Genomic DNA, 57,671 nt, shown 5'->3' with positions numbered 1-57,671 from the left:
TATGATGAAGTTGATTGTATCAAGTTAAGCCAATGTGAAGTGAAGGATGACTTTCTTTGCCCAAGCCGTATGAAATGTGTCCCCTCTAATAAGATGTGTGACTCAGTTGACGATTGCGGCGATTTGTCGGATGAATACTACTGGAGGTGTGGGGATAAGTACACCCCGCAGGCAACTGAAACCTCACCACCCACTGTGCTGACACCTGAAAGCAGCACTGGGGACACATCGTTACCAGCGTACGATAGATACTTGCACGCGTCTCCCTTATTTGTGGTGCTTGGTATATGCTGCGCATCCGCAGCTACTTTTTACTGTATTTCCGTTTATCGAAGCGTTAAGGCGTTGCGGTCTACCAACCCTGAAGCCTCAACCCGTCAGCTTATACAAATGGCCATAAGACAGCTGCATAATTTCAGGCATCAACACCAGCCTGTTCCGATTGATGCCCACGAGGATGCCATGGTGCCACCAGCCAGCCCGGGGCATCCTGGCCAATCGTCGGAAGCTCAGCAGGCCTCCTGCCAGCAGGCAACGGAGTTACCTACGCAGGCAAACCGGTTGCCTACCTATCAGCAGGCAACCGGGTTACCTGCCTACCAGCAGATAATCCGGGAGGCCCCCCCAACCTATGAAGAGGCCATCGCCGAGACCAGGGGCTGACCGGTGGGGGAAAACTATGCCATACAAAGTGGGGAGTCCGGGGGAAGTCTGCAAAGCAGCTTTTGATCTGTCTTTTGCGGCAATCTCGGGACCGTGTGAACGAGATGTTTGTGTATGCATAACAGATCTTGGCTGCACTATAGTCTGGGTGCTACATAGTGAGGACTTATTCCCGTGCTGGCAATCACTTCCATAATATCCTCATTCTGGTATACCCCGCACTGCAGCAGCAATGTTTTGAATCCCATGGCATTGCCTCCCAGAATATCGGTATAAAGGGTATCCCCGACCATCAGGACTCTGGATGGATCGGTAATCTGATGTTGCTTGATAGCCATTGAAAAAATGGCAGGATCGGGCTTGCCGAACAGCACAGGTTTAGCCTTTTGAATGGTTTGCTCCACCAGGTCAGCGATAAAGTAACCCGGTGTTGCGGTGACATGATCACCATGGGGTGCGCCGATGTCCGGGTTGCCGACCAGCAGTTCAAACTGACGCCCATTGGCCGTAGTGACCATGTTTTCCTGCATTTTTGCCGTCCAGCCTGCACCGGTCAGAAACAGCAGGGTATCAATATTTTCCGGAATCTCGCCATTACAGCCATTCAGCCGGACCATGCCTTCCAGCAGGTGGTTGGAAGGGTGTTCCAATGGTGCAATGACGCCAATACGGTTACGGTTCGTGAGCCCTTGCAGGTACTGTTCAGTGATATCAAGACTGGTCAGTACTTCATCTGCGGTGAAATCAAACCCCCGGGATTGATACTTTTCTGCGGCAACGGATCGGTTGGTCAGGGTGTCGTTGGAAACAACGCAGAATGGGATATTGTTTGCCCTTAGCTGCTGAATGGCCTCAGCGGCACCAGCAATAGGCGTGCTGCCCCGGCAGAGGACACCGTAGGAGTCCAGCAGGATCAGGTCAAATTGCGCCATGATATCTGCCAGTCCATCAATAAACACCGGGGCAGACTGCGGGTTGGCAATGGCTGGATACCAGTCAGGATGACGGGCGTATATCTCGTTCAAAGAGTCGGGAGAAAGAACAATCATGGAGCGTTGCCTGATGCTGAAAATGAACGTCACTCAATGCACCTGATTATATCAGATGTCCGACAGGTAAATATCTATAAAGCCTTCCCCGCGTCAACAGGCCCTGGCCCCGGACAAGCAGGATATTTTTTTTGTGCTAATTTGAAATGTTCTTTCTTTAGCCCTTGAGGTGTTTGGTTGTGAGGCTGAATTGCATTGTTAAAGCCCTTTGTTTCCTGTTGCTTGCCGTTTCGATATATGGCAATGCGGCCGGTCCGTTAATGACGCAGTCTTTGCCGGTATATTCAGAAGATCAGGGCGTCAGGGATTCGATCATCAAAATCTATACCTCATTCAACCAATATGACCACCAGAATCCATGGAGCAACGTTGGCCCAAGGCAGAAATATGGTTCCGGTGCCATTATCCAGCTGCCAGACAGTGGCCAGAGGGTTGTGCTGACCAACAGCCATGTAGTCAGTGCCCATACCTATATTGAAGGCAGGAAAAATGGTCAGACGGACCGTTACAAACTCAGGCCCCTGTGGGTTTCCCACGAGTTGGACCTGGCTTTGCTGGTGCCTTTCCATGACCATGAGAATGCGCTGTTTTTCAGCGGTACCAACCCTATCCCCCTGGGTAAGCTTCCTCCTCTGCAAACGGATTTGATGCTGCTTGGCTATCCCATTGGTGGCGATACAATCAGTGCAACCAAGGGGGTTCTTTCCCGTCTGGAATATCAACCTTACAGTAATTCCGGCTTCTCATTTCTGGCCGGACAAATTGATGCCGCCAGTAACCCGGGCAACAGTGGTGGCCCTGCCGTGGTTAATGGCGAGATCATTGGCGTGTTAATGCAGGGTTACAGTCCTTTCGAAGCCAGTAATATCGCCCATATTGTGCCGGTGAATATCATAAGACACTTTTTACAGGATATTGCTGATGGGCATTACAGTGGGATTCCCAGCCTTGGGATTGAAACGGAAGAGCTTGAAAATGGCTTTTTTAAAACCGTCTATGGGGTGAAAGAAAACAAGGGCGTTCTGGTTCGCCATGTCATACCGGGTTCTGCGGCTGACGGTGTGCTGCAGCCGGATGATGTTATCCTGGAGCTGGACGGGTATGCCGTTGGCCATGATAAAACCATTGTGTTCCGGGGCAGTGAGCGGGTTTCCATGGATTATGTGGTGCACTCACGGCAGGTTGGAGAGGAACTTGGCGTTCGGGTCATTCGTGACAAACAGGTCCTTGATCTGACGGTTACGCTCACTCAGCCGGTCAATAATGATTTGTTGCTCGGCTTTGATGGTCAGTCTGCTCCTTCATACTTTATCTACCAGGGACTGGTGTTTACCAAAGTGACCCGGGAGCTGCTGATGGGGGCTGGCCATGACCTGATTTCCTACGCAGGCCTGACGCCGGTATTGCTCAATAATTTCCGGTTTGCCAATGAAGATGAAGTGGTTGTCATCCTGAAAGTCCTGCCCCATGAGGCCAACCGGGGTTATCACAATATCTTTCTGAGAAGGGTTGACAGTGTTGGCTCGGAAAAAGTCAGAAACCTCAGGCAGCTGGTCAACCTGATCGAATCAACAGAGGAGGATTTTCTGGAACTCAACACCGGCTACAGGGGGCTGGAGAAAATTGTCCTGAATACTCACCTGGCAGATACCGTTAATGGGGAGGTCATGTGGCTTAACGGTATTCAACATGATCGCTCTAAAAACTTCCGGACAAAAAATGCAATGCTGCAGGTGGTAATACCTGCAAAAGTGAGGAAGTCATGAATGTTTAACATTTTATCGCCTGCCTGAATGATTCAGCTGCTTCAGTATATCAGTACACATTTTGGTCAGCCCATTCATTAACGATATCAGTGGAAATGTTGAGAAATCGGCTCCAAATATTAACTGGCCATAAATATCATAAAAATTCGCGTGACGTGTGCAGGCATAAGCGTCATAAGGGTAGAGCGCTTTACTGAGGTGCTGCTGATCGTTTATGTGGTTCATATAGCAGTCAGTGGGGTCATACTCACCCAGAGGGAGTTGGGCAAACCCGGGTGCATCCGGCTGCAATGCGGTCCAGTAGAGAATTTCCTGCGCGACCCGGACAAGCCAGGCCTGATACTCGTTATCGTCCCGTCCGAGGAGAAACCGCAGGCTGATCGGCGCGGCTGCTGTGGGCATAAGCCCCAGCAGAAACTGGTTGCAGGCCGATTCAACAAATGCGGCTGTTTCGTTAAGTGCCTGAGGGTTTTTGTAGTGATAACCGGCAAAGCCCTGACGTAAGCGTGACCTTACCAGTACCGCCGACACAATGATTTCGCAAATACTGTTAGCCAGGGCAATGCGTTGTGAGACCTTGGGCATGTAACAGGTTTCAAGCGTGTCTTTCTGTCGTAAACAGCTGTGGATATGGCCAAAGCGTTCATAATCACCCAGGTCACGCATGCCACAGTGACCGAAATCAATCTTTTCGGTGGCCTGAGTGTTCCATGCTGTCAATTTGCCTGCGTGTACGTTGTCAGAGATCAGATTCATGGCCGAATGCAAGGCGACCCAGCCCCGGCCTGCCTCAGTGTTGTGCAGGCACTGCAACATACTGGTCGGTACCAATCCCATGCTGGTCATGTAACCTGCATCGTGACAGGCCCTGAGGATGCCCTGCTCCGGGCGCTGCCAGGGGCAGTCCTCTGCTGTGTCTGGCGAATGGGCATACCGGGCATAGGCGACGGGTGCTGTGTAACAAAAGACATTGATGTATCGCTGGCCATGGCTTTCGGTGATCTCCACCGGGTCATCAAACTGGTTAATCAGGTACTCCAGGTCTTTGCCCAGGGGGAGCCGCATAAAGTCGCGATACTCTGGTAGCACGCTATTAAATTTACCTGCCAGCTCGGGAGTATTGGCGATGACTTGATAAAGCAGGCCCTCCCTGGCCAGTGTCTCAAGGGGTTCCCCGGCTCTCTGGAATTTAAAATAGATGGCCTGGCCACCGGCTTGCAGACATTGCATCGTCCGCCCACCGACTATCCGGATTGCTGGGTTGTTTGCCTGGCCAAGTGCTTCGGGGACATCCTTCAGCCCGAACGATGACGGCATATTTTCGGCAATATACCGGTTGATCTGCTCCCCATCAGCGGCATTGGGCAGTGCAAATCCGGTAACCTGGTGAGCGGTAGAAATCAGGGGTATCAAAAATAGATTAGTACATGAGATGGGTAAAGGAGACTGCTGGCAGATCAGTGGTGCCGCCAGGGCCTTGTCTGGAAAGGTATAAGTCGGGGCATCTAATGATTCAATGAAGCTTATTTTGTCTTTCAATGAAATATCGGGACAGGTTAAAAACTTCAACTGAACATCCGTTGGTACATAGGGTAATTGATTAAGCTTGATCAATCTGAATAACAGTCTTTCCTCCTTCGAACATAAAGGTTTAACGATCTCTTTGGTAACGGCTGCCATGAGACAAAGCTCATTGAAACTCAGGTGTTCCAGGGAAACATGTTGGAATGCCGACAGGTTATTTTTTAACGCCGCATCAAGGATTGCCCCTTTTTTAAAGTCGCTGGGTACATATCGCAGCGCTTCGGAAGACAGACTAACGGCCAGGGCATACAGCTCAGACGCCTTATCAGCACCTACCCACTTTGAAAGGTTGTCAGTTGCAGCGAATTTAAGAGGGTTGTCCCTGTACTCTTGGCTGGTAATGACTGATTTGAGGAAATGATCAGTAATATATTGTTCTGGAATATCATACAAGACAAAGTATCCACTGGTACAGGCAGTACGGTATATTTCTGTTCGTTGTGTTTCCGTTAGAAATTTGGGAAGCGTCCCGGATAATTTTCCACCTTTAGCCGCGGCCAGACACATATCGAATGTTTTGACGGCTTCCGGAATGAATTCGAGTGCTCTGGCATTATTATCAACAGCCAGTTGGCATAATTCAGCGGTCTTCAGTTGTTCAGGAACATACTCTAATGCTAATCCATTACGTCGACAGGCTACCTGACAAAGTTCTGCTGTTTTTTTATGGTCCGGGTAAAATTCCAGGGCCCCGGTGTGTTCGATGGCGATGGTTAATAATCGGTCACTGACGGGCTTGTTCTCCGGGTAATAATTCAGCGCAACGTGGGATTTTTTGCAGGCAATTTCAAAGTGTGCATCAGTTCTTGCTGCTTCGGGAATGTATTTAATGGCTCCTTTATAGTTTTCAAGGAGGAAGTCAAAAAAACCATCGTTCAGCCATTGTTTGATTATCTCACCAGGTACATGATCAATGGCATTAAGCTCATCAATGACCAAAGCTCGACACAGTTCGTTGGTTTTCATACTGTCGGGTATGTACTGTATATTCGCATAAGGCGCTGTTACAAATGCCTGTATACACATTTCTGGTGTTAACTTTTCCAGGGGTACTTCACTAAAAAAACAAGGATCATTTTTGATTTTTAAAAAGTAATCTTCACTATCAAGCTGATCCGGACTGACCCCGGGCGGAAACTCCCCGAAGTATTTGATAAATGTTTTATAGTCACTGACCGGCAATGGCTGCTGTTTGTCCGTGGATTCGGCAACTCTTTGCAGCAACGCTTTTAATGCATCACCAAGATTGCCTTGTGGCAGGTCATGGGTGGCACCGGGGCAGGCTTGCACACGAGACCATGACATAGGGGTGGCTGTATTGGCAGAAGGATAAGGTGTGGTGCCGACGGATAAGCCGCCTTCTACACAAGTCCCTGGAGCCTCTTTAACAAGGTGCTTGCACCAGAGTTGACCTGATGAATACCCGAATTGATCCATCTGCTGGGATTGATGTTCCCGAGTTTCCTTCGGGTTTTGATCAATAGGGGGAGATGGGCTCCCTGAAATATTCATTTGCTGACAGCCTTGTAATAATACGCTTTGTGTTTATATGGTATTTAAATAAACTAAGATCTCAAAGTTAGCAAAAAGTTCCAGAAATCATAGTTGCATCAGGAAATAGTGAGTGAAAAACAAGGGGTGAAGCTTTACGGGTAGCAGGGAAGTTCAGCAGGTGGCTATTCTCAGCAAGTCTCTCAGGGAAGCGCCGCCCCTTTAAGATAGCAAGGGGAGCACCGGCAAGTTCAGGCCATTGTAGCCATATCTTCAGGCAGTGGCGTCAAGCTTTTAAGCAGCGTATCAGCAGCACTCCGGGCGGCTGCGCCACTTTTATAGTGCCCTCGAACCATGGCATCACTGCGCTCTAGCCCGAATGCCACGGCAGTGTCATCTGAAAGATTGGGATCGTCTTTCTGTGCCTGTGTTTTCAGCGACAAAATCTGGGCAGCTTTCAGGTATGACTTCAGGTTTTCCTGTGAGGAGTCCGTGATGATTGCAGCCAGCACCAGTGCCTCTGTGCTCATTTCTGATACCCGGCGGGATAATGCCTGTATTACCTTTTCCATCTTATCTTCCGGGATTTTGCCTGCTAATACAGTGGGCAGCTGATCATTCTTGACAAAATGCCGTTCCAGTTTGCCGGAATTAAGCAGAAATTCACCCCCTGGCTTGGTAAAAACGAAATGGTTAGGGGATTTGAGATAAATGGCAAAATAGGCCAGGTCCTGTGCCTTTCCAAACTTTCGATCCGTGATGAATTTCGGGAGTGGGCCTATATCGGTACCCGATGTCATCTGGTTCTTCAGGAGGATCAGTGCATCTTTAACGGACTGTCTCAGGTCTTCCGGAAACCATTCTTCGACATGCTGTTCTACAAAACCCTGCCGTTCAACGCCCATACTAAAGGAACCGGAACACTCGTTGTTGTCTTTCCTTGAGTTTGCCCCCAGATCTTTTAGCAGATTTTCCAGAAGGTGTTCTTCGTTTTGTATGCATTCTGGGTCACCCCCTTTTTTTACGAAGGCGGAAATTTGATTTTGCAGACTTACGACTTGTTGGAGTATTTCAATGCTTCCCTGGTCGGCAAGATTGCACTGGGCCAGGGCAATGGACAGGAAATTCTCTTTATTCTCCCTGTCGCTTTCACTGTCGCGAAAAATGCCAAAACGGTCCACCAGTGCTTCGGTGAGTGCCTGTTGCGCCTCAGGGTTCTTGGATAACTCACTTTTTGCCGCGCTTAACCGGTCGGCAAAGGAGTCCTGAAGCTGTTTTAGTTCCGGGGGGACGAGGGGGGGGGAAGTTTGAACGTCGCTTGCGGTGCTGAACTCAGGTGGAATTAGGCTTGCGGGGATTTGGGTGGATTGTGGAATCATCGCAGGTGCTCCTTGAATTCATTGTGTAAATTAGTGTGTAGGCATATCCGCATTCATGGTAATGCCTTAATATGACCGGACAGATACTGATAAGTTCAACAAAATAGCCAATTCGAGCAACCAGCCACCACGGTCATAATCATTCCTCGCTAACCACACAACAGATGGCTAGGAGGCTGTCCGAGAATAGCGCCCGTAGCGAGGATGGCAGAAAATTGAGGATAAAAATTTCGTTTTGTGAGGTGAATAGCGGGGCTATTTGCCGAACAAAACGGAATTTTTAGACCAATTTTCTGCCACCGCAGTAGGGCAGTCTATTCTCGGACAGCCTCCTAGGTTCTCTACTGCCAATTGGCAAACAGCTGTAATAGAATATGAACGACAGAATAATGACAATAAAGTGTTAGGGAGTATGAGCCATGTCAGATCCGCAGAAGCATATACTGATCGAACAGCAGGAGGGTATCCTGACGATACGCTTCAACCGCACTGAGAAAAAGAATGCGCTGACCACAGCGATGTACGCAGCCATTCTTGACGCACTGATCGGTGCTGATCAGGATGACAGTGTTAAAGTGATTCTCTTTGCTGCCCAGCCCGATATGTTTACTGCTGGTAATGACCTCAAGGACTTTCTGACCCGGGACACCTCTGAAGAACCGGCAGCCATAAAAATGCTACGCCAGCTCGCGGTACAGAAAAAGCCGATTGTGGCAGCAGCCAGCGGTATTGCCGTGGGTATCGGCGTGACGTTATTGCTCCATTGTGATTTGGTTTATGTGGGGGAAAACACCCGGCTGCGTTTGCCTTTTGTGAATCTCGCCGTGGTGCCGGAAGCCGCCTCCAGTTTGCTGTTGCCGGATATTATGGGACGACAGCGGGCTTCAGAGCTGCTGATGCTGGGTGATTTCTTTGATGCCCGGCGCGCCCATGAATATGGCATTGCCAATGCGGTAATAGCCAATGAAGAAGTCTTTGATTTTGCCCTGGCAAAAGCTAAAGAGCTGGCAGCAAAGCCCCGTGAAGCACTGTTGCTGACCAAACAGCTGATTACCCGGAACCGTCGCAGCGATGTTCAACAACGCATTGATGATGAAGCGATCGTCTTTGCTGAGCGAATGGTCTCCGAAGAAGCCCGACAGGTAATGGCGGCCTTTTTTTCCGGTAAGTCTTAGTCAGGTATACTGAGACAGTACGGTTATGGTTCTCACCTGACAGGGATTCTGGTTGCCATGGTATCGCCACTGGTAGCCAGCAGTGCGGGAGCTGCCAGTCATCACCATTCCACCTCCCAGGTAAACTGCGCAGCCATTTTGAGCAGCAGGATTTTCATTGGAATGCTCCGTAATACCCGATGACTCAAAATAGTCCTGCTATTATAACAAGCGAAATTTCTAATTCCCAAATGGTATGGCTCCTCATTCTATCTTGATCAAATGTCCAAAATAGCTATCAGGAATGCGGTATCATTAATTTCAAAGTGAACTAATGGAAAAATAGTTTATCTAAAATATGTTCTTACCTATAAAATTTCGGGAGCCTTAGTGTTTTGCCTGTTGATTCATCTATTAAGCCAATGACGGTGTTGGAAAAGTCGGTTCTGGCGAATGACACCTTATTAATCCGTGATATTAAAAGATCCAAATCACGCTATGTGATTGATGGTTTGTCGCATGTTGTTTTGCAACTCCCCAATAAAATTCGGGATCCACTGTTGCCCCCTTTGCCTTTATTAAAGTTAGAGCAACGGCACAGTGTAGGTCGAATAACGTATACAAATGATCCTGAACAGCAATTTGGGTCTATTGATCGAGTAATGACCTTGCTTCTGGATCAAAATGATAATGCTGCATTTAAATGTTACCTTGAACCAATGATGGCTGATAACGTTGATTTACCAACAACGGAAGGTAGTGGAGAGTCAGAGTGTCTGGATGCTTCTTCAGTAGTCACTGTGCTTGATGCCCTCTCTGCTCATGCCAATGTAAACGAGGTACGATGCTCAACCAGCCAGATACTGAAGAAGGGCAGCTATCTTGGGGTTTATCATCCAGATTTAGCAAATCATGACAAGACGAAACTTCATTACAGTGAGGGGCAATTCATCACATTATCCTCCGGTGAAGGTGTGATATTGGAGTATAAATTCTCTGATGAGGGTTTACCATACTGGGAAATAGTGGCTACCTATCAAAATAAAGATCTAACGGTTCAGATGAACCCTCTGCTCCAGGAGACACTTGATTTTAAAGATATAGCGATAAGTAATGGGCAATACCATCTTCCGGTCAGAGCGATTGAAGAACTCTCTGTGCTTAAAAGAAAACATGGAATCTGCCCTGCGGTCTTTAATTGTGGTCGTATCAGTGATAAAGGCGCGTTAAATGCGTTAAAAAAATACACTTCTGAACATCTTGAAAATGGCAGAGGACAGGCTGTTTTCAGTATGCTTGTTATTAATGATTCTGCTGCACACATGATTGCCGTCAGATTTATCCAGACAGGTAATAAAATTGTTGTTTATTTGCATGAAACAATACAGCCGAAAAGCTGTGTAGCTAAGGAGATAAGAAATTTTATCATTGCCGCGATATCAGATTCTGTACAAAATATTCGAGACAATAGCCTGTACTTTTTGACCACCCCAGCGTCTGGATATCTTCAGAAAGACTATAACAGCTGCTCAATAACAGCATTTAAGGTGTTGCTGTCCTTTGAAAAAGAACGCAATGGGCTTGACCCGTTTTTTATCCAGTTGGTGAGAGATTCTGATTCGGAAATTTCTCTGATTGATTATCAGGCATTCAATAAGGAAGGTGCAGGTAAATTCAGTAAGGAAGCAGAGGTGCTTCCGGTAAATATCAAAGTGGGTAGTCTGCCGTTAACATTATTACCTGCAGTTCTTCTGAAGTTTTATCAGGGTAGTCAGGCTCTTCTTTCTAATCAGCAAAAAAAAACCATTGTCAGTCATGCCAGAAAGTTAACATTGGAAGACTATTACCTGAGGTACAGGTTTTATGAAACGGAAACTAATAAGGTTTTTAATGTGGCCGCCTTTTGTAAAACCAATAAGTCTTTTGCCTTATGGAAAGATATGATCAGAAATTTCATACCTTTGTTTGTCAGGATTTTCAGGGCTGATTTTGATCGGATGAGAAAAAATGTGGTAAATCGATGGTTAAAGGATTCAATGTATTCAGATATAGAAATTAATGCCAATGATTTGAAAATGTTAAAGCGATACAAAAAATTCATCACCATGGAGGCAGATTTAAATACATGGTCTGAAGCGGCTGTTTTAAAGTGGCGAAATCAAAGCAGGGAGTTGACAGCTTGGTTAAAGCAGATAAGGCCCGTCACAACGACTATGAATAGGAATAAACTACTGTGGCGCTGGTGCCAGTTTTTAAATAATCATCTTGATCCCTGTTCCGATGTTGGAAGCTTGTGGGTTCGCAGGGATGTCGGCTATGTTATTGAACGGCTTGATGCCCGGTTGAAATTATTGCAAAAGACCGTGAGATCTGATTTTCCCTTTCACTTTGGTGAGAGGTTCTACAGAGAACCAGAGTCTCTGCCAGCAGAACCTGCGTCTGAGGGAGAGCCCATTGATATTGATAGAGGTGCTGGATGTTGCAACGTCAAGACTGAAGTCATGGAGTCTTTGATGGAGCCAGGACGTTTTAACAGGATTGTCATGACCTTTCCGAAGCCATTACTTTTGGCTTCTGCTGACAATGAAAGAGCATGCCATGATTCTGGCTCAAATACATCGCATCGCAAGGAAGAGTCGTTATTATCATCGGCTTCAGGGGAGTCCTGTGAAGAAGTCTCTGCTGCTATCGCTGATGTAACAAAAGCTTTCTCAGTGCGGGATTCAGGTGAGAAAATATCCTGTGATTCACCTTTGGCTATATCGAATTCCTGCAAATCAATGGACCTTGAATTACAATGTGATGAAAAGCTCACTGATGAACTCCTGTTTTCTCAAGACGATAGCCCACCTCATGCATCAACACTCGGTCAAAATTATTATTCAATAGTGGCAAAAGAGGCTGCTCGAAGTAGTAAAGTTCAAACTTCATCTGTTCTGAAAAGAAAGCAAGCAGCACTGGAAACGGGTTTTTCTGGCCCTCCCACAAAGAAACAACGATTGATGAGTGTTTCTATGCCTGTTTTGGATACTGCTGCAATGGATTTGGCAGAGCAGGCTAACTTAATCAGAAATGAAATTGAAAAGTATGAATTCAAGGTTGCAATCGAGATGCTTTCCATGGTGTTGCAGGGTATATGGACAATGGACGTATCAAGCAAAACGAAAGCCAGCAACAGGTTAAAGGTTCTCAAAGAGGCCATAGAAAATATCTGCGGGATTTCCAACCGTCCAAATGAGCTTGATAGCTACCTGCAGCGCAATAATATTTTTGGTCTCCCCAGCTTGCATGATACACATAAAAGAGTCCTGATTATCGCTTTTACGCTTGATTATCTTTTGCAAATATTATCCGCAGCTGGCGAGGAAGTTGATAATGAACCGGTGGCTATTGTTACCAGGGCAAGGCTTTTTATTGCAAGGAATACCGGCAAAAACGGTAGTGGGGTTGTGGGAGAAAATAGATGCAATATAATAGCAGGCGAGTTTCCTGCCTTGATTGCAACAGCAAGTGTTTCTGAACCCTCTGAAAATAAAAGTGTCATGGAAAAGGTGCTTAGAATCAGAAAGGAGCTTCAAACAATTGGATATTTAATGATTAGTGAAAGAATAAATGCTGTTTTTTTCAAAGGGGAAGTACATGGGAGAGTAAACTTTCTTAAGTCGTTGATTGAAAAAGTCTGCTCTTTTTTGGGTAGAGAAGTTGGAAGCTATGATTTTCGGTGCCTACTGAGTTTAGAGAAAAGTATAGGCCCGGCTCAAAGGAGGTGGCTTAATCTTGCGGCACTCCATGAATATTTATCATCTATATTGCCGGGGCACAGCCCTGATAAATCCTATACTTCTGTTCTGCTAACGGCTGAGAGCTATCTTAAGGAGCAGGCTAAAAATAGTACTTTCAATAACCTGCCCCAATTTAAGAGACTGTAAGCCTAACCCGGATATTTCATAAACTGCCCCGAATCTCGCGCAGGACTTTGTCGCTCTAAGGGATTTTGTGAGGGAGCGCCGTACCGGGGAGTACGGTCGACCGAACAAAACTCCCTTAGAGGGGCAAAGGACAAGCGAGAGCGGGAGCACGTTTATGAAATATCCGGGCTAACAGGGTTGAGACAAAGTGTTAAACCGGTATTAGCCTAAAGTCTAAGATGCTCATGTCCCCACATTTGTTACTGTCTGAGACTCAGGCAGTCCTCAGTGACTGAAGATAAGAAAAACAATAATACTTTCAGGAGCGTCTTTTCATGTCTGCTGATCCTTCCCGTGGTAATCATCAAAGTGCAGCTGCCGCCTATTGGCGGGAGAACATACGCATACTACTTTCCTTACTGGTGATCTGGTTCGCCGTTTCCTTTGGTTGCGGCATACTGTTCGTGGACCAGCTGGATCAAATCAGCTTTTTCGGCTTTCCATTGGGCTTCTGGTTTGCCCAGCAGGGTTCCATCTATACCTTTCTGGTTCTGATTTTTGTCTATATCGGGTTGATGAACCGTCTGGACCGAAAATACAACGTTCAGGAGGAAGAGTGAGATGGCGACTCAAACACTGATCTTCCTTTTTGTCGGGTTATCGTTTGCGCTCTATATCGGTATTGCTATCTGGTCCAGGGCTGGCTCAACCAAAGACTATTATGTGGCCGGTGGCGGCGTTCATCCCGTCGCCAACGGTATGGCAACCGCAGCGGACTGGATGTCGGCGGCCTCTTTTATTTCCATGGCCGGTATTATCTCCTTTATGGGGCGTGACGGGGCCATGTATCTGATGGGCTGGACCGGGGGATATGTATTGCTGGCCATGTGCCTTGCACCTTATCTGCGCAAATTTGGCCAGTTCACTGTGCCGGACTTTGTCGCTGAACGTTACTACAGCCAGACCGCCCGGGTGGTTGCTGTTATATGCGTTATCTTTATCTCCTTTACCTATGTTGCCGGACAGATGCGCGGCGTCGGTATTGTCTTCTCCCGTTACCTGGAGGTGGATATCAATATCGGGGTCATGATCGGGATGGGTATTGTCTTTGTTTACGCTGTGCTGGGGGGCATGAAAGGCATTACCTACACTCAGGTAGCGCAATACTGTGTGATGATTTTCGCCTATCTGGTGCCCGCGATCTTTATTTCCATGATGATTACCGGCAACCCGATTCCCCAGCTGGGCTTTGGCAGTGACGTTGAAGGCACCGGGCTCTCGGTGCTGGAGAAACTGAACGGCCTGTCTCAGGAACTAGGCTTTGCCCAGTATACCGATGGATCCAAGTCCACCATTGACGTGTTCTTTATCACCATGGCGCTGATGGTCGGTACTGCGGGTTTACCCCACGTTATCGTGCGTTTCTTCACCACCCCAACGGTGCGTGACGCCCGTAAATCGGCCGGTTATGCGCTGCTGTTTATTGCTGTGCTCTACACCACAGCGCCAGCGGTGGCCAGCTTTGCCCGTATCAATCTGCTGCAGACGGTTTCTGAAGCTGAATATGAGCAGCTGCCTGAGTGGTTTGCCAACTGGGAAAACTCTGGTTTGATGGCCTGGGTCGACAAAAACGACGATGGCAAAATTCAGTATCACCCCGGTGCTCCGATTGAAGGTAAACCGTCGTTTATTGACGCGCGGGGTGACAGTGGTGAACGACTTGTCAGCAATAACCAGACTGGCAACGCCAATGAACTGTATGTTGATCGCGACATTATGGTGCTGGCCAATCCTGAAATCGCCAACCTCCCCGGTTGGGTCATTGCACTGGTAGCGGCCGGAGGTCTGGCGGCGGCCCTTTCTACCGCAGCTGGCTTACTGCTGGTTATTTCCACCTCCATTTCCCATGACCTGCTGAAGCGGAATCTGATGCCCGGCATTACCGATAGGCAAGAATTGCTGGCGGCCCGTATTGCTGCCGCGGCTGCTATTGGTGTGGCCGGTCTGGCAGGCATCTACCCGCCAGGGTTTGTGGCCTCGGTGGTGGCTTTTGCCTTTGGCCTGGCGGCTTCTTCATTCTTCCCCGCGATTCTTCTGGGTATTTTCTACAAGCGGATGAACCGTGAAGGGGCGATTGCCGGTATGGTGACAGGCCTGCTGTTTACGGCTTCTTATATTATCTACTTCAAATTCCTGGGGGGGACTGCGGAACAGTGGTGGTTCGGCGTGTCACCAGAAGGCATTGGTACCCTGGGTATGTTGATCAACTTTGCTGTCTCCCTGGTGGTTTGCCATGCTACGGAAGCACCACCCAAAGCGGTGCAGGATATGGTGGATGATATTCGTATTCCCCGCCGTGATGGGAAAGCATCAGAGCCCGTAGAGGAGGGTGAGACAGTTCGGGTATGAAGCCACTGAACCGATAAACAATCCAGAGCCGCATTCCGTTGGAATGCGGCTTTTTTGGGATTATTTGATCCTGGTCGCCACTGTTGCAGTAATACCAACTCCACCTTCTAAATATGAACTGCGCAGCCATTTTGAACCGCTGGATCTTCGTTGGAATTCCTCGCAATAGCCCTGCTATTACTCGTCATTCCGCCTTGCCCAGCGGTCCAAAATGACTTGCTCGTTATCATATTTAGAAGGTGGAATTGGTATAAGCCGGTGTTATCGTAGCCGGTATCATTTTCTGGCAATTTTTGTGTCGCACCAGATATTCATTTTCCCAAATACAGAACTTAAGTGCTTTATAGGTGTCTAAACTGCCAGTCGTTATATTCTGCCTATGGAGTAACCAGCGTGGTTTCAAGAACTATTTGTCTATCTCTGCTTTTGCTGTCGGCACTGGCCAATGCCGTGGATGATCACCATAAGTTGTTGTTAAGTATGAAGCACTATCTTGACGATGAGGTGGTTAAAGAGGTTAATTTCTACGGCACCGGGATTGATCCTAATGTAATGTCGAATGAGGAAGGCCAGTTCAAGCTGACGGTTGACGGGGTTGAAATAGATGCCGTGAATGACTCGACTTACTGGCGATTGAATAAACTGAGACGTTCATTCAGCTATGATACCTTTTCCCAGGGTATTCAGCAGCTTGAGCCAGGCTGGGCGATGTGCAAACTGGGTGGTCCGGCCAGTGGCATCATTTTGGAAACCCGTTATCTGACCTATCAGGACCATGACATTATTCATGATGAGATGAGGCCAGTTTATGACCGGCCATTAAATTGCCTCTATCAGCCCAGGTATCAGCCGGTGAATGACCATGCCCGGGAGGCTGCCCGAGGCGTATTGGAATCCTTGAGAACCATTGCTGAACTGAGCAATTAACCTATCAATGGAGCTTTTAACAGAGGCGATGTTATCGCCCCTGTTATATGAAATGGTGGTTATCTAAGACCGATAAGCACCTAAGGAATTGTCCCGAAATAATTTCCACACTTTGAACTCGATTTCCGTTCATCCTGAGCTTGTCGAAGGGTGATTGGCACAGTACATGAGGCCGGAGTGCACGCCCTTCGACAGGCTCAGGACGAACGTAGTTTTGAAACCCAGAAATGTGGAAATTATTTCAGGACCGCTCCTAAATGCTCCAGCTGAAGAAGAGTGATACAGCATCAAAATAATAAAACAATTGCTTCGCTAGCGATGTGCTAGCATTGGAAATGGATCGCATCGCTCAAGGAAGCAAAATTCATGGCCACCCTGACCATACGAAACCTGCCAGACGAACTGATAGAACGATTAAAAGCCAGTGCCAAAGCAGGCAACCGCTCCATGGAGCAAGAGGTTCGGGAACTGCTGGAAGCTCGCTATCAGAAAAAGTCTGACCTGATTAAAGCTATAAGAAATAGCTGGAAAGAGTTGCCGGAAACCTCAGCCAAAGACATAGAATCCTGGCGACATGAGGGGCGGCCATGACCCAGGCCGTTATCGATACGATGGTGTTTGCCTATGCTCTGTTTAATGAACCCGTGCATCGGCAGGAAGCTGTGGTCGTATTGGAAAAAGTCGAGCACATCCATGTACCTGATCTGTTCCGCTCTGAGTTCTGTAATGTTGCCTGGCAGTGGCTAACCCATCAGCAGCTGAGTCTTCAACAGGCAATACAGGCAATCGAAAGAGCCGAAGCCCTGATAACGTCGGTAACCAGTAGTGAGCAGTTATGGTTCAGAGCACTGGAAGTAGCCACGTATGCAAAACACCCGGGCTACGATGCGTTTTTTGTGGTATTGGCGGAAACGTTAGACTGCCCATTGGTCACTTGGGATAAAAAGCTGTTGCACAAATTTCCAGAGATAGCCGTTGAGCCTGGGACGCTGTTATAACCACGGTGGTTATTTAAGACCAATGACTACCGCCATTTCATCACCATCAGCCCAGGGTCTGCCGCGCAAATCACTGTAAGTGGCCTGAATTTCCAAACCGTGTTGTTCAAGCTCACTGCGCAGCATGTCAAGGGTAAAGTGCTGTAGCCAGTTATAAACCGTCCACTCCCGTTCTGCTTCATAGATAACGTACTTGTCCAGGGTGACCAGTTCAGGTCTGTACAAGGAGGAAGACTGGATACACCAGTAGTCCTGTGCACTCCAGAAACCGTTCATGGCGTTTCTGGCAAGTACCACGTCCTCGGTTTGTTTCTCAAACCGTGTAGAGGTATAGACATCCAGGGCAATCACCCCATTCGGCTTCAGTATCGACTTAAACTTATCCAGCAACCCGGAACGTTGCGACGGGTTGAGAGCACAGAAGTCACACATCACTAATGTGATCAAATATAAAATCAAACGATCTGGAGGCGGCGTTGATATCCGGGTTTAGATGGTAGGCCATCATTTGCCTGGCAATATGAGGATCTGCCCACAACACTTCTGCTGTGTAAGATGACCACACAACAGGCTGAGCTGTTGCGTTATTGAGTTGTTTGAACATGCTGCTAGTCCCGACACTAATGAATCCATTACTTTGAATTTGTCATATTTTATCTATTTGCCTTTGTCGTTAAAGATTTAGATTGGGTTAATAAAGTGGTGAGGGCATGCAGATACTGGTCGGATGAGCTATTCCTGAGTTAGGTTTTTACAGCTACTGTAAAAACTATCAAACGATCTCCGATTTATAGCTGCCAAAGTTTACTGAATCTTGTCTAACCCAGGAGTGTGTTGTCTATGATGAATGGTGTTGTTACATCTGAAACCAACTGTTTACTCTGTGCCAGGCAAACTGATTCCGCCATCACCAGTGACGCAGTTGGCACATCTGCCGGACGCTCAATAGTCAAAACAGCTTGCCACCATACTTTCCATCTGGAATGCATACGTCGGCACCTGGACGGACAGTCAGGGTTTCCTAAATTTCGAACCTGTGCTGTCTGTCCACAGGGTCCTTTACCGCTGGTGCAGGTAGCCGGGGACAGGTTAGCTCCAACCACCCGTTATTGTGAGTCCCCGGCACTGGTCGCCTGTTGCAACGGAGATTGGCAGGCCATACAGGCTATTGTGGAGCAAGAACCGGACATGGCACGGCAACACTATTATTCTGCTCACACGTGCTGCAACACCGGGCTCTTGCACATCGCCGCCGGGCAAGGTGATGACCGTATACTGAATCTGCTGATCCGTAACCAGGCCGATATCAATGGAGTTGAGGGGTATCACGGTTCCACCCCTTTGCATTTGGCTGCCGACGGTGGCCATACCAGGTGTATGGGTCTTCTGCTGGCAGCAGGGGCAAATCCAACGGTAACCGACCAGCAAGGCGATACTCCCCTGCATAAAGCGGTCGATGCCGGGCACATTGAGTCTTTGCCGCCATTAATTAATGGTGGAGCCAATATCAATGCCGTCAACAATCGCGGTTATGCACCCTTGCACAAAGCCGTGTTAATGAAACAGATGGCGTGCCTGCAGTACCTGCTCTCCCGTGGAGCCGATGTTGATTACGGCGACGCCATGAGCTATTCGGCCGCATGTAATGCAGCCTGTTCTGGCTACCCGGATTTTCTGGAACAACTGATCCACTTTAAGGCAGATATCAACAAATCCGGGATATTTGGTCATATGCCGCTCCACCTTGCGACCGAAGAAGGACATATCAACTGCATGCATATCCTTATCAACCATGGGGCGAAGATTGATGCAGCCAATGACCACGGTGATACGTCCCTGCACATGGCTGTGTGGAATAACAACATTGCAGCAGCACGACTGCTGAGCGAAAAAGGAGCCAGTATCAATATCACCGATCAGGACGGTTGGGCACCAGTTCACATTGCCGCCTCAGAAGGCAATATTGAGATTCTGAAACACTTGCTGGAGCGCGGAGCAAACATCAGGCTCTTAACGAAAAATGGTTTGAGCCCGCTTGGTCTTTCTGCCAATGAAGGGCACACCAACTGCGTACAGTTTATGCACGCAGTATTTTCGATGACAAAAGACCCCGGGCGGTTAGGCGGTCTCCGTTAACGTGCCGTGATTGCTTTGGCAAGCGATGTATCACAGAAGTTTACCGCCAGGTAAAAGATCGTGAATTCTACCTGGCATGGTGGAAATGCGTTGATTTCTGAAATTGATGCGTGGCCATTCACGGCTTTTTGAAGAACCTGGCGTACAGAGAGCTAATAATGCAGGTCGCTGCAGCCAACAGATAAATTGAGAAAATCACGACCATCCATTCTGCCATGTTCAGGGTAAGCAGGGTCCAGTCGTCGGCACCGCAGAGTCCGGTGGGCATAAACAGGGAGGGCCACCATTCATAGAGAGGCAGGTCGAAAGGGAAGGTCGGGCGGAAGCTGCAGCTGGAAGTAAACGGATTAAAATCGGCGTAGTCTGCCATTTGGGCAATGGCTTCCTTCAGCCCATACAGTGCACCAGCAATCCAGAGAGTGTAACCTGTGATCCTGAAAAACAGCTGGGTGGGTGAAATGATGATAACCAATGGTGCCAACATCAGCACCAGAACGGCGAGCCGCTGATAGACGCAGCGCTCACAGGGATCCATATGCAGAATATACTGAAAGCCCAAGGCGCACAGCTCGAGAAAGAGCGCGGTGGCAAACATAATAAGCCAGGTGACTCGTAAACGCTGCCAGCCGTGGATGGTTTGCAGTGGGCTGTCTTTCAAACGTTGAAAGAGGCTATTGGGGTTTTGTTCAGCAGCCAATGGTTGGATCCCTCTCGAAGTTACTTCTGGCTTTCCGGTTGGGTCACCGAAAAGCCATCAGCGCTGTGTTATACCAATTCCACCTTCTAAATATGAACTGCGCAGCCATTTTGAACAGCTGGATCTTCGTTGGAATTCCTCGCAATAGCCCTGCTATTACTCGTCATTCCGCCTTGCCCAGCTGTCCAAAATGACTTGCTCGATCTCATATTTAGAAGGCGGAATTGGTATTATTGTGTCTCTTCCGCTGGAAGTTTGGTCAGGTAGGTGATCAGTGCGTTCAGCTCGTCATGGGACTTCAAGCTGCCCATATTGATCAGGTAACGGTTATTCACCATAAAGCCGGGAACGGCATGAACGTGTTCACCATACTGATTCCAGTCCAGTACTGTTCTCATCACTAACAGGTTATTCTGGTTCGCCTCGAAGTCAGACTGTTTCAGTCCAGCCTTTTCCAGGGTCTGGAAGAATTCCGCATCGTTTCGCCAGTCGCCCTTGCGCTCTACATGAAGGCGGCTGAAAAGAGCCTGTTTGACGGCGTTATGGCGCGGTGTGCCCTGGGTCATGGCCAATGCCAGGGTGGCCTGTTTGGCATAGGCACCCATAAAGTTCATATGCGCCTGTTTGAACTCAATGTCCTGCTGACTCAGCCAGCTCTTCAGGGTAATCAGTGGTCCTTTCTCCCACTGATAGCAGCCTCCGCAGTAAATAGAAAACAGCTCGGTCACGGTTGGCCTGGTAGAAGGGGCAAGCCCTTTAACGACTTTGTAATGGGGTCCTTCCTGAAACCGGCTGGTATTTTCAACGCTGTCCGTCGCTTTGGCAAAAGCCATCATCGGAAATGCAAACATAAGTACCAATAACAACTTTCTCATCGGTATTATTTTCCTGTAGTCCTGTTGAATGGTGTGAATATCGAGAGGTTATCATTGTCCAAACCTCAGTGTCTGATAAATATGCTGGTTATTTTTCAGCCTTGTCTGCTTCCCTTGCCACTTTTGCTGCTTCCATGGCCTGCAGCTGGGCTGTAATCATTTCCGGTGTTTCCAGGGTAATTCGACCGAGCTGGCCATCCCGGAACTCATTGATCAGAATTTCGGCAACCTTATGGGTATCTGCAATACCGCCCCTGCGCATACAGCCACGCCGTTGACCGATCCTGTCAAACAGCTCAATGCCGGTTTGCGGAATATCCTTAAGCTGGTAACGCTGCAACAGCGCATCCGGATAATGCTGCATCATAAACTCGGCCAGGTACATGGCAACGTCTTCAAACTCAATAACCGTGTTTTTGATGGCTCCGCTGATGGCCAGACGGTAGCCGCAATCTTCCGGCTCAAGCTTGGGCCAGAGAAAGCCGGGGGTGTCCAGCAAGACAATATTATTGGGCAGTTTGATTCTCTGCTGCTGTTTGGTGACCGCCGGCTCATTGCCGGTTTTGGCAACTGTGCGACTGGCCAGAATATTGATGGTGGTGGATTTGCCCACATTGGGGATACCAAGGATGATGGCCTTCAGCTGGCTGACCTCCAGATTCCGCTCAGGAACCATGGCGGGTGCCATAGCCAGAATGCTGCGAATTTTGTCCGGCTGCTTCAGATTGACGGCAATGGCCTTCATGCCGGAAGTGCGGTTGATATGGTCTACCCATTGTTGGGTGACCGCCGGATCAGCCAGATCGCTCTTGTTGAGAATCTTGATGCAGGGTGTGTCTTTACGCAGGGAGGCAACCATCGGGTTCTCACTGCTGAAGGGAAGCCGCGCGTCCAGCACCTCGATAATAAGATCCATCTTTGGTATCACTTCACGGATCTCTTTTTTGGCCTTGTGCATATGGCCGGGATACCAGTTTATTGCCATTGTTGGATCTATCTTGCCTGAATGAAAACGAGTTATTTTACTATGTATCGGATGCACCACAAACCACCAATTTGAAAAGATTAAAAGGTAGCGGCTGACCTGTTATGGTGGTGATGCGCCAGGCAATGGCAAGAGCGCATGCAGGGCAGTAGGGACGTGAAATAGAACGTTGTGTCAGCCGAACCTGGTAACTGTTTTGATCATCAGCCTCCTGGTACATGGTTTCAATGAGTTTGACGGGTTGTCGTGCCTCCGCACTCCGTTCGTCCTGAGCCTGTCGAAGGGCGAAAACTCCGAACTCTGATAGATCGTGCCAAGCACCCTTCGACTCCGCTCAGGGTGAACGGAGATTGTACACGTCAAACTCATTGAAACAATGTACTAGTAAATGGCACCAACACTCTGAATGCCTTTACTATCCCGCAAATAATAGGCGATCCATTTCAGTGCTCTTTTTTGCAGTGACCTGAGCGGTCTTCCTGCAATTTCCTCTGCTTCCTCAATCACTTCAAGGTAGCTTTTGCCCAGAAACTGCATCTGATAAGTGCCAATGACCATGCCTGTCCGGTCACTGCCAGCCTGACAGTGAACAAAAATGGCGGCAGGCCTGGTGTACTCCTGATTAAGTAATTTGTTGAGCTTGTCTACCAGTTTGTATACATCACCAATAAAGGGAAGTTTGAGCATGATGTGGAGAACTGACGTCGGGTAATAGTCAGGATTGGAAGCAGCACCATAAACCGGATGGTGGATCAGCTGCATCAAATCCGGGTTGATTTGGGCAAACATCTGTTCCTGTTTCAGTAAATGACGTTCACCGAGTTTGCTGATCAACGAAAAATCATAAATATAGATGTCTTCGGGAAGGGGGGTATGGAGCTGTTCCATACTTCTCTGGTTCATGGTGTCAATAAGCTTTTGATAGGCAAACCGGCCTTTGATAACGGGCATGTTGCCCCGGAACAGGTAGTTTCCGGACACAGGATTATAGTCAATCAGCCGGAGTTTCCGGGGGGAGAATGCCACTTCTTTTGGCTTGGGCCGGGAGTCTGCCGACGATAAATCGTTGGCTACAGGGCGTTGTGAGGCGGTGTTGCCCACCGTGGCAAACGAGAGCAGAACCAGTATTGAGATAAGCCGTCTGATAATAGTCATGATGTATTACATATTATGTGGAATCATAATATCAGACTGTTTTCTGCTCTGAGAGTTGCAAAGAGTTTTTGGAATCTATTCCCGTCAGCCTCCTGGTACATGGTTTCAATGTATTTGATGGGTTCCCTCTATCAATGACGCCCAAACTCCGTTCGTCCTGAGCGAAGTCGAAGGGCGTAAATACCATACTCTGAATAAAGACCGTGCCAATCACCCTTCGACTCCGCTCAGGGTGAACGAAGATTATACGTCTCAACCTTATTGAAGAGATGTACTAGGCAAGCGTTGATATCCATACCGTTCACACTGAGCGCTGTCGAAGTGCGGTGCTCCCATCCTTCGACTCCGCTCAGGGTGAACGGGGTGTAGGCGTATTAGCGCTTTCCTGCACCAGACGTTTTCCCAGGCTGATGACCTGGTCTGTCTGGTAACCCAGGGATTGATAGAAGGCCAAAACCTGTTGGTTGGCGCTGCGTACCTGCAGGTTGATCTTTGGGCATCCCAGCTTTGCCAGACGATTTTCCAACTTTTCCATCAGGGTTCTGCCCAGTCCATATTGTTGCCATTGGGGAGCGACGGCCAGATAGTTCACCCAGCCTCTATGGCCCTCGTAACCCCCCATAACCGATGCAACGATTTCATTTTCGATCAGGCCTACCAGGAAAAGGCCGTCATTGATGGCCACTTTTCGATCGATATCACGTTGTGGATTATTCTGTGGAGTGGTCAGACCACACTGCTGCCATAGCCTGATAACCGCTTCGGTATCTTGAGGTTTGAAGGCGCGAACAGTCATTCCGGGGTGGGCTTTATGCTGCTGCGCGTGCTCTGGTTTCGGGGTTGCTACGGGTAATCGGATTCTGGACATCCGGTAGCTGTTGACCAGTTGTCCATCGCGAAAGGCATCACATTTGCTTTCACCTTCTATCTCAAAACCGAAGCCCTGGTAGAGGCTGATAGCCCGGGAGTTGTCGGTATAAACGTCTAATTCGATCCGCACCAGGTTCAACCAGTTGTCGGCGAGTTCTACCATGGCCGACATGAGCTGTTTACCGATGCCTTGTCCCTGGGCATCCGGATGCACGGTAATAGCAAAACTTGCGCAGTGTTTGCGTCGTGGGTTGTCCTGTATTTGTAACCCGAGAAGGCCAAGGATTTGTCCTGAGGACTCGGCTACCAGCTGTATATGGTTCTTGTCGTCCATATTGAACAGATTGTGCCAATACGCCTGGGGGCGGTAAGGGATCTGGCTGGTCTGGCGGGTTACTCCCGGGTCGCGGAAAAACTCTCCAATAGCGTGCAAGTCAGGAGTTTCGGCGTGCCGGATAATGGTATCCATGTTTTATTCTCTGTAATTCAATAGCATTGACTTTAGGCTATATAACCAGACAGTTTCAAGATGCAGGTTTTACATGCTGAAAGTTGTCATTCTTGCTGCTTAACCCGGATATTTCATAAACTGCCCCGAATCTCACGCAGTATTTGTTGTTCCGGGTATATTTATTGCCTTTCAAAATGGATCAATTGGTTGACTAGAGTGATAAGTGGGATTTTAAAATTTAGACTATCATGAGATTTCTAAATATGATTTATAAAAAAAGGAAGGAATTTTTAAGATGTATTCGACTACAGCATCCAGTATTCATTCTACTGCGGCTTCATCTGGTTCTATCGAAGATCCATCCTTGTCTGATGAAATCTTATCATTCGAAAAAGCAAGCAAGTTTGGGAGAATAATTGTTAAAGCACCAGATGCTGTTTCACAATTAACCTTGGCAAAAGCTATTCAGGAAATTAAAAATTTACCTACTTCTGATTTTGTCAATAGTGGCAATAGAATACGACAGGTTGAACTTGTTGCTTCAGAATACTCCAAGGTTTCACAGCATCCAACACAGGTAACATTTGATGCAGCTGGTAAACTTTCAGATACAGAAGCATTTGAAAGAAAATTTGCGCCCCATACAGATTCAATAAAGGCAATGTGTAAAGAGGCCTTGCAAACAATGGGACAAAAACTTAACTGGAAGGATTTCTCTATTGGGGTTCGTTGTAATGTGCTCAGGTATCAATTTACCCATGAACAAACACAGGTATGCAATATGGAATGGCATAAAGATGGATGTAATTTATCCATGACAACACTTTTATCGCCATATTATCAACACGGCAATGGTTTTACTGGTGGAGAATTGAGTTTTGCACAAAATTCCTTATTTTCTCCCGGAGTTCCTGTAGCGGGTACCATAAAAACACTTGAGTACAAAAAGCCGGGAGATGGCTTCATCTTTGATGGTTTGAAATCATTGCATAAAGTTGAAAACATGCATCTATTGCATGAAATTAAGGATGGAGAAGAAATCGTAGAAAGACTGCTGCTTCTTTGTTTTGCCTGGCCATCTATAGGTGATGTAATCGCTCTTTCAGAAGCACTTGGTGAAGAAAATTTAGTCTGAGCACCTAATCCAAAATTCAGATATGTTTTATAAAAAAAAGTAGGCATTTTTAATATGTATTCAACCGCATCATCAAGTGCTGAGTCTACAGTGGCTTTCACTGATTCTTTTGAAGGTTCATCCTTATCTGATAATAAGGAATCAATAAAGGCGGGAAATAATTCTGGAAGAGTGATTGTTAAGGTAACAAATACTGTTTCAAAAACAACCTTGGCAAAAGCGTTTCAGTAAATTGATAGATTAGCTACAATCGATTTTGAAAACAAAGGAAATAAATTTCAGGATATCACAATCATTGATCCAGAAAAACATAATAAATATCTATTTCCATCAACAGTAACATTTGACGCATCTGGTAAACTTTCAGATACAGAGGTCTTTGATAAAAATTTTAAGCCGAATACAGATTCAATAAACAAAATGTGTAAAGAGGCCTTGCAAACAATGGGGCGCAAACTCCACTGGAGGAATTGTACTGTGGAGGCTTGGTGCTCTTTGATCAGGTACCCATTCACCAGTGAACAAACATTGATATGTAATATGCCATGGCATAGAGATAAATGTACTTTATCCATGACAACACTGTTATCTCCATATAATCAACACGATAATGGTTTTTGTGGTGGAGCATTGAGTTTTGCAAAAGATTCAAATGTTTCTAGTACTCTTCCTAGAAGTTCTTCTGGTATTTCTGAAAAATCTACCATAAAAACATTTGAATACAAAGAGCAAGGAGACGGCTTCATCTTTGATAATATTAACTCACTTCATAAAGTTAAAAAAATGTATGTATTGAATGAAAAGAAGCTTAAAGAACGCCCCGTGCAAAGATTGTTGCTTGTTTGCTTTACTAATCCATCTGAAGATGATGTAAGACATCTTTCAGTAGCGCTTGGTGAAGAAAATTTAGCTTTAGTTTAACTTAACTCCAAAACCAAGGGGTGTTGCAGGTTCAGCCTTCTGGATTTTTGTAAGGCTGGTATGGGCAGGTGGAGAATACAGTTTAAATTAACCGGCTGGCTACCGCCCGAATCATAGTTGTGTCAGGTGCCAACCAGTTGAACTTAATTGTTTGCTCATTTATTTTTAGGGCGTGCTGGGAGTTTTTAAAATTTAGACTATATTAAAATTGCTTGATTTTATAGTGGGACGATTAGCCAGCTTATTTAATCTCCTGACCTGAAAGATTACAGCTATTTGGATAATTTCTCTTTGTTCAGTGGTGTCAGTTATCTTAACCCCTCGCAGTGAAAATTATTAAACACACTGTCAGATCATTCCACCTTAAAATCTAAATATGATATTTTAAGATAGTAAGGAATTTTTATATGTATTCAGCTAAACCATTTCAAGAAAATTTAATTGCAGCTAATATAGCTAATGCTGATTATGTTGAAGAGATATTAATGTCTCAAAAGGTAACAGAATCTGAAAGAAAGAATTATGCTGGAAAAATAATTATTAAAGTGCCTAATGCTGTTTCAAAATTAGCCATGGAAAAAGCACATCAGGAAATTGATAGTTTGCCTACCTGTAAGTTCCTTAACAATGGAAATCAAATGCAGCGAGTCAACATTAGAGCTGAAAATGTGAACCGTGTATTTTCAACAGTAACATTTGATGAAAATGGTAAGCTTTCAGGTACAGAGGGCTTTGACCAAAATTTTGCGCCACATACAGAGTCAATAAATGAAATGTGTAAAGAGGCCTTACAATCCATGGGGCGCCAACTCAATTGGAAGAATTTTACTGTGAAGGTTCATTGTGGAGTGCTCAGGTATATATTTACCCCGGCACAACAAGAGATATGTAATATGCCCTGGCATAAAGATGCCTCTTCTTTAAGCATGACAACTCTTTTATCCCCCTATATCCAACAAAACAATGGTTTTTCTGGTGGAGCATTAAGTTTTGCAGAAGAATCAGATACTAAGTGCGTTCCTGTAGGAAAAACCATAAAAACAGTTGAATACGAAAAACCTGGCGATAGCATCATCTTTAATGGACTCCATAAAGTTGAAGATATGCACGTATCAGATGTAGATGAGCTTACCAAACGTCCGGTAGAAAGAAGGTTGCTTACCTGCTGTGCTGAGCTCACTGAAGATTATGTAAGAAACCTTATAGCAACGCTTGGTGAAGAAAATTTAGCTTGAGTATCCAAGGCCAAATCAGGGGTTGCTGCAAATGCAGTTTCCTGAATTTGTTAAAAACACTCTAAAAAATGGCTCAATCCCTAGCCCGGATATTTCATAAACGTGCTCCCGCTCTCGCTTGTCCTTTGCCGCTCTAAGGGAGTTTTGTTCAGTCGACCGTACTCCCCGGTACGGCGCTCCCTCACAAAATCCCTTAGAGCGACAAAGTCCGGCGCGAGATTCGGGGCAGTTTATGAAATATCCGGGCTAGGAGCCTGTCCGAGAATAGACTGCCCTACTGCGGTGGCAGCAAATTGGTCTAAAAATTCCGTTTTGTTCGGCAAATAGCCCCGCTATTCACCTCACAAAACGAAATTTTTATCCTCAATTTTCTGCCATCCTCGCTACGGGCGCTATTCTCGGACAGGCTCCTGGGAGGCTGGCTTTTGGTGCTTTTCTTTCTCTGCCTGCTCAATACTTTGGTAACCAGACCAGACCCTGAGAGCCGCAGTTAAAATGCATATGGCGGCAAAACCCAGGGCAAGCTGTGGAAAGTAACCGGGCAGCAGACAAAAAAGCACAAACAGCGCAATGGTTTCTGTACCCTCGGCCAGACCTCCCAGGTAATACAGGGATTTGTGTTTGAAGCGCGGGTCTGACAGCTGATGTTTCTCAGCCATGATGGCATAGGCAAGAAAGCTGGCTCCGGTGCCCATAAAGGAGAAAATCAGGACGCACGCTGCCACCGCATTGTGTGCCGGTGACGCCAGGGCAAAGCCCATGACAATGGCCGAATAAAAAATAAAATCCAGGGTAATATCCAGAAACCCGCCAGCATCTGAGGGGTTGCCCAGTCTGGCCAGTGCTCCATCAAGACCATCCAGTATCCGGTTACCCAGAATCATCACTAAAGCCAGTGAGTAGAACTCAAAGGCCAGTAATGGGACTGCCAGCATGCCCATCAGAAAACCGGCAACGGTGACCTGGTCCGGTGTGATGCCACGATGCTTTAACTGCAACGCAGCCAATCTCAACGGTGGCTGGATAAGTGAGGTTGTCCATTTATCGATCATATAATATCAGAAGGCAGTGTTGATGAACGGTAAAAGTGCATCATACCGCTGGCTTTTTTCTGTGCCAAACCGCTTCTTCAGATGTTTGGCCAGGACTGAATTTTGGGTGTGGCGAAAGTTTGCCGGTTTGTTTGTTATGTTTTTTCGGCTTGTGTATAGTCCCGCTGTTAAGTTCTTCAGAATAAGGCGCATCCTTTTAATAGTGGCTCTCAGGTGCTGTTGCAGGAAGGTTGCAGGCTCATTGGCTCTTAACTATTTAATGGGCCCGAGGAAAAGGTGGATAGCTTTGCATCCCGACAGTAGCAAACTCAGGGTTATACGCCATGACCCGAAACGAGATCAGTTAATTCGAATTTTTCTATTGGTATTTATTGCTTTGCTGGGTGGTTTTGCCTATTGGTATGGTGGAAATCATGCAGGCCAGAATCTGAACCAGCTTCGGCAACAGCATACCACTCTGGAGAACAGGGCCAGAGTATTGCAGGAAGAGAACAGAGAGCTCCGGCAGCGAGTGGGTATTCTGGAAAGTGCCAGCAAAATGGATCGTGAAGCGGTCAATAATGTTCGCCTGTTAGTAAAGAAGCTTGAGGAAGAGAAAGAGCTGCTGCATAAAGAGCTGACTTTTTTCAAAAGCATCCTGGCTCCGGAAGACATGTCTACCGGTGTGCGGGTGGCGGGCTTCAGTTTACTTCGGGGGAATGAATCCGGTCAGTACCGTCTTCGACTGGTGATTTCCCAGGTGGCGAGAAGCAACCCGTTTTTGAAAGGCACACTATCGGTATCCCTGATTGGCGAGAAAGATGGCAAAGCACAGACCATACCGCTGCAGAAGCTGATCGCGTCGGATCAGGCTGTCGCAGATTTGGGGTTTCGCTATTTTCAGGCTCTGCCCAGTGACAGAGAGTACTTTGACTTCACTGTGCCGGAAGGTTTTCAGCCGACAGAGGTCAAGGTTATGGTGCGGATCACCAGCGGAATCAAACAGAGTTTTGAACAAATTTATCAATGGGATAAGGAGCTGTTAGCGGATGTTCGGCAAGAGCAAAACAGCGGGTAACGTCGCGAAACATGGCAGTACGACGCTCATATCGTCAGAAACAATCATTACCGGCGATATTCACTTTTCCGGTTCCGTGCATATTGAAGGGCGTGTTAAAGGTAATGTGTCAGCTGATCAGGGCATGTTGACCATTGCCCATAATGGCAGTGTGGAAGGTGATGTTCGTGTCCAGCGCGTGGTGGTCGATGGCCATGTTCGTGGCAATGTTTTTGCCGAAGAACATCTGGAGCTTGCTTCCAGGGCCGTGATTACCGGTAATGTGTTTTACAACGTGATAGAGATGACCAAAGGGTCTCAGGTTAATGGCAGTCTTGAGCATCACTCGAATGGTGTGCCAGCCGGACCTCAGCCTCTGCTGGAGCGTGCTGACCAGGAGATGCCTGCAGCGGAAGTGATTGAAACGGTGGATAGTTGACTGTAACAGTTGGTTACTCCGATAATAGCCCGCTAATGAGTAAATGACGGGTCGCTGCCTTAACGGGTTATCAGTAGGTGATGGCCATGAGCCTGGGCGGCGGCACGGGAGGGTCAATGAGCGTAGTAGAAACAGTGATACCGGAGCCAATCAGTGTTACGGAAGCTGCTGCCCGCAGGGTAAGTGAATTGCTGGCAGATGAGACCGAAGAAAATCAAAGGCTCCGGGTATATGTCACCGGTGGCGGCTGTTCCGGTTTTCAGTACGGCTTCACGTTTGACAGTAATCTTGCTGATGATGACACCCTGATTACCAGAGATGGCGCAGCCATTGTGGTTGATTTCCTTAGTTACCAGTACCTGGTGGGCGCGGAGATTGACTATGAAGAGGGGCTGGAAGGCTCTCGCTTTCTGGTTAAAAACCCCAATGCCAAGTCGACCTGCGGCTGTGGGTCCTCGTTCTCGATATGAACGAATAGCCTGAAACGCTTTAGGGCTTTTGAGAATCACAAAGATCACGCCGGGCACAGAGGAAACCTTCTGATGTGCCCTGCGTGATCTGTGTGTTTTACCGATCGTACAAAAGGGGCTTATACCAGCTGATCCATAGAGACTTTAAGGGTGTTTGACGATTGTCGAATGCCCGCCAGTTCTTCCTCATCCAACTTAGGGGCAATAATACTCTCCACGCCGTCACTGCCAATAACGGTTGGCAGGCTAAGACAGATATCGCTAATGCCGTATTCTCCATTCAGCCGGACCGTGACCGGAAGAACACTGCGCTGATTATTGAGTACCATGCGAATGATAAAGGCAATAACCAGACCAATCGCCCAGTTGGTGTAGCCTTTGTTGGCAATGATCTCGTAAGCGGCTTTTCTGACCCTGGTGACAATACCTGCCAGGGCTTCGGGATCGTATTCACGACCATTAATCGTATTGCCTTTGATGCCAAGCCCGGCAATGGTGGCGGAACTCCAGACCGGTACTTCAGAGTCACCATGTTCCCCGAGAATATAAGCGTGAATGGACTGGGGTGAGACATCATAGTAGTTGGCCAGCAGGGTTCGAAAGCGGGAGGTATCCAGCAGGGTTCCGGTGCCAATCACCAGGTTATTGGGACGATGACTCAGGCTTTGCATGGCATGGGTAAGAATATCCACCGGGTTGCTGGCAATCAGCAACAAGGCTTGGGGTGCATGCTGGTCAAGCTCTCTGGCGATGGCTTCAAACACTTTGATGTTTCGCTGCAGCAGATGCAGGCGACTCTCATCGGGGCTGGATTGACTGACACCGGCGCAGATAACGATGATGCCTGCCCCCTCCAAACTGGCAAAGTCACCGGCGGTGACCTCGCAGCGTCCCACCAGTGGCTGGCCATGCATCAGGTCCAGTGCTTCGCCATGGGCTCTGTCCTGGTTCTTATCCACAAGAATAATTTGATTGGCCAGCTTTTGTTGGAACAGGGAGTAGGCGGCCGCCATGCCAACAAAGCCAGTGCCGATAATGCCAATTTTATTCGTATTCATGGTGAGTGCCTGCGTCTTTGAAGTATGCCCTGGCAACAATAAGCTGAAATATGTGCATACCTCAAGAAAGTGAGGAGTGAAGGTTGTGGCTTATACATCATAAACCCTGCATGATTCTGCTGTATGAATCACCTTTAGTGCAAAGTTCTGTCTGCGTTAATTTAGTCTGACTTTGTTGTATTTGGTAGTAACTGAAAAAAAAGAAACCACAATGACACAAAGGTTTATTTGAGCTTGTCTGAGCTGCGGTAAACCAGCAAAAAAGGCTGCCTTTGTGCCTTCGTGTCTTTGTGGTTCTATACGGAATGTTTGTTACGGATCATACTGAGCAGTTAGACTCAATCTATTTACGCAAAGACTCTTCATGGCAAAAGCAAAATCCCGAAAAGCATACGTTTGTACCGAATGTGGCAGCGAAGCCGCCAAATGGCAGGGGCAGTGTCCGGACTGTAAAGCCTGGAACACCTATAAAGAAGTCAATCTCGGACCGGCCGCCTCTCCCTCCATTGCTGCCAGTAACAAAGCCGGTTTTGCCGGTGCTCTCTCTGAGCTGAAAACCCTCAGCGAAGTGGATGTGGAAGAAGCACCCCGCTTCTCCAGCGGCATGACGGAGTTTGACCGGGTGCTCGGTGGCGGTTTTGTCAAAGGCAGTGCGGTGCTGATTGGTGGTCACCCGGGGGCCGGTAAAAGTACCATCCTGCTGCAGGTGCTCTGTCACGTTGCCCAGTCCATGAATGCCCTTTATGTCTCTGGCGAAGAGTCACTGCAGCAGATTGCTGCCCGGGCCCAGCGATTAGGACTGCCCACCAATAACCTGAAAATGCTGGCGGAAACCTCCGCAGAAAATATTGTCGCGGTGGCCGAGCAGGAAAAGCCCGGCATTATCGTTATCGACTCCATCCAGGTGATGTATATGAACGGAGTGGACTCCGTGCCCGGTGGTGTTGGCCAGGTCAAAGAGTCTGCCGCTTTCCTGACCCGTTATGCCAAACAGAGTGGTACGGTATTGCTGATTGTCGGCCACGTCACCAAAGACAACTCTCTGGCCGGCCCCATGACTCTGTCCCATATCATTGATACCCAGATCATGCTGGGCAATACCGATGATTCCCGCTTCCGTATGATGCGGGCCACCAAAAACCGGTTTGGTCAGGTGAACGAGCTGGGTATTTTTGCCATGACCGAAACCGGCATGAAGGAAGTGAAAAACCCATCGGCCATTTTCCTGTCCCGCACCCAGGAGGCGACTTCGGGCAGCATTATTTCTGTATTGTGGGAAGGTACCCGGCCTCTGCTGGTTGAGATACAGGGGCTTGTGGTGGAATCCCAACTGGGAAACCCTCGTCGTGTAACTGTCGGCGTGGAGCAAAACCGTCTGGCCATGCTGCTGGCCATTCTTACCCGGCACGGTGGCATTTTCACCAGTGACCAGGATGTGTTTCTTAACGTAGTGGGTGGCGTAAAGATCACAGAAACCAGCGCTGACCTGGCCAGCCTGCTGACTGTGGTTTCCAGCCTGCGGGATACACCGCTGCCTCAGGACCTGGTGGCCTTTGGTGAGGTGGGGCTGGCCGGGGAAATCCGTCCGGTGGCCAATGGTCAGGAGCGTCTGGTTGAGGCTGCCAAGCATGGCTTCAGCCGTGCTATTGTTCCTGCCGCCAATCAGCCCAGAAAACCGATTCCCGGTTTGACAGTGATTGCCGTGAAAAAATTATCGGAAGCGCTGGAAGCTATTTAGGAGTTGTCTGGAAATAACTTCCCTATTTTCATTGCCTGACTCCGTTCGGACTGAGCTTGTCGAAGTTCGGTGGCACGACCCTTCGACAAGCTCAGGGTGAACGGAAATCGGGAACTTATTAAAAGACAATTCCTTAGCTGTCGGGGTATTTTCAACAGCAGTAGTTATTGCTGGTGAATCAAATTAAAATTCAACCCATTCCAATAAGTTGGTGTCTCGGATACATGAATCAGCCACAAATAACCTTAGAATCACTTGGCCCGGGAAGTTGTCACCATCTGGGGGCTAACTTTCTGAATCAGCAGCTGCACCCGGAGTTTCCTGACTCAGCGGTGGGGGTGAACTTTGCGGTGTATGCACCAGAAGCGTCAGCCATGATGCTGTGTCTGTTTGACAGCGCCGGGGTGGAGCAGCGCATTCCCATGTATGGCCCTGAAAAGGGCATCTGGCATGTATTGGTTAAAGGGGTGCAGGAAGGTCAGGTCTATGGCTATCGCGCCGATGGCCGCTGGGCACCTGATGTGGGGTTGCGCTTCAATATTCATCAACTGCTGCTGGATCCTTATGCCCGTGAAGTTAAAGGGGGGATTAACTGGCAGCCTGCCGTCTATGATTACTCCGGCAAGGAAAGAAGTCAGTGGTCGTTCAATGATCAGGACAACGGCCATTTGCTGCCCAAATCGGTAGTTCGGACCGATCAGTTTGACTGGCAATCTGTTACCAGGCCTGAACTCCCCCATGAAGACAGTATTATTTATGAGAGCCATGTCAGGGGCTTTACCCGTCAGCACCCCAATATTCCCGAAGCTCTGCGGGGGACTTATCTGGGGATGTGTCATCCTGTCGTTATTGATTATCTGAAGGGGCTGGGCATCAATACGGTTGAGCTGTTGCCGGTGACCAGTTTTCTCAGTGAGCCAAGATTGCGGAAGCTGGGGCTGAAAAACTACTGGGGCTATAACCCGCTCTGCTTTATGGCACCTGAGCCGTCATATGCTATGGATGATCCGGTGGATGAACTGAAGACAATGGTTCGTGAATTGCATCGTGCCGGTATCCGGGTAGTGATGGATGTTGTTTACAACCATACCTGTGAAGCGGGATCGGATGGTCCATGCCTGAGCCTGCGAGGGTTGGCTGAGAAAGATTACTATTTGCTGGATCACCATGGTGGTCATCTGGTGTCTACCAACTACAGTGGTTGTGGGAATACGCTGAATTTTGACAGCCCACAAACCATCAAACTGGTGATGGATAGCCTCAGGTATTGGGCTGAGCACTATCAGATCGATGGTTTCCGTTTTGATCTGGCACCGACCATGGCCAGACGACATCGGAAGTTTGATGCTCACAGCGCATTCTTTCAGACCGTATTTCAGGATCCGATTCTTTCGACCCGGCAGATGATTGCAGAACCCTGGGACCTGGGGCCTGAAGGTTATCGCCTGAGAGGTTTCCCAAGGGACTGGCATGAGTGGAATGACCGTTATCGCGGTGGTATACGATCATTCTGGCGTGGTGACAAAGACCAGGTGGTGGATATCGCCTGGCGTCTGACCGGCTCCAGAGATATTTTCGGGCCAGGCAGACCGGCTGGAAGTGTTAACTATATCTGCGGTCATGATGGTTTTACCCTGCGCGACCTGGTGTCGTTTGAGCACCGGCACAACCTCGCTAATGGTGAGGGCAACCGGGACGGTGACCAACATAATCTCTCCTGGAATTATGGCGTTGAAGGGGCGTCCAGTGACCCTGCTATTCAACAGCTGCGGCTGCGTGTACGAAAAAACCTGCTGGCGACGCTGATGTTTTCCCGCAGTATCCCTATGCTGATGGCGGGTGATGAGTTTGGTAACAGTCAGCATGGCAATAATAATGTTTACTGTCAGGATAATCCCATTGGCTGGGTTGACTGGTCGTGGTTGGCTGGAAACGGCAATAGTGATGAGAATCCTGATGGTGCCGAGCTGCAACAGTTCACCTCAATGCTTATTCATCTACGCAAGTCAGAGCCATTGCTGGGCATTCGTTATCAGACAGATGACAGGCAGTGGCACAGCGCTGAGCTTGAATGGTTTAATACTGAAGGCGTACCTCTGACCGCAGCAATGCTGCCTGATGAGCGTGGTCGTGCACTGGAGATGCGCTATCGCTGCCCTGTGGATAGCCAGTCCAGCCTGGTGCTATTGGTCAATAATGAGGCTGAAACCCGGCGCTTTAACTTGCCTGATAGTGGCAATGCCGTTCGCTGGCAAAGAGTTTTATCCACGGATCTGGATAATGGAGAAGCTTTCCGGGAAGAGGTGATTTTGAATCAGGGGTGGTACGAGGTGCCGGGGCACAGTGTTGTGGTGGTGAAAGAATTGGTCTGAAAACCTTTCATTATTTCATAATAACGGGGTTGGGGTAAGTTAGTGATTAACGGCAATGCATCCCTGTAGAATAGTCGGTATCGTGAGCATAATCACTTACTCACAGACTGATGCTCTACTTTATTTTTGTGTTGGCGGGCGGTTTTCTCTGTTAGCTTCTGAAAGTAAATAAGGCAGTTGCCTTGTATTTTCATGGTTAGCAAATATTGGTTGTATTTGCTGTCGGCCAGCCAGGGCATTCTCTGCCATTTTTACTAATGAGGAACCGCCATGCACCCCCTCGCAGGCCAACCCGCAACCGATGATCTTCTGGTTAATATTCCCCGACTGGTCAGTGACTATTACACGATACGGCCCGATCAGGCAGAAAGCAGTCAGCGTGTCGCTTTTGGCACATCGGGTCATCGTGGCACGTCTGCCAATGGTTCGTTCAATGAAGCCCATATTCTGGCGATCAGTCAGGCAATCTGTGAATATCGTCGTGCGCAGGGAATAGAAGGCCCTGTTTTTGTTGGCATGGATACCCATGCGCTTTCTGAGTCGGCGTTAATCAGTGCTGTGGAAGTGTTTGTTGCCAATGGCCTGGATGTCATGATCGATCAGGAGCGTGGCTATACGCCAACGCCGGTTATTTCCCATGCCATCGTTTCCTATAATCGCAGGCGCTCTTTATCGGCTGATGGCTCTAAGCTGGCGGACGGGGTGGTCATCACCCCTTCCCACAATCCACCGGAAGATGGCGGTTTTAAATATAACCCGCCCCATGGTGGCCCGGCAGGTAGTGATATTACCGGCTGGGTGGAAAAACGGGCCAATGAGCTGATCGGTGAAAACCTGTCTGGCGTTAAAAGAATCTCTTTTGAACAGGCGCTAAGATCCGGCAAGGTTCACAAGTATGACTTCGTTACGCCTTATGTGAATGACCTGGAAAATGTGCTGGATATGGCGGCCATTGCCAACGCTAAACTGAGCATTGGTGTTGATCCTCTGGGCGGTTCAGGTTTGCACTATTGGGCACCTGTTGCGGATCGTTATGGTCTTGACCTGACGCTGGTCAGCAAGAAAATTGATCCGACCTTTTCGTTTATGCACCTTGATAAGGATGGCCGGATCCGTATGGACTGTTCATCCTCCTCCGCCATGGCCGGACTGATCAACCTCAAAGATGACTTTGCTATTGCTTTCGGGAATGACCCGGACTTTGATCGCCACGGTATTGTGACCCGTGGTCATGGATTGCTGAATCCAAACCACTATCTGGCTGTCGCCATCCAGTATCTCTATACCCACCGTCCGCAATGGTCACCAGAGGCGACGATCGGCAAGACGCTGGTTTCCAGTGCCATGATTGATCGTGTCGCCAATGGTCTGGGTCGTACCGTGACTGAAGTTCCGGTCGGGTTTAAGTGGTTTGTTGATGGTCTCTCAGCAGGCACTATGGCATTTGGCGGCGAAGAGAGTGCCGGAGCCTGTTTCCTGCGCCGGGATAGTAATACCTGGTGTACCGATAAGGATGGTTTCATCATGGCGCTGCTGGCGGCAGAAATTACCGCCGTTACCGGGCGTGACCCTGGCGAACATTATCAGGAGCTTACCCGGAAATACGGTGCTCCGGTTTATCAGCGGCTCGATGCTGTAGCCAATGATGCCCAGAAGAAAGTGCTTGCTGCATTGAGTCCAGAACAGGTTAAAGCAGAAAAACTGGCGGGTGATCCTATCATTGCCCGTTTAACCCACGCACCTGGCAATGGTGCCGCCATTGGCGGTCTGAAAGTGGTTACCGAGCGGGGCTGGTTTGCAGCCAGACCTTCCGGAACCGAAGCCGTTTATAAGATTTATGCTGAAAGCTTTGAAGGGAAAGAGCACCTTTCCCATCTGCAGAGTGAAGCTCAGGAGATTATCGCCGAAGTCTTTAAGGCAAATGGTGTTTGAGGTGAGCTGAATCAGCCTGACATCGGAATGCTTTGTCTGAGGCTGGCAATAGGGGGGGCTGGCTTTCGGCAGGAGGGGGATTCTTTCGGGGGATTGCTTGCAATGGCCCGGAATGGGTCAGGGATTGACCTTAATACTTTCAGATCGTAATGCATAAAACAGGAAAATCGACCATGGCTTCAGTCCTTTCCATGATCCTGGCCGGAGGGGTAGGGTCCAGGCTTGCTCCACTCACGAGCATAAGAGCAAAGCCAGCGGTTCCTTTTGGCGGACAATATCGAATCATCGACTTTGTGCTGAGTAATTTTGTGAATTCCGATCTTCACAAGATTTATCTGATTACTCAGTTCAAGTCGCACTCACTGAGCAAACACCTGCAACGTTGCTGGCGTATTGCCGGTCTGGCGGATAAGTTTATTGATACGCTGCCAGCCCAGATGAATACCGGCAGTGACTGGTATCAGGGCACCGCGGATGCGGTGTATCAAAACCTGAATCACATTGAGTCGCACAACCCCGATCTGGTTTGTGTCTTTGGTGGTGATCATATCTACACCATGGATGTGCGGGATATGGTTCAGTATCACCAGCAACACAGTGCTGACTTGACCGTTGCGGCGATTCCCGTACCGGTTAATCAGGCCCATCACTTCGGTATAATCGAGGTTGATGAAGATGGTCGTATGATCGGTTTTGCCGAAAAGCCAAAGGATGATGTGAAGACCATTCCCGGCAATCCGGACTTTGTGCTGGCTTCAATGGGGAATTATGTATTCACCAAAGAGTGTCTGGTGCAAGAGCTGCTGGATGATCACGCCAATGAAGGGTCTGACCACGATTTTGGCAAAAACATCATTCCATCCCTTTACCCACGGGCAAAAGTCATGGTGTATGACTTCTCCGGAAATACAGTTCCCGGGGGCAAAAATAACGGCTACTGGCGCGATGTAGGTACCATTGATTCATTCTGGGAAGCGAATATGGATCTGCTGACCAGTGAACCGCCCATCGACCTGCATAATCAGGGCTGGCCGATTCGTACCTATATTCCACCCTATCCACCGGCCCTGATTGCTTTTGATCGTGAAGAGCGTAAAGGTCAGATCAACAACTCCATGGTGGGTGTGGGTTGCGTATTCTATGACATTTATATGCATCGCAGTGTGGTGGGTTACAACGTCAAAATTGGCGACAATACTCACATATCTGAATCGGTTATTCTTCCCAATGTCACCATCGGTGAAGATGTCGTATTGAACCGGGTTATTGTGGATAAGCGTGTAGAAATTGCACCGGGAACCCGCATCGGTGTTGATCGTGAAGAGGATCTTAAACGCTTCAAGGTCACTGATTCTGGTCTGGTGGTTATTCCCAGAGGAGCAAAAGTTGGGTTCTGATTTAAACATACTTTTTGCGGTATCAGAGCTGGCAGGTATTGTCAAAACCGGAGGGCTGGCCGATGTGGCCGGCGCTCTCGGGCCCTGGATGCGCAAGCTCGGAAATGATGTCCGGGTGATTATGCCCGCCTACCGTCAGGCTCTGGAAGCGTTGACAACGGATGTTGCCGGAGCTGGAGAAGTTTGTCTCGGCTCACAGGGAAAAATGGGTTTTGCCATAAGACAGGGAACGTTTGAAGGTGTCCCTGTTTACCTGATTGAGCATAACCATTACTTTGACCGCAGTGGTCTCTACACCCATGAGGGTGAAGGTTTTGGTGATAACACTGAGCGATTTGCTTTTTTTTGTAAAGCGGCACTTCAGGTCTGCCGGATTTTAAGCTTTAAGCCGGATATTATTCATGGCCATGACTGGCAGTCAGCACTTCTGCCTTACTACCTGAAAACCCATGAGTCTGGCAATGCTTTCTTTGCTGATACACGGACTGTCCTGACCATTCACAATGGTGCCTATCAACAGCATACTGACCGTGCTTTACTGGACGTGTTGGGGATCGATCACCACTGGTATACCCCGGATTTTTTTGAAGACCATGGGCATATTAATCTGCTCAAGGGCGGTATTGCCTTTGCTGATAAAATTACTACCGTGAGTCCAAGGTATGCTGAAGAGCTCCAGACAGATCTTGGATCTCATGGCCTTGCCTATATCATCGGGCGAAGAAAACAGGATTTTTCCGGTATTCTTAATGGCTGTGATTATCAACAGTGGAACCCTGGAACAGACGCTTTGCTGCCAGCCAATTACTCCCTGCATGATCTTTCTGGCAAGGCGGTCTGTAAGCAGGCTTTGCAGGAACAACTGCAGTTACCGGTGAGCACCGATAAACCTCTGTATGGGCTGGTCAGTCGTCTTGCCGGGCAGAAAGGTTTTACTTATCTGATACCAGCCCTGTGGCAGTTTTTGCAGGATGATGTTCAGGTTGTACTCCAGGGGGCAGGTGAGCGGACTATTGCCGCTGAGCTGAGCCGGTTGGTCAGTGCCTTCCCCGACAAGTGTCGCTTTGTTAAGGCTTATGACAACCGTCTGGCGCATCTGATTGAAGCAGGCTCTGATTTCTTCCTGATGCCTTCATTGTTTGAGCCCTGCGGCCTTAACCAGATGTACAGCATGAAGTACGGTACCCTGCCCATTGTTCGGGCGGTTGGTGGGCTGGTGGACACCGTTAAAGGCTATAATTCAGCTGGCGGGGAGGCAACCGGGTTTATGTTTGATTCGGCTGATAGTGATGCCCTGTTGCATTGTCTTAATCAGACCAATGTCGTTTATCAGGATGGGCAACTGATGAGTCGATTGGTGGTTAATGCCATGAATGAGTCATTTACCTGGGAGCAGTCTGCCCTGGATTACCTTGAGGTTTATCGGTCAGCCTCCTAGCGACAAGCCCCGGAGTGGCTTATCTTGAAGGAAAGGCGGAAGGCTGAGGTGCTCAGTCTTCCAGACACAAGTTTTCCCTGTCTTCCCGGGAGTCCGTCTGGTTTTGTCGACAGGCAATTTTTGCACTGAAATAAAGCAACACTATGAATATCGCTGTATCTTCCAAAACATCATCAACGCCAAAGGCTGCCATAAAGCCTGTGGTGGCGGATCTGGCTAACAGTCAGTGTGCAACTCCTTTTGATCAGCTGGGGTTGCATCCTCATCCGCAAGGAAAAGGTCTGGTCATTCGCGTATGGCGTCCGGATGCAACCATGGTCGAGGTGTTTGATCACCACACCGGCAAGCTGCTTGGCGAAATGAGCCGCAATGAGGCTGGTGTCTTTGAGCTGCATCTGTCCAGAAGAAAAAAGCCGTTTCTTTATCAGTTGGCGATCCATTGGGCAAATGGCCACCGCTTTGTGGTTTATGACCCATACTGTTTTGGGGAATATATTCTTGCCCAGTCAGATATTGAGTCGGATGGCCTCTATCGACACCTCGGGGCACAGGTGGTCTCCCATAAGATCAACAGCAAACTGAATATACAGGGTGTGTTGTTTAAGGTTTACGCGCCTTATGCCCGGTCAGTGAGTATTGTGGGAAGCTTTAATGGCTGGGATGACCGGCTCCATCCAATGGCCAGTGCGGATGATGGCATCTGGCGACTGTTTGTGCCCGGCGTTCAGGCTGGCGATCAGTATAAATACGCTATCCGTGATTATCACGGCAATTCGCTGCCACAGAAAACCGATCCGTTCGCCCGCCATATTGAGCAGTGGCCCGGACTGGCTTCTGTCGTACAGGGCGTCGATAGCTATGCCTGGCAAGACCAGCTGTGGATGGGTAAAAGAAAAGACAAGGCAGATAAAGAGCAGCCCTTCTCTATCTACGAAGTCCATGCGGGCTCATGGAAAAGAAAAGAGAACGGTGACTTCCTGAACTTTCGTGAACTGGCCGATGAGCTGATTCCTTATGTGATGGATATGGGCTTTACGCATGTTGAGTTGCTGCCTGTGTCGGAGCATCCGCTGTTTGATTCCTGGGGTTATCAGCCGGTTGGTCTTTATGCGTCCAGTAGCCGTTATGGTTCGCCGGATGATTTCCGCTATTTTGTTGATCAGTGTCACCAGAAAGGTCTTGGTGTCATTCTGGATTGGGTGCCTGCGCACTTTCCCAATGATGAGCATGGGCTGGCCAGGTTTGACGGCTCTTCACTTTATGAGCATCCGGATCCTCGTCGTGGCTGGCACCCTGACTGGCAAACCTGTATTTATGATTTTGGCAAGCCCTGGGTTCAGGACTTTCTGATCAGTAATGCCCTTTACTGGCTGGATGAATTTCATATTGATGGCCTTCGTGTCGACGCGGTTGCCTCCATGCTCTACCTGGATTACTCACGAGGTCAAGGTGAGTGGGAGGTCAATATTCATGGTGGTAATGAGAATCTTGAAGCCGTGGCTTTCCTGAAGAAGTTTAATGAGAAGGTACACGCTGCATTCCCGGATGTGATGACTATTGCGGAGGAATCAACCAGCTGGCCAGGTGTTTCCAAAGCGGTTGCAGACGGTGGGCTTGGGTTTGACTTCAAATGGAACATGGGATGGATGAATGACACGCTTGAGTATATGAAACTCGATCCTGTCTATCGCCAGCACCATCATGGGCAGATGACGTTCAGTACGGTTTATGCCTGGAGTGAAAATTTTGTTCTACCCCTGTCCCACGATGAAGTCGTTCATGGGAAGGGCACTATTCTGACCCGTATGCCTGGTGATGATTGGCAGCGTTTTGCCAACCTGAGGGCTTACCTGGCATTTATGTATGCGCATCCCGGTAAAAAGCTGCTCTTTATGGGCACTGAACTGGGCACCCATAACGAGTGGAATCAGAATGCTGAGCTGGACTGGGGCTTGCTGGACAATCCAGAGGGTTTCAGTGTGGGGGTTCAGAAGCTGGTTAAAACCCTTAACCAGCTGCATGGCTCAGAGCCTGCGATGTTTGAGCAGGATCTCAAGGCAGAAGGTTTTGCCTGGACCACCGGGGATGACAGGAGCCAGAGTGTGCTGGTGTTTCGTCGCTATGATAATGAAGGGAACTCAGTACAGGTTATCTGTAACCTGACGCCGGTTGTTCGTGACAGCTATCGCGTTGGTGTTCCAGAGGTTGGTCGCTATTGTGAAATTTTGAACACCGATAATACCTGCTTTGGCGGCAGCGGTGTTTCAGTCGGCGAGCTGCTTGAAACTGAGGAAATCCCGATGCATCATTTGCCATACAGTCTTTCTCTGACATTGCCGCCTTTGGCCACCGTGATCCTTAAGTGCTCCTGATCTGGATTCAAGGAACTGGCTACATCTGGTAGCCAGTTCTGTTGATCACGAGTGAACCATTCTGGCACCTTTGCAGCTTGGGTAGGTGCTGCATACCCAGCACTCCAGGCCTGCCTGAGGGCCTTTTTTAAGTGTTCGCAGTCGCATGGGGCTGTGGCATTTGGGGCATTGTGGATCAACAATGGTCTCGACTTCGGCAATAGCTTCCCTTGGGGTGGGGAGCTCGTAATCAGGAGTGCCTTCCTCGGTAAATCCGCAGGTGGCGAGAACGGTACGTCGCAATTCGGTAACATCCCGCCAGGGCTTCATATCATATTCCAGCAATGGCAGTTCTGCCGCTGCACAGAGCTGGCGTAATAGCTTGAACTCTTTTGAGTTGGACTTTGTGTTGTAGGGGATCAGGTTGATCACACAACAGATTTCCATCTTTTTGCGGTGATAGAGCACAAAGTCAAATCGACGGTTTTTTTTGATATTCAGTGCCATGGCGGTCCGGCTGAACCTGCCAGCTGCAAGAACGTCACCAACGGGCAAAGAAGGCAAAACCATTAAGTGACTGCGAACGGCAATATCCAGCTGACCGAAAAAAGCACGCTTATCCTGGTCGAAAAGAGGGGTGTTGGGTTTGGCTTTGAAAGGGCTGAAAGTCAGCCATAGAAACCAGGCAATCGCTGCAATAAATACTACCAAAGAGCCTGAAACAACGAGGGAAAAACTGTCCAGCAGCACTGCACTACCTTGTCTTGAATTTATGAGTCAATGATTGATAAAAACGTGGCTCTTTCAAAAGCGTCAACAATGGCCACCCCATGAAAACGTATTGGAGAACGAGAAGACCTGTATGACTAATCATTGGCGATGCAGAAAGTGCACTTGTGGTTTTTAACCGGCATGAGTAACCGGAAAAGAGCAGTCCTGATCATCCAGACATTCTTTTTATAAAAGAGTGACTGGAAATAATAGCAACAAATATTCTTTTGTCATAATAGGTGTTTCTCCACAATGTGTAGCACTGTGGAGAGTGACACAAGGCTATCTGGCAAAAGAGTATTCGGGTGGCCTGGCACCAGTTTAAACCGGGAATGACTCTTCCTGAGTAGCACTCTGAGTGCTTTCAGTGCCATTACCGTTGTCGGGTACGACTTTCGTGGCGATAAGACCTTTGGGACCATGGCCAATCTCAAAGCTGACAACCTGGCCTGCTTTCAGTGTTTTAAAGCCGTCCATATCAATGACAGAGTAATGAATGAGAACATCCTGATTCTCTGTCGCTTCCTGCGCCTGGATAAATCCATACCCTTTGGGGTTATTAAACCACTTGACTGTACCTACCAGCATAGCTTCCATTTCCTTCTTGGTCGCTTCCATACAGCTTGAATCCTTAAATATTACATTGAAGGAACTGCTGGGAAACTGCAACCCTTGTTGTTTTATTTTTTGGCATTTTTTTATGGTTATTCATAAAAAGTGTCGTCCTTGCCACTTTGTTCCCTTTACCTATGTTGAAATCCATCTCGATAAATGGAACTGAACCACAGATTTCCAGAAAAGGGAACTTACAATATAACATCATAAATTGTGCTTTTAATAGCCCTGTTCAGGCTTTATCTGCTGATATATCGGGCTTTTTCAGTTTTTTATTGGTGGGGTGTTGTGCATGGAGCAACGTCTGTGCTCGCACACACTGGTCAATAAGGTACGACAGGTGACTTTTTATAGAGAGGAGGCTGTGGTTATTTTCAGCTGTATCAGCACAAAAGGCTACAATTAAAGCCTCTGGATATGGTGAGTAAACCTCCATGGACCAGCATAATGATTATGATTCCGTTGGTGATGGAAAGCTGATCCTTGCCCTGCTTATCAAGCTTTTCCTGAGTGGTGTTCAGGTCGTTGGGGGAAGCGTTGCCGGAAGCCTCTCCCTGATCGCAGACTCGCTGCATAACCTGGGTGATGCCGGTGCAATTCTGGTTGCTGTCATTGCCAGGCGAATAGGTTGCAAGTCAGCAGATAAACACATGACCTACGGATACAAAAGGGCAGATATTCTCGGGGCTTTAATAAACAGTGTATTTTTACTGGTGGTGGGGGGGTATCTGATCTGTGAGGCCACAGGTAAGTTTTTTTACCCCAGGGAAGTTGATGGCTGGATTGTGCTGTCGGTTGCCGGTGTTGCCCTTCTGGTTAACATCACCACATCGCTGCTGACTTTCAAGGCTGGAGCCAGAAGCGATATCAATATCAATGCGGTCTTTATTCACAGTGCTTCCGATGCGGTTGCTTCTCTGGTAGTCATCGTAGCGGGTGTGCTGATCATCAACTACCAGCTCTATATTTTTGATGTGATAGCCACCATCGGGATATCAGTCTACGTGATCTTTAATGGCGCGATTCTGTTGAGGCGCTGCATTATTATTCTTATGCAGGGGGTTCCGGGCGGCATCGATATTGAACAGATCAGGGCGGCCCTGGAAAGCATTGAGGGGGTAAAAAGAGTAGGGTGCATGCACGTCTGGCAGCTGGATGACAAAAAGATCTTCTTTGAAGGCCGTATCCTCTTGAATGGCGCGGAGCCTGAAACAATTAAACGAAAAATCCGGGTGGCGTTACGGCACCAGTTCTGTATTAATCATACGACTCTGGAAACAAAAAGCAGCCGTCGTATATAACATCAAAACCATGGCCTTTGGTAAGAAATTGTCACGAAATAATTAAATGGTCTAATCCAATGTTTGAACTTTATCTTGTGGCAAAACTCTGAACTCTAATGTTGAACCATAGAGTCGAGGGGATAACTGGCTATGAATATGCCATCAATTTCTGCCCAAAGCACAACTGTGACCCAACCTCAATGCCATGGCGATCAAGAGGGAGAAAGCGCCAACGTAGCACCGGTAAAATTTGATCGCTGGATGATCAGTTTAAGCGAGATTGACAGTTTCCTGCGGGGCAAGGACCATGAGGCGGTTGAGAGAATCGCAGAGCGTATGTGCACAAGGGCGGAGCACCAGAAAGGTACGAAATCCTTCAATTTGAGTAACCCGGAAAAAGATTCTGGTGCCTGCGCTCTACCGGTGGATGACAGCCAGGGATACAGCCAGAAGCAAAAGGTCAAGAGCGTTACTGGCTTGATCCTCAGGCTCCAGTCAGGAGTGCACCAGTTGCTTGATGAAGTCAACGGCCATTTTGCCGAAGAGCCGTTCACCGGGACTAAAGAGGCCTCCCATGCAGGTGATGGTAACAAAATTGAAGACCATGGCTTGCCAGAATTCAGTGGCCTTCCTGCCAGGCAACCCGACCTGGCTTATCAGCCTGTTGAACTGCCGTCATCGTCTTTTGCGATGGCTGATCCAGCACCAACGCCATCAGCTCCACCGCCCTCTTATGATGCCCTTTCAGCTGAGATTGGAACAAAGTTAGCCCATTTGAGTGCTCATATGGATCGATTGATGGCGGATCCGTGGGGGGATGATCAGATAACAGAGTGTCGAAATCAGATGCAGTGGATCAAGGGAGAGCTGAACAATTTAGAATCGTTAGGGCTTAAACATTTTCTTCCCGGAAAATTCAAAGAGGCCAGTAAGCAGTTTGAGGAGCTTAAGTTAAAGGATTTTCATCATCGTTTGGATAGTCAACAAGCCAGTGCTGCTGTAAACAGTCAAGGCCACACAGACACCGTCAAGGCCAAGGTATTGTCGAACAGTGTCCGATCCAAGCGCCTTCGGGATTTTCACGATGCTGCCTGCAGGGGCAACACATCGTTGATCATTAAATTACTGAAGGTTGACCCCTTACTGGCCAAAGAGAAGAATAACTTTGGCTCAACGGCTCTCCGCTTAGCTGCTAATAATGGCAAGACAGGGGCCATCCAGACATTGCTGGACTTTGATTGCTCACTGGCCAAAGAGAAGAATAACGCTGGCGAAACGGCTCTCCACGGAGCTGCTCTCTTTGGCCAAACAGAGGCCATCAACAAATTGCTGGAGATGGACCCCTCCCTGGCCAAAGAGAAGGGTAAAGATGGCCAGACGGCTCTCCACACAGCTGTTAATTATCGCCGAACACAGGCACAGGCCATCCGGACATTGCTGACCAAAGCCCCCTTCCTGGCCAGAGAGAATAATAACAGAGGCCAAACGGCTCTCGACTTGGCTAACCGGTATGACCTAACAGATTGCAAGAAAGTTCTTGAAGACTATGGAGCCTGACCACCATCGGGCTACGTTCAACAGCTGTAAAATGCATAGCCTGCCATTTTCAAGTGCATCCAGCGCAGAAGTGTTCTCAATGTTTGCTGCCACAGATGACAACAGCCAAATGCATGTTTGAGTTGTTGAAACATAGGCTCAACTCAACTGGCCACCGCTTTGCATAACCCCGAAGTACATCAAGCCCTTCGTGCTCTGTATTGGTTGAGATAAAGATTCTTTTTTCAGTCAGCCCCTTATCATTCTCAAAACGGCTCCAGACAACCCGAACATCTCCCCCATTGAGGAATTTTGCCCTGCAAATCAGAGTACGATATCGCCCGGCGCGATACTTGCCATACATCCACAACATGGCCTTGTGCTCAGGGAGTTCCCTACCTTCCCGGCTGGCATTCTGGGATAAGGAAGTTATTCAGTATTACATAACAAATGTCGTTTAAAAGATGGTTGGCACCTATAACCTATCCCCATCGCCCGGAACTAATTACCTGAAACCAAGTTTGAACTTTGTCTTGTGGCAAAACTCTAATCATTGAACCTTAGAGTCGAGGGGGGGCTTGCTATTAATTTGCCATCAATTCCTGCCCAGAGCACAGCTGCGGCCCAATCCCAATTTCATGGCGATCATAGGCGCGAAAGCGCCAGCGCCGCCCCGGTAAAGTTTGATCGCTGGATGATCAGTTTAAGCGAGATTGACAGTTTCCTGCGGGGCAAGGACCATGAGGCGGTTGAGCGTATCGCAGAGCGTATGTGCATAAGGGCGGAGCACCAACAAGGTACGAAATCCTTCAATTTGAGTAACCCGGAAAAAGATTCTGGTGCCTGCGCTCTACCGGTGGATGACAGCCAGGGATGCAGCCAGGAGCAAAAGGTCAAGAACGTTACTGGCTTGATCCTCAGGCTCCAGTCAGGAGTGTACCAGTTGCTTGATGAAGTCAACGGCCATTTTGCCGAAGAGCTGTTCACCGGGACTAAAGAGGCATCCCCGGGTGATGGCAATATCGTGGCAGAAGACAGTGGCTCAATGGGCTTCAGTGGGCTCCCTGCCGGTCAACCAGATTCGGCTTATCAGTCTGCTACACTGCCTTCATCGTCTTTTGCGACGGCTGATCCAGCGGCAACGCCGGTAGCTCCAACGACCTCTTATGATGCCCTTTCGCATGAGGCTGAAACAAAGTTAGCGTATTTGAGTGCTCAGATGGAACGATTGATGGGGGGGCAGTGGGGGGATGGTCAGATAACAGAGTGTCGAAATCAGATGCAGTGGATCAAGGGAGAGCTGAACAGTTTAGATACGTTGGGGCTTAAACATTTATCTGGAAAATTCAGGGAGGTCAGGAAGCAATTTGAGGAGCTACAGGTAAAGGATTTTCATCACCGTTTGGATAAGCTGGAAGAGGTCGTCAACATAGGGAGCAGCAAGGATATACAGTCCATTGGACGCGACAATAGTGAAAAACGAGTATTGGACGCAATGGGGGCTCGGTTTGAGCAAGCAAAATTAGAGCTGGCTGAGCTTCATTCTCAGTTCAATGAATTGAAAGAAAAACTACAACCCTGCAAGGGTAATATCAGTGATAGTCAACAAACAGCTACAAACAGTGAAGTTAAGAATAAGATAGATCCTCTTGAAAAAGAGTTTGGTGATTACTGGAAAGAATATTTTCGCAAGTCTAAATATCTGGATGAACAGTTTCTGCAATGCTCCAACTTAGACCTTTTTAGAGAGCAACACTTGGGTAAAATGATGGAGCTTAGGGATTTCTATCTTCAGTCATCAGAAGCAGCAAAAGTACTGATCATAAAATTCGTTGGTATACCAGCCTATGAAAATGAGCATCTGATGCTTAACAGGCATATTGAACATATGCTTACGCGGATCGAAGTTCTGAACAAACAGATCTATCAACATGATCAGGAAGAGAACCGGGAAAAACGATCTGGTTGTATGCAATCCTGAATTTAGCCTGGTCAATGAAAAGGATAACGATGGCTGGACACCCCTAAAATGCGCAGCCAGAAACGGCCATGACAAGTGTCTGTGGTGGTTGATTGCTAGCAAGGGAATGAAAATTACGCTTCTAAACGCTCCTCCATGGAGCGGGCAAACCAAGGTTCTGGATGAGGTACTGGGTACCCTGAATACACTGCAGGAGCCTACAAAGTCTAAGGCCATCAAGCTGGTTCTGAATGTAGCCGACCAGGACGGTAAAACTCTGCTCTGCCGGGCTGCACAATCCGGGCACGAAAAAGTGGTAGCCTTGTTCCTGAATGCCTTGAATGGACTGGCGGAGAAAAAAGGCTGAGGCTACCATGACCGTGCTGAGTGCAGCAGACAGATTTGGCAGAACACCACTTTATATGGCTGCTGCTTTTGGCAACGCCAAGATCGTTACCCAGTTACTGACTGCCTTGCACAGACTGGCAAAAAAGAAAGGCCAAGGGCAATCGCTGCCCTGGTAAACGCTGCCGATCTGTTTGGGCAAACACCTGTCTCGCAAGCTCGCTCTCGCGGGCATTTGCAAATCGAAAGGCTTTTGACCAGAGCCTTCCCAAAGGCAGGCTTCACAGAGGGAGAAACAAGAGATACAAACGATGCCGGGCAGTCACGATGGTAATGACTCTCTCCAACAAAGGCGGGGAAACAGCCCTCCACGTGGCTGCTCAGAGCGACCAACGGGTTGTTGTGACGGAATTGCTGAATATCCTGGACATTCGAAGCAATGTTCGAAGCAATGATAAGTGCGGTCGTCACATTCAAAAGAACGCCACTGACCGCAGCTGTTGATAACGTCCACTGGGTCATCGTGGATCAGCTGATTAAGGCCTTCCCGCTCTTGAGTGCTGTTCTGGGCGGGCATAACCAAAGCGTAAAGCAGTTAATGCAAGCGTTGACAGCATTGCTGAGGGAGAAAAGCGGCTATCACCATCGTTTGTAAATAATTAAATCGTCTAATCCAATGTTTGAACTTTATCTTGTGGCAAAACTCTGAACTCTAATGTTGAACCTTAGAGTCGAGGGGATAACTGGCTATGAATATGCCATCAATTCCTGCCCAAAGCACAGCTGTGACCCAACCTCAATGTCATGGCGGTCAAGAGGGAGAAAGCGCCAGCGCAGCCCCGGTAAAGTTTGATCGCTGGGTGATCAGTTTAAGCGAGATTGACAGTTTCCTGCGGGGCAAGGACCATGAGGCGGTTGAGAGTATCGCAGAGCGTATGTGCACAAGGGCGGAGCATCAGCAAGGTACGAAATCCTTCAATTTGAGTAACCCGGAAAAAGATTCTGGTGCCTGCGCTCTACCGGTGGATGACAGCCAGGGATGCAGCCAGGAGCAAAAGGTCAAGAACGTTACTGGCTTGATCCTCAGGCTCCAGTCAGGAGTGCACCAGTTGCTTGATGAAGTCAACGGCCATTTTGCCGAAGAGGCGTTCACCGGGACTAAAGAGGCATCCCAGGCAGGTGATGGCAATAATATTGTGCCAGAAGACGATAGCTGGCCAGGATTCAGTGGGCTCCCTGTCGGTCAACCCGATTCGGCTTATCAGTTTGCTACACTGCCGTCATCGTCTTTTGCGACGGCTGATCCAGCGGCAACGCCGGTAGCTTCACCGTCCTCTTATGATGCCCTTTCGCCTCAGACCGAAACAAAGTTAGCGTATTTGAGTGGTCACATGGAACAATTGTTGGGGGGGCAGTGGGGGGATGGTCAGATAACGGAGTGTCGAAATCAGAGTAACCAGTTGGGCGAAGTAAAAAAGTGTTTTGGGGTTTGCAATGATATTAAATCATTAACTAACGAAAACCCGGACAAAGCTGAAGCTTTGATGACTACTTCAGTCAGTGATAGTCAACAAACTGCTGCTACAACAAGATGGAGAGCTGGGAACTTCTCATGTTACACAGGCTGGAGAGCTGGGAACTTCTCATGTTACACAGGACTTTATGAGTCGAAGAGGTTCTTGAAAGGAAAGCCTTATTTAATGAGGACAGTGCAGCATTTACCACCTCCCGGTACCAAAATATCCAGACAAGAACCGCATCGAGATGCAGATATGACTTTCATGTGACAAAATAATCATCTGTAGTGGATCGAGCTCGAGAAATCACCTGACAGGGATAAAGGGTATGAACGATTAGAGATTACAACGGGTTCCGTTATGCATTCCCACTGGGGGTGTGGGAACGAGGCATTTATCCATGTACTTAAGTCAAACTATTTGTGTACTGAATTCCAGCTTTTTATCGAATTGTTGCAGCTCGGAGATTTTTTGATCAATTGTTTCGCTTTTGTTATGGCTGGCGGATCCGGAGAGAGTAGAGAATGTGTTGTTTATCATCATGAGCTCTCCCATTGTCAAGTATGCTCTGCCTCTCATCGATAATGCATTGAATTCTGACAAGTTCTGGTCGATGGGGGTGGAAAGCAGGTTATTAGCTGCTTGCATCACCTCCTCCAGATTGTTCAAGAGCTGATCAGTATCACTTGCAAGCCAGGGAGCCACCAACGCAGAGGCAGCATTCTTCTTGCCAGGTTGCGTGTCCTGATTCCCAACAGGCAAAGCGACGGCTCTTTCCTGAAGGGAAGGGCCTGTGCTTTCTGACGGGCATTTAGAACATTCATTACCAGTAGTACTGGGTTTAACCTCCTTGTCACCAGCCTGGCCGACTTGTTCATCCCTTGATTGTGGGACATATTCTGCAAGAGCGGTAGTACTGGTTTGCGGTAGGTTAATCATTCCTGCTTTCCTCTTTGACTGAGTTAAGACTTGGGATGCTGTCGAGGTGAAGCTTTATGCTCTCCTGCTCTCTCAGACTTCATGGGGGCTGGTGGCAGTCAGAACAGCGTCAGGTTATATCTTTAACCGCGGACTGACCGATGTGATCGAAGATTTGATGGCCAATCAAAAATAACGTTCATATTTTCTTCGTCATCCAATTCATACGCTGCTTTCAGCCTGGAAACGTATTGGTTCAGCTCGGAGATTTTTTGTTCGATTGTTTCGCTGTCGCTGGGGAAATTTGGGTGAAGATGATGGAGATGTCCCAGTGAAGTGAGTGCTATGCCAGTCATTAGGTGTGCATCACGCTTTGACCAGTTTTGGTCAGGGGGATAGGAAAGTACTTCAGTAGCGCTTTTCAGAACCTCATCCCGCAGGGTGGTAGTTGAATGTATACTATAGTAATGATTAATCATTTTTGCAGAACTGCTAGCCTCGGAATTATTTTCGCCTGATATTGAAAGTGAACTAGTGTCGGGTATTTGTATCTCATTTCTGGTTTTAAATGTACTATCGTACATTGGGTGCAAACAACCGGACTCAATCAGCTCGAGTAAGTTGGAATAAGTATCAGCCAACAAGGCGAATTCCATGAAAGGAGAGTCAGCAATCGCCTTGAGCCGTGTGAAACGATCCCCAAAAAACATGTCAACGGTTCTTTTCTGAAGAGAATAACCTGCGATTTCTGGCGGGCATTCCGAATGTTCATTGTCAATATCACTGGGTTTAACCTCCCTGAGACCAGCAAAAGCACGGGCGAATGGCTCAGACTCTTTTGACGGCGGAACATCGGCCGCTGGAAGTAGAGTATTGGTTGGAGATAGTTTATTCATTTCTGTTTCCTGTGACGGCTGGGTAAAACCTTATGCGCTTCTGTTGTCAAACCGGTCTGGCAGTAGTCAGAAACGCGTGAGGTTATATCTTCAAAAAACGAACTGAACAATGTGATGGAGGATTCCATGGCCGGTATACTCAAGATTCATTGCAAGCTTTGAAGCATATAAATTTGAGATTTAGTTACTTTCTGATTTTGGACTAATAAAACAGGAAATAGTTCAAATGACCCGTCTGAATGCTCAAGAAATCACAGTGGAATGGATTAAACATCTTATTGCTGCTTACATGCCTCTTCCATCATTGGTTGAAGATCTTCTACGGTGGTCATTTTCTTCCCATTGGGTACGAAGATAATTGCTTCGTCAAGAGAGCCGATAGATCGTCCCTGGTACTCAGGAATTTTGCAGGCATTAAAATACATTTGCAGGTGTTCGTGAAAAATTGCACTCCCTGTAGCATTGTTGGTGTGCGTTGGCCTTTCGCCGATAAACAGTACAGGCTTGGTTATGCCCCAGGCTTTGAGTATTTGATAATCATCGAGATGTTCTTGTGAAAAATATTCTTCAAGCCTTGGCAAATATGTCGGTAGGGGGGGCCAGCTGATTACCAGAAAATCGGATCTATGCTGATATTTCACCACTGTATCGAGTGAGTTTTCATTCCGGACAACTATCGGTGGTGAAGCAGCAGCCGGGTGTTGATAATTGCTGTGGTTGTCACTTACCACCATCCTGAAACCATACTTTTTCAGAAAGTAAGAGAGATACCCCTTACCCCCCATCACTTCGATACCTCTCTTGCAGTTCAATGATCGCAGTTTCTCTGCCACAGGATTCAACCAGACGGACGACGGGGTAAAGTACAATCCAAATTCATCTTCCAATCGGCTGCTACCTCTAGCCTCTGCCAACAATGTATCTCTGAACAAGGCAAATAACTTAGGGCTCTCTGCGTTATGCATCGCATTAAATCTTTTGAGTCCCTCTTCATGGCCTCTGGTATGATATTCATCGGGTAAGTCGAACCGTTTGAGCTGATTAAAATAGTGCTCGTTGTTGTCTTGATAACGCCCAAGCGTCAGAATAAATTTAAGGTCATCGTCACTAAACTCACTGATGATCTCTAACAGTGTTTTCTGATCGATTACTGGAAGCAGATTCCTGAAGCACCTGTTTTTAAAACTGGTGCAATCAGACTTTGTTATATTATCTACTTTCGTTATTTTAAAATCAGACGTCTGTTTCGGCATCGCAGCAGCAGCCAGGGCACCACTTTCCTGTTCCTGTATGGCTACTGTACTCTTTGCAGCGACTGGCTTTGGAAACGAGTTATCATCTCCCTGACTGGGTGATGGCTTACGTGAACCAGCTATCGCCCTTGACGGCATATTTGCTACTAAATTATCCATCTTTACACATCTGCCTGGAAGATTTGTAAAACAGGTAGAGATATCTCTTAAATTCATTAACTCTGACTTTCATTCACTGGTTTGGTTCCATTGGTTGGTGAAATTTTTTTGGAGGTGCTTGCAGTCATTTAGCGCATTTGAATGCTTACATTGAGCGATTGAAGGGAGATCAGCAGGCGGATGATCAACGCAGAACTGGCCAGCATAGAACCATTGGAATTAAGAATTCCGGTTTGTCCGGTGAATAAACCCACTATTCACCGAACAAAATGGAATTTTTATCCTTAAATTTCTGCCATCCTTGATACAGTGTCGCCCGGGCGGGCGTTATTCTCAGACAGCCTCTGAAGATTGCTTCTCTTTAGGCAGTCTATGTTCATATTGAACAATATTTTCTTCGTCCACACACTCCAGTTTTACATCAAAGCCCCACAGGCGGTGAAGGTGTTTGATGATTTCACTGGTGCTGTTCTTATCAAGGGGCCTCCCTTTGTGCATGTAATGACGAAGGGTCAGTGAACGGTCACCACGGACATCGACGTTGTAGACCTGGATATTGGGCTCCCGGTTCCCCAGGTTGTATTGTGCGGCCAGGTTTTCCCTCAGCTGACGATAGCCTGTGTCATCATGGATGGCATCCACCTCAAGGTAAGGGTTAATTTCATTGTCGTCGATGCTGAACAGCCGCATATCCCGCATGACCTTAGGCGACAGGTACTGAAGAATGAAGCCTTCATCCTTGAAGTTCTGCATGGCGAAGTGCACCGCATCCAGCCAGTCAGTGTCGGCCAGGTCCGGGAACCACTGTCGGTCTTCATCTGTCGGATTCTCACAGATCCGGCGTATATCCCGGAAGATATTGAAGCCCAGGGTGTAGGGGTTGATGCCACTGTATCTTGGGTCATCAAAATCCGGCTGGAATACGACACTGGAGTGAGAGTGCAGGAACTCCATGATAAAGCCTTCGGTAATCAGGCCTTCGTCGTACATCTCATGCATCAGGTGGTAGTGCCAGAACGTTGCCCAGCCCTCGTTCATGACCTGGGTCTGTCTTTGCGGGTAGAAGTATTGGGCAATCTTGCGCACAATGCGGATAATTTCCCGCTGCCAGGTTTCCAATAGCGGCGCATTCTTTTCAATGAAGTACAGCAGGTTCTCTTCCGGATCCTTGGGGAAGCGTACGGTTTTTTTCTGCTGTTCAGTCTCGCGGACAGGGATGGTTCGCCAGAGATCATTCAGGTTGCGCTGAATATACTCCTCCCGCTCCTGTGAGAGTGCCTTTTCCTGCTCCGCAGACATAGGTGTTGCCCGAACATAGCGATTAACGCCCTGATTCATCAGGGCGTGGCAGGCATCCAGAATATCCTCGACGGCGCTGATGCCGTACTTCTCTTCGCATTTGGCCAGGTAGCTTTTAGCGAACAATAGGTAATCAATAATGGCACTGGCATCGGTCCACTGCCGGAACAGATAGTTACCCTTGAAGAAAGAGTTATGACCATAGCAGGCATGGGCAATCACCAGCGCCTGCATCGGCATGGTGTTTTCTTCCATGAGATAGGCTATGCAGGGATTGGAGTTGATCACTATCTCATAGGCCAGCCCCATTCTTCCCTGCTGGTAGTTCTGCTGGTTGCTGAGGAATGTCTTGCCATAACTCCAGTGGTTATACATCAATGGCATACCAACAGAGGAATAGGCATCGAGCATCTGCTCAGAGCTGATCACCTCTATCTGGTTGGGATAGGTATCCAGCCGGAACTTGTCGGCCAGCCGGGCAAACTCCCGGTCATAGGCCTCCAGCAACTCGAATGTCCAGTCGGAACCGGTGGAAAGCGGCTCTTTTCTTTTTTTCGGTGTTCTTACCGGTGCTTCAACTTCCAACATGACTTCCCTCCTTTTTCTCAAATAAGCGGCGGAAGGTTGGGTAAATGTCCGCATAGCTGCGGATCTGCTGCATGGCAAAATGTCCCGGATGTGCCTGCTCTATTGCCTTGTACTCATACCAGAGGTTCTGGTGATGGCGATCGGTGATCTCTACATAGGAGTAGTACTGACAAACCGGCAGCAACTTTTCCAGAATAATATCGTGACATTTACTGGAGTCGGCTTCCCAGTTATCGCCATCAGAGGCCTGGGCGATATAGATATTCCATTCGTTGGGGGAGTATCGGTCAGTGATGATTTCATCAGCCAGGCGCAGGGCTGTGGATACCACCGTTCCCCCGGTTTCCCTGGCGTAGAAGAAGTCATGCTCATCACACTCACGGGCTTCGCTGTGGTGCCGGATAAAGACGACTTCTACCGCTTCATAGTTTCTCTCCAGGAACAGATAGAGCAGCAGGAAGAAGCGCTTGGCCATGTCCTTTATTTCCCGGGTCATGGAGCCGGAAACATCCATCAGGCAGAACATCACGGCCTTGCTGGAAGGCTGGGGTACTTTGGCCATGTTATTGAAACGCAGGTCAAAATCATCAATAAATGGCAGGCGCTTCAATTTCTTGTTAAGTACATTGATCTCTTCACGGAGTCGGCGGGCCTGAAGCTGGTCAACTTCATCCGGGCTGACTTCCATTTCCCGCAGCTCTCGTTTCAGTGTTCTGATCACTTTCCGGTCTTTGCCAGAGAGTGCTATCCGCCGTGCATGGGCAGCACGCAGTGATCGGACCACGTTCAGGCGGTCAGGGGAACCGGCCGTGGTAAAACCTGCCCGCTTTAATTTATAGTCTGTGCTGTCTTTCAGCTCTTTCCTGACCAGATTCGGCAGTTCCAGATCATCAAACAGGTACTCCAGAAACTCATCACGATTGATCTGGAAGGCAAAGTCATCAGCGCCTTCACCGCTGTCACTGGCCTTGCCATCTCCTGTGCCCTGGCCACCACCGCCCGGTGGTCGCTGAATACGATCGCCCTGGTTAAACTCTTTATTACCCGGATGCACATGGCCATGATGCCCCCCCTGACCATGATGGAAAAAGGGTTCACTCAGATCTTTTTTTGGGATGGTAATATTGCTGCCGCTTTCAACGTCGGTGATTGAGCGTTGATCAACAGCACCCTGTACAGCCTCTTTGACCAGGCTGCGGTAACGCCTCAGAAAACGCTGTCGGTTGACAGTGCTCTTCTTTTTTCCGTTGAGGCGTCGGTCGATTATGATGCTCATAAAGACGCTCCCCCGATGGTTGCTAATGTTCGCTTAATAGAGAGTTGCCCTGGCTAATACAGGGCATAAGTAGCTAACCATATGAAATCATACATTTCTGACTCCTTGTTCAGGCACTCCCGGCAACTGCTCCTGCGTTGCTCTAGCTCCTGCATCCATGCAGTCGTGCTTCGTTACAACTCCG

The 57,671-nt window shown here is 48.2% G+C and carries 49 protein-coding genes and 1 pseudogene (1 of these 50 running past the window's edge); 31 read left to right on the top strand and 19 right to left on the bottom strand.

The features are described 5' to 3' along the window. On the top strand, positions 1 to 663 hold the 3' portion of the coding sequence (locus ACO6UY_RS10025) for a low-density lipoprotein receptor class A repeat-containing protein (RefSeq protein ID WP_422450341.1). Its footprint begins 465 nt before the window's first position; only the last 663 of its 1,128 coding nucleotides appear in the window; its start codon lies off the left edge, out of view; its stop codon occupies positions 661 to 663. Positions 664 to 800: 137 nt separating this feature from the next. Here ACO6UY_RS10025 and ACO6UY_RS10020 read toward each other — a convergent pair whose 3' ends face one another. Continuing rightward, a complete protein-coding gene (locus ACO6UY_RS10020) occupies positions 801 to 1,745 on the bottom strand; it encodes an HAD-IIA family hydrolase (protein ID WP_422489789.1) in 945 nt (314 codons plus the stop codon). 227 nt (positions 1,746 to 1,972) lie between these two features. Between ACO6UY_RS10020 and ACO6UY_RS10015 the strand changes: the two genes are divergently transcribed. After that, on the top strand, positions 1,973 to 3,478 hold the full coding sequence (locus tag ACO6UY_RS10015) for a PDZ domain-containing protein (RefSeq protein WP_422489787.1): 1,506 nt from the start codon (positions 1,973 to 1,975) through the stop codon (positions 3,476 to 3,478). A 12-nt stretch (positions 3,479 to 3,490) separates the two neighbouring features. Here the strand turns inward: ACO6UY_RS10015 and ACO6UY_RS10010 are convergent, their stop codons facing one another. Continuing rightward, positions 3,491 to 6,574 (bottom strand): DUF4116 domain-containing protein, encoded by a 3,084-nt coding sequence (locus tag ACO6UY_RS10010; protein WP_422450344.1) that lies wholly within the window; start codon positions 6,572 to 6,574, stop codon positions 3,491 to 3,493. A 230-nt stretch (positions 6,575 to 6,804) separates the two neighbouring features. Further along, positions 6,805 to 7,932 (bottom strand): hypothetical protein, encoded by a 1,128-nt coding sequence (locus tag ACO6UY_RS10005; RefSeq protein ID WP_422450345.1) that lies wholly within the window; start codon positions 7,930 to 7,932, stop codon positions 6,805 to 6,807. A gap of 419 nt (positions 7,933 to 8,351) precedes the next feature. On the opposite strand from ACO6UY_RS10005, the gene ACO6UY_RS10000 reads away from it, so the two are divergent. From ACO6UY_RS10000 to ACO6UY_RS09970, 7 genes are all read left to right on the top strand, one after another. Next, positions 8,352 to 9,107, top strand: a complete 756-nt coding sequence (locus ACO6UY_RS10000) for an enoyl-CoA hydratase-related protein (protein WP_422450346.1) — start codon at positions 8,352 to 8,354, stop codon at positions 9,105 to 9,107. 374 nt (positions 9,108 to 9,481) lie between these two features. Further along, positions 9,482 to 13,015 carry a hypothetical protein gene (locus ACO6UY_RS09995; RefSeq protein ID WP_422450347.1) on the top strand — a complete coding sequence of 1,178 codons (3,534 nt, stop codon included), beginning with the start codon at positions 9,482 to 9,484 and terminating at the stop codon, positions 13,013 to 13,015. A 314-nt stretch (positions 13,016 to 13,329) separates the two neighbouring features. After that, positions 13,330 to 13,614, top strand: a complete 285-nt coding sequence (locus ACO6UY_RS09990; protein WP_422450348.1) for a DUF4212 domain-containing protein — start codon at positions 13,330 to 13,332, stop codon at positions 13,612 to 13,614. 1 nt (position 13,615) lies between these two features. Then, positions 13,616 to 15,403 carry a sodium:solute symporter family protein gene (locus tag ACO6UY_RS09985; RefSeq protein WP_422450349.1) on the top strand — a complete coding sequence of 596 codons (1,788 nt, stop codon included), beginning with the start codon at positions 13,616 to 13,618 and terminating at the stop codon, positions 15,401 to 15,403. A 393-nt stretch (positions 15,404 to 15,796) separates the two neighbouring features. Continuing rightward, complete coding sequence (locus ACO6UY_RS09980; RefSeq protein ID WP_422462616.1) at positions 15,797 to 16,330, top strand: hypothetical protein; 534 nt, start codon at positions 15,797 to 15,799, stop codon at positions 16,328 to 16,330. Positions 16,331 to 16,696: 366 nt separating this feature from the next. After that, positions 16,697 to 16,921, top strand: a complete 225-nt coding sequence (locus ACO6UY_RS09975) for a FitA-like ribbon-helix-helix domain-containing protein (protein ID WP_422462618.1) — start codon at positions 16,697 to 16,699, stop codon at positions 16,919 to 16,921. Then, positions 16,918 to 17,328, top strand: a complete 411-nt coding sequence (locus tag ACO6UY_RS09970) for a type II toxin-antitoxin system VapC family toxin (protein ID WP_422462620.1) — start codon at positions 16,918 to 16,920, stop codon at positions 17,326 to 17,328. The genes ACO6UY_RS09975 and ACO6UY_RS09970 overlap by 4 nt, the downstream gene beginning before the upstream one ends. Before the next feature lie 9 nt (positions 17,329 to 17,337). On the opposite strand, the gene ACO6UY_RS09965 is transcribed toward ACO6UY_RS09970, so the two are convergent. Then, on the bottom strand, positions 17,338 to 17,775 hold the full coding sequence (locus ACO6UY_RS09965) for a hypothetical protein (protein WP_422489785.1): 438 nt from the start codon (positions 17,773 to 17,775) through the stop codon (positions 17,338 to 17,340). Further along, a complete protein-coding gene (locus ACO6UY_RS09960; protein ID WP_422489784.1) occupies positions 17,753 to 17,932 on the bottom strand; it encodes a hypothetical protein in 180 nt (59 codons plus the stop codon). Before ACO6UY_RS09960 ends, ACO6UY_RS09965 begins: the two co-directional genes overlap by 23 nt. 236 nt (positions 17,933 to 18,168) lie before the next feature. Here ACO6UY_RS09960 and ACO6UY_RS09955 point away from each other — a divergent pair, with 236 nt between their 5' ends. Further along, positions 18,169 to 19,464 (top strand): ankyrin repeat domain-containing protein, encoded by a 1,296-nt coding sequence (locus ACO6UY_RS09955; RefSeq protein ID WP_422489782.1) that lies wholly within the window; start codon positions 18,169 to 18,171, stop codon positions 19,462 to 19,464. A 118-nt stretch (positions 19,465 to 19,582) separates the two neighbouring features. On the opposite strand, the gene ACO6UY_RS09950 is transcribed toward ACO6UY_RS09955, so the two are convergent. The 5 genes from ACO6UY_RS09950 to ACO6UY_RS09930 form a co-directional block, all read right to left on the bottom strand. Further along, a complete protein-coding gene (locus tag ACO6UY_RS09950; RefSeq protein ID WP_422450397.1) occupies positions 19,583 to 20,161 on the bottom strand; it encodes a disulfide bond formation protein B in 579 nt (192 codons plus the stop codon). A gap of 230 nt (positions 20,162 to 20,391) precedes the next feature. Beyond that, a complete protein-coding gene (locus ACO6UY_RS09945; RefSeq protein ID WP_422489780.1) occupies positions 20,392 to 21,036 on the bottom strand; it encodes a thioredoxin domain-containing protein in 645 nt (214 codons plus the stop codon). An 88-nt stretch (positions 21,037 to 21,124) separates the two neighbouring features. Further along, positions 21,125 to 22,021: a ribosome biogenesis GTPase YlqF gene (gene ylqF / locus ACO6UY_RS09940; protein WP_422450398.1), complete on the bottom strand. Its 897-nt coding sequence runs from the start codon at positions 22,019 to 22,021 to the stop codon at positions 21,125 to 21,127. A 381-nt stretch (positions 22,022 to 22,402) separates the two neighbouring features. Continuing rightward, a complete protein-coding gene (locus ACO6UY_RS09935) occupies positions 22,403 to 23,176 on the bottom strand; it encodes a hypothetical protein (RefSeq protein ID WP_422450399.1) in 774 nt (257 codons plus the stop codon). Between the two features lie 349 nt (positions 23,177 to 23,525). Next, entirely contained in the window at positions 23,526 to 24,515 is a 990-nt protein-coding gene (locus ACO6UY_RS09930; RefSeq protein ID WP_422462634.1) for a GNAT family acetyltransferase, read from the bottom strand. A gap of 277 nt (positions 24,516 to 24,792) precedes the next feature. Here ACO6UY_RS09930 and ACO6UY_RS09925 point away from each other — a divergent pair, with 277 nt between their 5' ends. The 4 genes from ACO6UY_RS09925 to ACO6UY_RS09910 all read left to right on the top strand — a co-directional run bounded on the left by ACO6UY_RS09925 (position 24,793) and on the right by ACO6UY_RS09910 (position 27,788). Further along, complete coding sequence (locus ACO6UY_RS09925; RefSeq protein ID WP_422468436.1) at positions 24,793 to 25,632, top strand: hypothetical protein; 840 nt, start codon at positions 24,793 to 24,795, stop codon at positions 25,630 to 25,632. 54 nt (positions 25,633 to 25,686) lie between these two features. Then, positions 25,687 to 25,863: a hypothetical protein gene (locus tag ACO6UY_RS09920; protein WP_422450402.1), complete on the top strand. Its 177-nt coding sequence runs from the start codon at positions 25,687 to 25,689 to the stop codon at positions 25,861 to 25,863. Between the two features lie 342 nt (positions 25,864 to 26,205). Next, the gene (locus ACO6UY_RS09915) at positions 26,206 to 26,553 is read left to right on the top strand and encodes a hypothetical protein (protein ID WP_422450403.1); all 348 of its coding nucleotides are present in this window, start codon (positions 26,206 to 26,208) and stop codon (positions 26,551 to 26,553) included. A gap of 407 nt (positions 26,554 to 26,960) precedes the next feature. Beyond that, positions 26,961 to 27,788 carry a hypothetical protein gene (locus ACO6UY_RS09910; RefSeq protein WP_422450404.1) on the top strand — a complete coding sequence of 276 codons (828 nt, stop codon included), beginning with the start codon at positions 26,961 to 26,963 and terminating at the stop codon, positions 27,786 to 27,788. A 392-nt stretch (positions 27,789 to 28,180) separates the two neighbouring features. Here the strand turns inward: ACO6UY_RS09910 and ACO6UY_RS09905 are convergent, their stop codons facing one another. Next, complete coding sequence (locus tag ACO6UY_RS09905) at positions 28,181 to 28,840, bottom strand: CDP-alcohol phosphatidyltransferase family protein (protein WP_422450405.1); 660 nt, start codon at positions 28,838 to 28,840, stop codon at positions 28,181 to 28,183. Between the two features lie 286 nt (positions 28,841 to 29,126). Between ACO6UY_RS09905 and ACO6UY_RS09900 the strand changes: the two genes are divergently transcribed. The 3 genes from ACO6UY_RS09900 (at position 29,127) to erpA (ending at position 30,785) form a co-directional block, all read left to right on the top strand. Then, positions 29,127 to 29,897 carry a DUF6776 family protein gene (locus ACO6UY_RS09900; RefSeq protein ID WP_422450406.1) on the top strand — a complete coding sequence of 257 codons (771 nt, stop codon included), beginning with the start codon at positions 29,127 to 29,129 and terminating at the stop codon, positions 29,895 to 29,897. Continuing rightward, positions 29,869 to 30,315: a bactofilin family protein gene (locus tag ACO6UY_RS09895; protein WP_422489778.1), complete on the top strand. Its 447-nt coding sequence runs from the start codon at positions 29,869 to 29,871 to the stop codon at positions 30,313 to 30,315. Before ACO6UY_RS09900 ends, ACO6UY_RS09895 begins: the two co-directional genes overlap by 29 nt. Positions 30,316 to 30,431: 116 nt before the next feature. Next, a complete protein-coding gene (gene erpA / locus ACO6UY_RS09890; protein WP_101747158.1) occupies positions 30,432 to 30,785 on the top strand; it encodes an iron-sulfur cluster insertion protein ErpA in 354 nt (117 codons plus the stop codon). Positions 30,786 to 30,904: 119 nt separating this feature from the next. Here the strand turns inward: erpA and ACO6UY_RS09885 are convergent, their stop codons facing one another. Beyond that, the gene (locus tag ACO6UY_RS09885; protein WP_422468588.1) at positions 30,905 to 31,843 is read right to left on the bottom strand and encodes an L-lactate dehydrogenase; all 939 of its coding nucleotides are present in this window, start codon (positions 31,841 to 31,843) and stop codon (positions 30,905 to 30,907) included. A gap of 364 nt (positions 31,844 to 32,207) precedes the next feature. Here ACO6UY_RS09885 and radA point away from each other — a divergent pair, with 364 nt between their 5' ends. The 6 genes from radA to glgB all read left to right on the top strand — a co-directional run bounded on the left by radA (position 32,208) and on the right by glgB (position 43,092). Further along, positions 32,208 to 33,581 carry a DNA repair protein RadA gene (radA, locus tag ACO6UY_RS09880; RefSeq protein WP_422450409.1) on the top strand — a complete coding sequence of 458 codons (1,374 nt, stop codon included), beginning with the start codon at positions 32,208 to 32,210 and terminating at the stop codon, positions 33,579 to 33,581. 224 nt (positions 33,582 to 33,805) lie between these two features. Next, positions 33,806 to 35,953: a glycogen debranching protein GlgX gene (gene glgX / locus ACO6UY_RS09875; RefSeq protein ID WP_422489777.1), complete on the top strand. Its 2,148-nt coding sequence runs from the start codon at positions 33,806 to 33,808 to the stop codon at positions 35,951 to 35,953. A 270-nt stretch (positions 35,954 to 36,223) separates the two neighbouring features. Continuing rightward, the gene (gene pgm, locus ACO6UY_RS09870) at positions 36,224 to 37,885 is read left to right on the top strand and encodes a phosphoglucomutase (alpha-D-glucose-1,6-bisphosphate-dependent) (protein WP_422489776.1); all 1,662 of its coding nucleotides are present in this window, start codon (positions 36,224 to 36,226) and stop codon (positions 37,883 to 37,885) included. Positions 37,886 to 38,058: 173 nt separating this feature from the next. Next, a complete protein-coding gene (gene glgC / locus ACO6UY_RS09865) occupies positions 38,059 to 39,282 on the top strand; it encodes a glucose-1-phosphate adenylyltransferase (protein ID WP_422450412.1) in 1,224 nt (407 codons plus the stop codon). Continuing rightward, a complete protein-coding gene (locus ACO6UY_RS09860) occupies positions 39,272 to 40,720 on the top strand; it encodes a glycogen synthase (protein ID WP_422489774.1) in 1,449 nt (482 codons plus the stop codon). The genes glgC and ACO6UY_RS09860 overlap by 11 nt, the downstream gene beginning before the upstream one ends. A gap of 143 nt (positions 40,721 to 40,863) precedes the next feature. Then, complete coding sequence (gene glgB / locus ACO6UY_RS09855) at positions 40,864 to 43,092, top strand: 1,4-alpha-glucan branching protein GlgB (protein ID WP_422450414.1); 2,229 nt, start codon at positions 40,864 to 40,866, stop codon at positions 43,090 to 43,092. Positions 43,093 to 43,137: 45 nt separating this feature from the next. Here glgB and ACO6UY_RS09850 read toward each other — a convergent pair whose 3' ends face one another. Continuing rightward, positions 43,138 to 43,821 (bottom strand): DUF2726 domain-containing protein, encoded by a 684-nt coding sequence (locus ACO6UY_RS09850; protein WP_422489772.1) that lies wholly within the window; start codon positions 43,819 to 43,821, stop codon positions 43,138 to 43,140. A gap of 342 nt (positions 43,822 to 44,163) precedes the next feature. Then, positions 44,164 to 44,460: a cold shock domain-containing protein gene (locus tag ACO6UY_RS09845; RefSeq protein WP_269675240.1), complete on the bottom strand. Its 297-nt coding sequence runs from the start codon at positions 44,458 to 44,460 to the stop codon at positions 44,164 to 44,166. A 431-nt stretch (positions 44,461 to 44,891) separates the two neighbouring features. On the opposite strand from ACO6UY_RS09845, the gene ACO6UY_RS09840 reads away from it, so the two are divergent. The 8 genes and pseudogenes from ACO6UY_RS09840 (at position 44,892) to ACO6UY_RS09805 (ending at position 51,368) form a co-directional block, all read left to right on the top strand. Next, positions 44,892 to 45,758, top strand: a complete 867-nt coding sequence (locus ACO6UY_RS09840; RefSeq protein WP_422489770.1) for a cation diffusion facilitator family transporter — start codon at positions 44,892 to 44,894, stop codon at positions 45,756 to 45,758. A gap of 138 nt (positions 45,759 to 45,896) precedes the next feature. Further along, on the top strand, positions 45,897 to 47,297 hold the full coding sequence (locus ACO6UY_RS09835) for an ankyrin repeat domain-containing protein (RefSeq protein WP_422489768.1): 1,401 nt from the start codon (positions 45,897 to 45,899) through the stop codon (positions 47,295 to 47,297). Between the two features lie 835 nt (positions 47,298 to 48,132). Next, on the top strand, positions 48,133 to 49,257 hold the full coding sequence (locus ACO6UY_RS09830; RefSeq protein ID WP_422489766.1) for a hypothetical protein: 1,125 nt from the start codon (positions 48,133 to 48,135) through the stop codon (positions 49,255 to 49,257). Further along, a pseudogene (locus ACO6UY_RS09825) lies at positions 49,208 to 49,354 on the top strand (ankyrin repeat domain-containing protein); the annotation flags it as partial. The gene ACO6UY_RS09830 and the pseudogene ACO6UY_RS09825, both read left to right, overlap by 50 nt. Positions 49,355 to 49,363: 9 nt before the next feature. Continuing rightward, entirely contained in the window at positions 49,364 to 49,603 is a 240-nt protein-coding gene (locus tag ACO6UY_RS09820) for a hypothetical protein (protein ID WP_422489798.1), read from the top strand. 7 nt (positions 49,604 to 49,610) lie between these two features. Beyond that, positions 49,611 to 49,760 (top strand): hypothetical protein, encoded by a 150-nt coding sequence (locus tag ACO6UY_RS09815; protein ID WP_422489764.1) that lies wholly within the window; start codon positions 49,611 to 49,613, stop codon positions 49,758 to 49,760. 260 nt (positions 49,761 to 50,020) lie between these two features. Further along, entirely contained in the window at positions 50,021 to 50,236 is a 216-nt protein-coding gene (locus ACO6UY_RS09810; RefSeq protein WP_422489762.1) for a hypothetical protein, read from the top strand. A gap of 94 nt (positions 50,237 to 50,330) precedes the next feature. Beyond that, a complete protein-coding gene (locus tag ACO6UY_RS09805; protein ID WP_422489760.1) occupies positions 50,331 to 51,368 on the top strand; it encodes a hypothetical protein in 1,038 nt (345 codons plus the stop codon). Between the two features lie 141 nt (positions 51,369 to 51,509). Here the strand turns inward: ACO6UY_RS09805 and ACO6UY_RS09800 are convergent, their stop codons facing one another. The 5 genes from ACO6UY_RS09800 to ACO6UY_RS09780 all read right to left on the bottom strand — a co-directional run bounded on the left by ACO6UY_RS09800 (position 51,510) and on the right by ACO6UY_RS09780 (position 57,487). Continuing rightward, entirely contained in the window at positions 51,510 to 52,037 is a 528-nt protein-coding gene (locus tag ACO6UY_RS09800; protein ID WP_422489759.1) for a hypothetical protein, read from the bottom strand. Positions 52,038 to 52,159: 122 nt separating this feature from the next. After that, a complete protein-coding gene (locus ACO6UY_RS09795) occupies positions 52,160 to 52,912 on the bottom strand; it encodes a hypothetical protein (protein WP_422489757.1) in 753 nt (250 codons plus the stop codon). 275 nt (positions 52,913 to 53,187) lie between these two features. Further along, positions 53,188 to 54,324: a hypothetical protein gene (locus ACO6UY_RS09790; RefSeq protein ID WP_422489755.1), complete on the bottom strand. Its 1,137-nt coding sequence runs from the start codon at positions 54,322 to 54,324 to the stop codon at positions 53,188 to 53,190. A 333-nt stretch (positions 54,325 to 54,657) separates the two neighbouring features. Further along, on the bottom strand, positions 54,658 to 56,211 hold the full coding sequence (locus ACO6UY_RS09785) for a SpoVR family protein (protein WP_422460077.1): 1,554 nt from the start codon (positions 56,209 to 56,211) through the stop codon (positions 54,658 to 54,660). After that, a complete protein-coding gene (locus ACO6UY_RS09780; protein ID WP_422468485.1) occupies positions 56,198 to 57,487 on the bottom strand; it encodes a YeaH/YhbH family protein in 1,290 nt (429 codons plus the stop codon). Before ACO6UY_RS09780 ends, ACO6UY_RS09785 begins: the two co-directional genes overlap by 14 nt. Positions 57,488 to 57,671 lie beyond the last annotated feature (184 nt).

Source organism: Endozoicomonas sp. ALE010 (genome assembly GCF_049310165.1).
GTDB lineage: Bacteria > Pseudomonadota > Gammaproteobacteria > Pseudomonadales > Endozoicomonadaceae > Endozoicomonas.
Note: the sequence above shows the minus strand (reverse complement) of the source record. Positions and strands in the feature narration are given on the sequence as shown.

What these genes read in the sequence shown, in the direction of transcription:
- ACO6UY_RS10015 (WP_422489787.1), top strand. Translation starts at nt 1,973, where the DNA reads ATGACGCAGTCTTTGCCGGTATATTCAGAAGATCAGGGCGTCAGGGAT.
- ACO6UY_RS10010 (WP_422450344.1), bottom strand. Translation starts at nt 6,574, where the DNA reads ATGAATATTTCAGGGAGCCCATCTCCCCCTATTGATCAAAACCCGAAG.
- ACO6UY_RS10005 (WP_422450345.1), bottom strand. Translation starts at nt 7,932, where the DNA reads ATGATTCCACAATCCACCCAAATCCCCGCAAGCCTAATTCCACCTGAG.
- ACO6UY_RS10000 (WP_422450346.1), top strand. Translation starts at nt 8,352, where the DNA reads ATGTCAGATCCGCAGAAGCATATACTGATCGAACAGCAGGAGGGTATC.
- ACO6UY_RS09990 (WP_422450348.1), top strand. Translation starts at nt 13,330, where the DNA reads ATGTCTGCTGATCCTTCCCGTGGTAATCATCAAAGTGCAGCTGCCGCC.
- ACO6UY_RS09985 (WP_422450349.1), top strand. Translation starts at nt 13,616, where the DNA reads ATGGCGACTCAAACACTGATCTTCCTTTTTGTCGGGTTATCGTTTGCG.
- ACO6UY_RS09975 (WP_422462618.1), top strand. Translation starts at nt 16,697, where the DNA reads ATGGCCACCCTGACCATACGAAACCTGCCAGACGAACTGATAGAACGA.
- ACO6UY_RS09970 (WP_422462620.1), top strand. Translation starts at nt 16,918, where the DNA reads ATGACCCAGGCCGTTATCGATACGATGGTGTTTGCCTATGCTCTGTTT.
- ACO6UY_RS09960 (WP_422489784.1), bottom strand. Translation starts at nt 17,932, where the DNA reads ATGTTCAAACAACTCAATAACGCAACAGCTCAGCCTGTTGTGTGGTCA.
- ACO6UY_RS09955 (WP_422489782.1), top strand. Translation starts at nt 18,169, where the DNA reads ATGATGAATGGTGTTGTTACATCTGAAACCAACTGTTTACTCTGTGCC.
- ACO6UY_RS09945 (WP_422489780.1), bottom strand. Translation starts at nt 21,036, where the DNA reads ATGAGAAAGTTGTTATTGGTACTTATGTTTGCATTTCCGATGATGGCT.
- ylqF (WP_422450398.1), bottom strand. Translation starts at nt 22,021, where the DNA reads ATGGCAATAAACTGGTATCCCGGCCATATGCACAAGGCCAAAAAAGAG.
- ACO6UY_RS09935 (WP_422450399.1), bottom strand. Translation starts at nt 23,176, where the DNA reads ATGACTATTATCAGACGGCTTATCTCAATACTGGTTCTGCTCTCGTTT.
- ACO6UY_RS09930 (WP_422462634.1), bottom strand. Translation starts at nt 24,515, where the DNA reads ATGGATACCATTATCCGGCACGCCGAAACTCCTGACTTGCACGCTATT.
- ACO6UY_RS09925 (WP_422468436.1), top strand. Translation starts at nt 24,793, where the DNA reads ATGTATTCGACTACAGCATCCAGTATTCATTCTACTGCGGCTTCATCT.
- ACO6UY_RS09920 (WP_422450402.1), top strand. Translation starts at nt 25,687, where the DNA reads ATGTATTCAACCGCATCATCAAGTGCTGAGTCTACAGTGGCTTTCACT.
- ACO6UY_RS09915 (WP_422450403.1), top strand. Translation starts at nt 26,206, where the DNA reads ATGACAACACTGTTATCTCCATATAATCAACACGATAATGGTTTTTGT.
- ACO6UY_RS09910 (WP_422450404.1), top strand. Translation starts at nt 26,961, where the DNA reads ATGTATTCAGCTAAACCATTTCAAGAAAATTTAATTGCAGCTAATATA.
- ACO6UY_RS09905 (WP_422450405.1), bottom strand. Translation starts at nt 28,840, where the DNA reads ATGATCGATAAATGGACAACCTCACTTATCCAGCCACCGTTGAGATTG.
- ACO6UY_RS09895 (WP_422489778.1), top strand. Translation starts at nt 29,869, where the DNA reads ATGTTCGGCAAGAGCAAAACAGCGGGTAACGTCGCGAAACATGGCAGT.
- erpA (WP_101747158.1), top strand. Translation starts at nt 30,432, where the DNA reads ATGAGCGTAGTAGAAACAGTGATACCGGAGCCAATCAGTGTTACGGAA.
- ACO6UY_RS09885 (WP_422468588.1), bottom strand. Translation starts at nt 31,843, where the DNA reads ATGAATACGAATAAAATTGGCATTATCGGCACTGGCTTTGTTGGCATG.
- radA (WP_422450409.1), top strand. Translation starts at nt 32,208, where the DNA reads ATGGCAAAAGCAAAATCCCGAAAAGCATACGTTTGTACCGAATGTGGC.
- glgX (WP_422489777.1), top strand. Translation starts at nt 33,806, where the DNA reads ATGAATCAGCCACAAATAACCTTAGAATCACTTGGCCCGGGAAGTTGT.
- pgm (WP_422489776.1), top strand. Translation starts at nt 36,224, where the DNA reads ATGCACCCCCTCGCAGGCCAACCCGCAACCGATGATCTTCTGGTTAAT.
- glgC (WP_422450412.1), top strand. Translation starts at nt 38,059, where the DNA reads ATGGCTTCAGTCCTTTCCATGATCCTGGCCGGAGGGGTAGGGTCCAGG.
- glgB (WP_422450414.1), top strand. Translation starts at nt 40,864, where the DNA reads ATGAATATCGCTGTATCTTCCAAAACATCATCAACGCCAAAGGCTGCC.
- ACO6UY_RS09845 (WP_269675240.1), bottom strand. Translation starts at nt 44,460, where the DNA reads ATGGAAGCGACCAAGAAGGAAATGGAAGCTATGCTGGTAGGTACAGTC.
- ACO6UY_RS09840 (WP_422489770.1), top strand. Translation starts at nt 44,892, where the DNA reads ATGGACCAGCATAATGATTATGATTCCGTTGGTGATGGAAAGCTGATC.
- ACO6UY_RS09835 (WP_422489768.1), top strand. Translation starts at nt 45,897, where the DNA reads ATGCCATCAATTTCTGCCCAAAGCACAACTGTGACCCAACCTCAATGC.
- ACO6UY_RS09820 (WP_422489798.1), top strand. Translation starts at nt 49,364, where the DNA reads ATGAAAATTACGCTTCTAAACGCTCCTCCATGGAGCGGGCAAACCAAG.
- ACO6UY_RS09815 (WP_422489764.1), top strand. Translation starts at nt 49,611, where the DNA reads ATGACCGTGCTGAGTGCAGCAGACAGATTTGGCAGAACACCACTTTAT.
- ACO6UY_RS09810 (WP_422489762.1), top strand. Translation starts at nt 50,021, where the DNA reads ATGTTCGAAGCAATGATAAGTGCGGTCGTCACATTCAAAAGAACGCCA.
- ACO6UY_RS09805 (WP_422489760.1), top strand. Translation starts at nt 50,331, where the DNA reads ATGAATATGCCATCAATTCCTGCCCAAAGCACAGCTGTGACCCAACCT.
- ACO6UY_RS09800 (WP_422489759.1), bottom strand. Translation starts at nt 52,037, where the DNA reads ATGATTAACCTACCGCAAACCAGTACTACCGCTCTTGCAGAATATGTC.
- ACO6UY_RS09795 (WP_422489757.1), bottom strand. Translation starts at nt 52,912, where the DNA reads ATGAATAAACTATCTCCAACCAATACTCTACTTCCAGCGGCCGATGTT.
- ACO6UY_RS09790 (WP_422489755.1), bottom strand. Translation starts at nt 54,324, where the DNA reads ATGGATAATTTAGTAGCAAATATGCCGTCAAGGGCGATAGCTGGTTCA.
- ACO6UY_RS09785 (WP_422460077.1), bottom strand. Translation starts at nt 56,211, where the DNA reads ATGTTGGAAGTTGAAGCACCGGTAAGAACACCGAAAAAAAGAAAAGAG.
- ACO6UY_RS09780 (WP_422468485.1), bottom strand. Translation starts at nt 57,487, where the DNA reads ATGAGCATCATAATCGACCGACGCCTCAACGGAAAAAAGAAGAGCACT.